Below are 57,671 nucleotides of genomic sequence, written 5' to 3' on the forward strand. Positions count from 1 at the left end.
ACCACTATGCGGTTGATCTCCTGCTGCAGCCTTTGCCGTGCGGCGACGTCCTGCTCGTAGCTTTCCGCCAGCACCACCAGGCGCTCGGTGCCCGTGGCCGGATCGCGGCAGCCGAACACCGCGACGCAGCCCCTGCGCAGGCCCGGCAGGTTGCCGACCGCCGCCTCGACATCGTAGGGGTAGATGTTGCGCCCGGCGCGGATGATCAGGTCCTTGGCGCGGCCGGTCAGGTAGACCTCGTCGCCGGCGATGTAGGCCAGGTCGAGCGAGTCCATCCAGTCCCCGTGCAGCACCCGGCGGGTCTCTTCCGGGTTGTGGAAATAGCCGCGGGTGGTGGACGGCCCCTTGAAGTGCAGGTGGCCTTCGCAGCGCTCGGGGAGCTCGACGCCGCTGCCATCGACGATGCGCAGTTGATGGCCCGGCAGCGGTCGGCCGCTGGCGACGAAACGCAGCGCGTTGGCCGCGCCCGGTTCGGCCGGCAGCGCTTTACCCGAGACCTGGAACGGCTCGCGCTGCACGAGGTCGATCAGCGGCCCGCGGCCCAAGGGCGGGAAGGCCACGCCCAGGGTCGCCTCGGCCAACCCATAGACGGGTGCCAGCGCGGCGGGCGCCAGGCCGTAGCGGGCGAAACGCTCGGCGAAGCGCTGCAAGGTATCCGGGCTGACCGGCTCGGCACCGTTGAAGGCCAGGCGCCAGCGGCTCAGGTCAAGGCCCTCGAGGTCGCCGTCGGCGAGTTTGCTCAGGCACAGCTCGTAGGCGAAATTCGGCGCCGCCGACAGCGTGCCGCGGTAGCGGTCGATGGCCCACAGCCAGCGGGCCGGCCGCGCCAGAAACGCCAGGGGCGACATCAGCACCAGCGGATAGGCGTAATACAGGCTGCCCAGCCAGGCACCGATCAGGCCCATGTCGTGGTACATGGGCAACCAGCTGACGAAGACGTCCTCGCTGTCGATCCGCACCGCCTTGCCCATGGCGCGCAGATTGGCCAGCAGGTTGGCGTGGCTGACCATCACCCCCTTGGGCTGGCCGGTGCTGCCCGAGGTGTATTGCAGGAAGGCGAGGTCTTCCGGCTGCCGCAGCGGCGTGACGCACCCGCCTCCCTCGCCGGTCAGCTCGGCCACGCTGGCGATCTCGGTCAGGCTCGGCACCTGCGGCTTGAGCAGGCGGGCGAGCAGTTTCGCTTCCGCCACGGTGATCATCGCCACGGCCTCGGCGTTGCGCAGAATGCCCGCCTGGCGCCGCAGGTGATCCTCGATCTGCGACAGGCGCAACGGCGGGTAGATGGGCACCGGCACGCCGCCGGCCAGCAGGATGCCGATGAAACCATAGAGAAAGTCGCGCCCGGTGGGCAGCATCAAGGCGACGCTCTGGCCGGCGCGCAGGCCGCGCCGCTGCAAGCCCGCCGCCACTGCCAGGGCGCCCTGATGCAAGGCCAGGTAGCTGATGTCTTCCGCCTCGTCGCTTTCGCCCAGGAGGCGGACGTGCGTGTGCTCGGGCTGGGTGCGCAGGTGCCACTCCAGCACCTCGATCAGGGTAAGGGCAGCGTCCGGCGTCAGCCGGCCTGGCGTCGAGGTTTGGGGGGCGTCAGCCGCGGCAAGCGGGCGAGCCGTCCCTGCGCGGCCGTGCATGCGCAGGGCAGGCAACAGATCCGCCGGAGTGTCCGCCGTGGCGAACAGGTCTTCCGGCAAGCGCACGCCGAACTCCTGCTCGATGCGCGACCAGAGCTCGACCCGGGCCAGGCTGCCCATACCCAGGTCACGGTCGAACACACTCTGCAGCGTGACCCGCAGCCCTTCTGCCGATTGCGGGTGTAGCTCGGCCGCGGTTTGTCGAACTATCCCGAGCAATTTTTCCGCGACCCCATCGGAGCCGGGGTTGGCGCTGGTTTTCTCAGGCAGGCGAGACATCGGCGGCCCCTCTCAAGACAGGCATGAACCCTGCCCTCACTAAGAACCTGTGCAATATCTGCTGCGCTTGGCCATGCTGCGTTGAACACAGGCTCGGACTGCTCATTTACCATTCGTAAACTCCGCGTCCTCGCCTGTTTTCGCCTTGCCTGACCTGCGCTCGCGACGATCTTGAGCAGGTTCTAACGGACACCCGGCATTCCTGGCGGCGGCCGCAGAGCGTTGCGCGACTGGGTCGCTACGCACCGAGCGCCACGCCACCACTACTAGTATTAACTGTAGTTGCTGATCGCGTGCCGGCCTGCGCCTGCAGGGGTTACCCGCGCGGAGCAGCAAGGGGATGGGCTGATCTGCGCGGCGCGAACTGCGGCCAACAGTAGTGATGCCCAGCAGATCCAGCGGCGCCGAGCGGAGACCTTGCCATGCCAGCCAGCCTTGCCCCCGGAGTGACACGCCGAGAAGCCTGGTCTTGGGCGATGTTCGATTTCGCCAACTCCGGCTACACCACAGTGGTGATTACCGCCGTCTTCAACGCCTACTTCGTCGCCGTGGTGGCCGAAGGCCAAACCTGGGGCACGCTGGCCTGGACCAGCGCCCTCGCCCTCTCCTATGCCCTGGTCATCCTGACGGCGCCGCTGGTCGGCGCTTATGCCGACGCCCTCGCCTGCAAGAAGCGCCTGCTGCTGGTCAGCACCGTCGGTTGCGTCGCCTTTACCGCCGCGCTGGCACTGGCCGGGCCGGGTGCGCTCGGCGTCGCGGTCCTCTTCATAGTGCTGTCCAACTTCTGCTTCGGCAGCGGCGAGAACCTGATCGCCGCCTTCCTGCCCGAACTCGCCCGCACGGAGGCGTTGGGGCGCGTGTCGGGCTGGGGCTGGGGGTTCGGCTATATCGGCGGTCTGGTCAGCCTGGGCGCCTGCCTGGCCTATGTCGGCTGGGCACAAACGCAGGGCCAGACCGCGGCGCAATTCGTGCCGGTGTGCATGCTGATCACCGCGGCCTTGTTCGCCGTGGCCAGCGTACCGACCTTCCTGTTCCTGCGCGAACGCAGCCTGCCGCAACTGCAGCTCGGCGCCGCGCCTATCCCGCGGGCCGTGTGGGCGCGCTTTGCGCAGACGGTGCGGGACGCCGGCCGCTATCGCGACCTGCTGCGCTTCCTCGCCTGCACCCTGAGCTACCAGGCCGGTATCTCGGCGGTGATCAGCCTGGCCTCCATCTATGCCGATCAGGTCATGGGCTTCAGCACCCAGGACACACTGCTGCTGATCTTCGTGGTGAATATCACCGCCTCCATCGGCGCCCTGCTGTTCGGCTTTTTTCAGGACCGCATCGGCCATATCGCCACGCTGACGCTGACCCTGCTGGGCTGGCTCGGCATGGTCGGCCTGGTCTGGGCGGCGCGCGGCCCCGAACTGTTTTGGCTGGCGGCCAACCTGGCCGGTCTGTGCATGGGCGCCAGCCAATCGGCCGGCCGCGCGATAGTCGGCCTGCTGGCGCCGCCGACCCGCCTGGCGGAGTTCTTCGGCCTGTGGGGGCAGGCGGTCAAGCTGTCGGCGATCCTCGGCCCGATGACCTACGGCCTGACCAGTTGGCTGAGCGGCGGCGATCATCGCCTGGCGATGCTGATCACCGGCGGCTATTTCATCCTCGGCCTGCTGATTCTGCTAAGCGTCGACCTCGAGCGTGGGCGGCAGGCGGCAGTGGCCACCTCGGCAGAGCCGCTCCGTTCGGCCTAGCCCAGCAACAACTCGGCCAGCGCCGCTCTTAGGCGCGGCGGAATCGCAACCGGCTGGTTGCTCGCGCGGTCGACGAACACATGCACGAAGCGCCCGGCCGCACAGGCCTCCTCTTCACCCTGCTTGAACACCGCCAGCTCGTACTGCACCGAGCTATTGCCCAGCTTGCCGACCCGTAAGCCGATTTCGATCCGGTCGGGAAAGGCGATGGAGGCGAAGTAATCGCAGGAGGAGCTGACCACGAAGCCCACCACCTCGCCGTCATGGATATCCAACCCGCCCTGCTCGATCAGGTAGCTGTTCACCGCGCTGTCGAAAAAGCTGTAGTAGGTGACGTTATTGACGTGGCCGTAGAGGTCGTTGTCGTGCCAGCGGGTGCTGATGGCTTGGAAGTGCTGGTAGTCGGCGCGCAGGTGTTGGGGTTGGCTCATGGGTTGTCCGTCGTGTTCAAAGGATGGCTGAGTCTGTGATGCGCTGTTTAATACGCCGCCTGGTAGATCGCCAGGGCGTCGGCCTCTTTGACTTCGCGGGGATTATTCACCAGCAGGCGCTGTTGCAGCATGGCCTCGCTGGCCAGTTGCGCCAGCATCGCCTCGGGTACGCCGGCATCCCGCAGGCGGCTCGGCAGGCCATGGCGCGCATTGAGCGCGGCCAGTTCGCCGATGAACTGTGCAGTCAGGCTGTGCGCACTGCCCGGCTTGAGTTGGCTGCCCAGCAGCAACGGCGCCAGTTCGGCGTACAGCTCGCTGGCGGCCGGAGCGTTGAAGCGCAGCACATGCGGTAGTACCAGGGCGTTGCTCAGGCCATGGGGAATATGGAAGTGCCCGCCCAGTGGATAGGCCAGCGCATGCACCGCCGCCACCGGCGCGTTGGCGAAGGCTTGCCCGGCGAGGCAGGCACCGAGCAGCATGGCTTGGCGCGCGGCGCGGTTCTGGCCGTGGTGGACCGCCTCCTGCAGATTCGCCGCGAGCAGACGCAAGGCCTCGCGGGCCAGCAAGTCGGACAGCGGGTTCTTCTTCAGGGCGCTGGTATAGGACTCGATGGCGTGCACCATCGCATCGATGCCGGTGGCGGCGGTGACCGCCGGCGGCAGGCCGAGCGTCAGCTCGGCATCCAGCAGCGCCAGATCCGGCAGCAGCAGCGGCGAAACCACCCCCAGCTTGCTGGTTGCGCCGGTGGTGATGATGGCGATCTGGGTGACTTCCGAGCCGGTGCCGGCGGTGGTCGGCACTTGGATCAGCGGCAGGCGCTGGCCCTTGGCGTTGCCGACACCGTAGAGCTCGGGCAAGGCCTGCGCGCACCGTGGATGGGCCAACAGCGCGACCAGCTTGGCCACGTCCATCGAACTGCCGCCACCGAAGCCGACGATCAGCTCGGCCCGCATCTCACGCGCCTGCTGCACCGCGCTGAGCACTATGGCTTCCGGCGGATCGGCGACCACCCGATCGAACACCGCGACCGCCACACCTTCGGCGGCGAAGCCGGGCAGCACCTGGTCGAGCAGGCCGAAACGGGTGATGCCCGGATCGGTGACGATCAACACCGACTGCGCCCCGCGCTCACGGCACAACGCCGCCAGCCGGCGTGCGGAACCGGATTCGCAGATGATCTGTGCGGTAGTGGCGAAACTGAACGGCTGCATGACTGATCCTCTTGTTGCGGTGTTTGTGTTGACCACTACACAGGTCAACGCGAACCCCGTAGGAGCGACCCAGGGCCGCGAAAGCGAACCCACTGCCAACTCGACTGATCCACACAACCTGGCAAGGCCTCCAACTAAGGTCCTCGACGCAACCGCGCGGGTTTCACCCGTATATGGCTTTGGCGAACAATAGGATACGGATCTGCTGGGCAGAGTGAATCGCCCCATGCACGTTCAGCAGTGAACTCTTTGCTGCGAATTATCTTCATGATTTGTGGTTGCGCCTAACGCTGGGCATCAGCAGGCGCCAGTGGCGATTGGAAAGCCATTGCCGAGGCTTCTGCATTGCAGTCGCGCACGCTCTCGAGCACTTCCCAGCTGCCGCGCATGCCGGGTTCGACGGTAAAGATATCCCTGGCTGTCAGCTGGATCGGCTCCAGGCCGTCCGGCGTGCAGATTCAGGTGTCCTCGATCTTGCTGCCGTCTTCCAAGGTGTAGGCGTTGAGGTTGACCCTGTGCGGGGCGCCGGCGAGCTTGGTCCATTTGCAGAATGGGCTACTGCATCGAGCGGATGCGCCGAGTCCTCGGCGGGTTAGCACGCAGAACATGGGAACCCCCGACAAAAATGGTCTTTGCTTGCTTGGGTAGGCATTACGCGATGGAGTCGATATGACGCAGGCAACCTGGGAGCTGCTTTCCTACCTCGTCACCGTGGTGGCCTTGCCATTCGCGATTGGCGTGTTCCTCTTCGAGCAGCGCAAGGAGCGCCAGAACGAGGAAGATGCCACCTGGCAGCAGATCTCCGATGCCTATATCGCCTTCCTCGAGGTGGTGCTGGCCAACCCGGACCTCAGGCTGCGCAGCCAGCGCGCTACGCCCGACCTGAGCGACGAGCAGCGGGAGCGCATGCTGGTGATCTTCGACATGCTGATCTCGCTGTTCGAGCGCGCCTATCTGCTGGTCTTCGACACGAATATGAACGAGAAGAGGCGGCGGCGCTGGCATTCATGGGAGGACTACATGCGCGAGTGGAGCCGGCGCGAGGACTTCCGCGAGCGGTTGCCGGAACTGCTGCGTGGCGAAGACCCGGATTTCGCCGTGTACATCCAGCGCCTGGCGAAAGAGGAAGCCAGCTAGCTGTGATCTCTCTGTAGGTTGTTCATCCGGCGCGCAACCACGTCTTCGGGACAACCGCCGCCCACTCACGGGTGCGAGCGGTTTAGCGCGGTTGTAGGAGTCAGCGTGCCGGCGAGCCGCGGTGAACAGCCAAAGCATCGCCAGCCAGCGGACGCCTACAAGGGCGGGGCGGCCCAGCTACGCACTGCGGCATAGGGATAGGCCTCCAGCGCGGCGAAGCCGGGGATACCGCGCGCTTTGAGCTTGGTAAACAGCGGCACGCTGATACCGCAGAGAAAGCGGGTCAGGCATTCGGCGCTGGGCGTGAAGCCCTTTAGCGCCTGATGGCGCTGGATAAAGGTGCCGCAGAGGCTTTGCAGGTTGTGTTCGGCTAGCGGCTGCAGCGGCGGCGGTTCCGGCAGGTGGGCGACCTGGCCGTGGCACACCGAGCAATGTCCGCAGCGCTCGGGCGCCTGTTCGTCGCCGAAGTAGGCGGCCAGGCGCTGGCTCAGGCAATGGTCGGTGGCGAACAGCGCGAGCATGGCGTGGATGCGGGCGATCTCGCTGGCCTCCTGCTGCTGGAAATAGCCGTGCAACTCGGTGCTGAGGGCCTCGCTGTCGAAGCTGGCGTCGAGCAACGCGTAGACCTCGGTCATCTGCTTGCTTTCCAGTTCGATCCAGCCCTTCTCCTGGAACCAGTCCAGCGCCTTGACCACCCGCCCGCGCTCGGCCTGGTGCTGTTGGTACAGCGCGTCGAAATCCACCGTGCACCAGGTGCGCGCGCGGCTGGAGCTGTTGATGATGGCCTCGACGAACTGGCGCCGTTCACCCGCGAACTTGGCCAGCAGCGCTTCCGGTTCGAGCAGGTATTTGAAGCGATATTCGGCGAAGTAGGCGTAGCGCGGGGCGATGATGCCGCGCAATTCCAGCTATACCAGCAGAGTCTTCAGCGGCAGCTGGCGGATATTGCTCTGCTCGCTCAGGGCATTGAGCATCAGCTCCCACTGACCGCCCTGGCCGCTGGCCAGCAGCTCGTCGAGCACGCAGCGGATGCCCTGGCGCTCAGGCGTATCGCCGTAGACGAAGTTCTCCAGCACGTTGAGGCTGTCGCGGTTGGCCAGTACCAGGCAGTCGGAGGGCTGGCCATCGCGCCCGGCGCGGCCGATTTCCTGGCTGTAGTTCTCGATGGATTTCGGTAGGTCGAAGTGCACCACGCTGCGGATGTCGCTCTTGTCGATGCCCATGCCGAAGGCGATGGTGGCGACTATGCAGTTGATCCGCCCATCCATGAACTGGCGCTGGATCGCCTCGCGCTGCTCGTGGGCCATGCCGGCGTGGTAGGCGCTGGCGGCGATGCTGTGCTGGCTCAGGTGTTCGGCGACCTGCTCGGCGGTCTTCTGCTGGGTGACATAGACGATGCTCGGCTGCCCGGCTTTGCCGGACAGCCAGTCGACCAGCCGGCGCTGCTTGTCGCGACCGCTGATTGGCTCGACCAGCAGGTTGAGGTTGGCCCGGTAGAAGCCGGTGGTGACCACGTCCGCGGCGGCGATGGCGAACTTGCTCTGCATATCGGCGATGACCGGCGGTGTGGCGGTGGCGGTGAGCAGCAGCACCTGGGGGATGGCGAACTGGCGCTGGTAGTCGGGCAGCTTGAGGTAGTCCGGGCGGAAGTTATGGCCCCACTCGGAGATGCAGTGGGCTTCGTCGATCACCAGCAGGGAGATCGGCACCTGCTGGATAAAGCTGCGAAAGCGCTCATTCTTCAGGCGCTCCACCGAGATCATCAGGATCTTCAGCTCGCCGGCCTTGGCCTTGGCCATCACCGCGCTGGCGTCTTCACGGCTCTGCGCCGAGTCGATACTGGCGGCGGCGATACCGTGCTGATGCAGAAATGCCAATTGATCCTGCATCAGCGCCAGCAGCGGCGACACCACCAGAGTCAGGTGCGGTAGGTGCAGGGCCGGCAACTGGTAGCACAGCGACTTGCCGGAGCCGGTGGGGAAGATTGCCGCCGCCGAACGCCCGGCGAGCACGGCGCTGATGGCCGCGTCCTGGCCGGGACGTAGTTGGGTGAAACCGAAGACGCGGGAGAGGGTATCGAGCATGGGCTGTCATCCATTGACCGCTTGAGGGCCAATGACCATAGCGCGGTGGTGGGGGTGAATCCAGGGGTGGAGCGGGTGTGTTGCGTTCAACAAGAGCTTTCGCGGGCATGGCCCGCTCCTCCGATTTTCGCGGCCGAAGCCGCTTCCACCATTGCGTTCCCCGAGCCCGCGGTAGGGCGCTCAAGCAGAGAGACTGGGCCGTTATTCGGGCTTAGCCCAAGGGGCCCTTGGCTTATCGCCAATCTCACTAAGCTCGCTGGTTCTCGGGAGTTACACTAAGGTCAGCGCTTACCGCAGGGAGGATTCCATCCAATGATGATGAGTGGCACAACCAACCTATCAACCAGCACCCGCGTCGTCCTGCGCGCTGGCGAAGCCGCTAAAGCACTGGATGTACGTGTAATCATGGAGCCGATCAAGCAAGCCGTGGATGCCGGCCAACAGTTTGTAGAGACACAGCACAACGCGCAGAGCGCGCGTGAAGCCGTAGCAGCGTATAGGCAGACGCACTGAGCTAAACCAGTTGAACACCTACCTGGCCGTAAGTCAGGACAGCCACAGCGCTGACAAAGACCCGCTCGAACTGGACAGCATGGCGAAACCTACGCCGCACCCTGGAAACCAACCAGGCGGCCAGCAAGTTTGATCAGGCGCCCGTTACACTGCGCCAACCGGTTGAGGCCGTGACGGTTCATGGCAATGACCTGCAACCGCCTCGGTCCGAACCTATACCGCAGCGGGCTTGATGCCTTCCCAATAAGGCGCCGCTACTAATTCGATACCTACAAAAAAGCCGCCCCGAGGCGGCTTTTTTATGCGCGGGGTACGCGTTACAGCTGCGGACCGGCGTTCTTGATCGCGTCAGACACCTCGAACTTCTTGAAGTTTTCGATGAACTGTTGCGCCAGGCCTTTCGCCGCTTCGTCGTAGGCGTTCTGGTCAGCCCAGGTGGTGCGCGGGTTGAGCAGGTTGGTTTCGACACCCGGCACCGATTTCGGCACGTTCAGGTTGATGATCGGCAGGTGCTCGGTCTCGGTACCGATCAGCGCGCCGCTCTGAATTGCCGCAATCACGCCACGGGTAGTCGGGATGTTGAAGCGCTTGCCGACGCCGTAGCCACCGCCGGTCCAGCCGGTGTTGACCAGGTACACCTTGGAGCCGAAGCCCTTGATGCGCTTGATCAGCAGCTCCGCGTATTCGCCAGCCGGGCGCGGGAAGAAGGGTGCGCCGAAGCAGGTGGAGAAGGTCGACTTGATGCCGCCGCCGGAACCCATTTCGGTGGAACCGACCAGCGCGGTGTAGCCGGACAGGAAGTGGTAAGCCGCTTGCTCTTCGCTGAGGATCGACACCGGCGGCAGTACGCCAGTCAGGTCGCAGGTCAGGAAGATCACCGCGTTCGGCTCACCGCCAAGGTTCTTCTCGGAGCGCTTGTCGACCAGCTCGATCGGGTAGGCCGCACGGCTGTTCTGGGTCAGGCTGTCGTCGGCGTAGTTGGGCAGACGGGTAAGCGGGTCGAGCACGACGTTTTCCAGCACGGCGCCGAACTGGATGGCTTTCCAGATCACCGGCTCGTTCTTCTCGGACAGGTCGATGCACTTGGCGTAGCAGCCGCCTTCGATGTTGAACACGCTGCCAACACCCCAGCCGTGCTCGTCGTCGCCGATCAGGTAACGGCTTTCGTCTGCCGACAGGGTGGTTTTGCCGGTGCCGGACAGGCCGAAGAACAGGGTTACGTCGCCTTCTTCGCCGATGTTGGCGGCGCAGTGCATCGGCAGTACGTCGACGGCCGGCAGCAGGAAGTTCTGCACCGAGAACATGGCTTTCTTCATCTCGCCGGCGTAACGCATGCCGGCGATCAGCACTTTCTTGGCGGCGAAGTTGAGGATCACGCAACCGTCGGAGTTGGTGCCGTCACGCTCGGGCACGCACTCGAAATCCGGCACATTGAGGATCTGCCATTCTTGCTTGGCGCTCGGGTTGTACTGCTCCGGGTTGATGAACAGGCAACGGCCGAACAGGTTGTGCCAGGCGGTGCCGGTGGTCATCTTGACCGCCAGGTAGTGCTCGGAATCGGCGCCTACATGGACGTGGGAAACGAAACGCTCACGCTCACCGATAAAGGCTTCGACGCGGTCCCACAGGGCAGCGAACTTGTCAGCCGGGAACTTGCGGTTGATCGGGCCCCAGGCGATGGCCGCTTGAGTGCTCGGCTCTTCGACGATGAAACGGTCAACTGGCGAGCGGCCGGTACGGTGGCCGGTACGAACGACCAGCGAGCCGTTGGCGGCAAGTTCGCCTTCACCACGACGGATGGCCTCTTCGACCAATTGTGCGGCGCTAATGTCGGTGTACACGGCGGTGTTGGCTTGCGTCATGTGGGGTCCCCGTCGGCCTAGGGCCGAGCCTCCAAACGTTTTGTAGTAAAAGCGAAAGCACTACTACATCGAAAAAAGTGCGCCGGATTATGCCAGAAAAGCACAAGCCGAGTGCAGCCTCTGATCAGATCACTGGGCGGTTAGCGCCCGCCCGCATTCAATGCCGGGTATCGGACGGTGTCTGCACGCCGCCACCGGCGAACAATTGCGCGACGTCGGCAGCATCGAATGAATAACGTTGATTGCAGAACTGGCAGTCGATTACCACGGTGCCGTCGTGTTCGCGCAGCAGTTGCTCGGCATCCTGCTGACCGAGGCTAACCAGCGCGTTGGCCGAGCGGTCACGCGAGCAACTGCAACGAAACTTCAGCGCCTGCGGGTCGAACAAGCGTAGCGCTTCTTCGTGATAGAGGCGGTGCAGCAAGGTTTCATTGGCCAACCCGAGCTGTTCTTCGGCGCCCAAGGTATCGGCCAGGACCGTCACATGCTGCCAGCTGGCGGCGCGCGCCTCCGCGTCTTTAATCCGCTCGGCCGGCAACTGCTGCAGCAACATGCCGCGGGCGCGCCGACCATCGGCATTCAGCCAGAAGCGTGTCGGCAGCTGTTCCGAAGAAGCAAAGTAGTCGGATAAGCACGCGGACAGGTTGATTCCGTCGAGCGCCACAATGCCCTGGTAACGCTGCCCGTTACGCGGGTCGACGGTCAAGGTCAGCATGCCTTCGGGCATCAGTTCGCGCAGACCGGCGTCGGCCGCCACCTGATCGGCATGGTAGCGGGCGATGCCGCGCAGTTCGCGCTCGCTGGAGCATTCGACCATCAGCAACGGCACCGCACCGGAGGAGCGCGCCTGCAAGATCAGCAGGCCCTCGAACTTCAAGGTGCCCACCAAGAGCGCCGCCGCCGCCAGCATTTCACCGAGCAACTGCGCGACCGGTTCGGGGTAGGGGTGTTTGGCCAGCACGTGGGTGTAGCTCTCGCCGAGGGCGACCAGCTCACCGCGCACATCGCTGTCGTCGAAGAGAAAACGTTGGGAAAAGTCAGACATGCCAAATTCGCTGAGTGTGGCCAGGGTTGGCGATTTTAGGCGCAAACCCACAGCCGACCAAGCGCCTCTTATCTATCGACTCGGCTGGCAGTCTCTATTGATCCTGACTGCCACGAAACTGCTGGAGCTGGCGGCGCTGCTTCTTGCTCGGCCGGCCATCGGTCTCTACGCCGAGGGCGCCGGCCTTGCGCTGCTGGGCGGCGTGTTCGCGGCGGACGAGGCTCTCGGCCGTTTCCGCGTACAGCGCCTGCGCCTCGGGCGCGCCACGGCGCACCACCGACAGCGCCTGCACGACCACCGTGCGCTCATCGAAACCGCTGCGAATCAGCAATTCATCGCCGATCCGCGGCTCCTTACTCGGCTTACAGCGTTCGCCACGGCAATGCACCTTGCCGCCCTCGATGGCCGCCTTGGCCAAGGCGCGGGTCTTATAGAAGCGCGCGGCCCAGAGCCACTTGTCGAGGCGTACCTTGTCGTCGTCTTTTTCGTTCATCGGTGTCCTCTTGGCTCCTGTAGGCTGTGCTTACTGCGGTCGCGCGATCGGCGCACTCTAACGAATCATCGGCAGATGCGGTTGTCATACGGCCCGACTAGAATGCCGAGACGCCTTTCGGAAAGCCGCATTTGAAGACTTTTGATCAACTCAGTGTCATTGGCCTGCGCGAATGGATCGCCCTGCCGGATCTCGGGGTGGCGGGCTTGCGGGCGAAGATCGATACCGGCGCCAGCACGTCCACTCTGCATGCCACCGAGATCGTGCCGTTCGAGCGCGACGGCGACAGCTGGGTACGTTTTACCGCGCACCTCGGCACCCTGGTACAGCTGCGCCACCGTCACTGCGAGGCGCCCCTGGTGGCGGTGAAAACCATCAAGAGCTCCAACGGCCAGACCCAGAGCCGCTACGTGATCCGCACCAGCCTGGCGCTGGGCGATCGGGTGTGGCCGGTCGAATTCACCCTGGCCTGCCGCAAAGCCATGCGCTATCGCTTGTTGCTCGGCTCCAATGCCTTGATTGACGGCCAGTTGGTGGTCAATCCGGCGCTTTCCTATATCCAAGATAAGCCGGCGTTCCCGGCCTTTTCCTCTTCCGTCACAGGTGTTGCATGAAGATCGCTGTGCTGTCGCGTAACCCGCGTCTGTATTCCACCCGCCGTTTGGTCGAAGCTGGCGAGCAGCGTGGCCATGAGATGGTGGTGATCGACACCCTGCGCGCCTATATGAACATCGCCAGCCACAAGCCACAGATTCATTATCGCGGCAAACCGCTGGAAGGCTTCGATGCGGTGATCCCGCGGATCGGCGCCTCGGTCACCTTCTACGGCTGCGCGGTATTGCGCCAGTTCGAGATGATGGGCGTGTTCCCGCTCAACGAGTCGGTGGCCATCGCCCGCTCGCGAGACAAGCTGCGCTCGCTCCAACTGCTGTCGCGGCGCGGCATCGGCCTGCCGGTGACCGGCTTCGCCCACTCGCCGGACGATATCGCCGACCTGATCCAGATGGTCAACGGCGCGCCGCTGGTGATCAAGGTGCTGGAAGGCACCCAGGGCATCGGCGTGGTGCTGTGCGAAACGTCGACGGCGGCCGAGTCGGTGATCGAGGCCTTTATGGGCCTGAAGCAGGACATCATGGTGCAGGAGTACATCAAGGAAGCCGGCGGCGCGGATATCCGCTGCTTCGTGGTCGGCGGCAAGGTGATCGCCGCCATGAAGCGTCAGGCCAAGGCCGGCGAGTTCCGCTCCAACCTGCACCGCGGCGGCACCGCCAGCCTGATCAAGATCACCCCGGAAGAACGCATGACCGCCATTCGCGCGGCCAAGGTCATGGGCCTGAGCGTCGCCGGCGTCGATATCCTGCGCTCCAACCACGGCCCGCTGGTCATGGAGGTGAACTCCTCGCCGGGGCTGGAAGGCATCGAAGTCACCACCTGTAAGGATGTCGCCAGCATGATCATCCAGTACCTGGAAACAAACGGCGGCCCCCACCTGACCCGCACCAAAGGCAAGGGCTGAGGCTGAGGCTGAGGCTGAGGCGGATCGAGGCCTATGCCCGGCGCGGCGTGACCGCAAGACGGCCTTCAATCGGCTTGTGTTAACGCCCCATCCCAGCCCACGGCTGACGAATTTTCCGCCAGCCATTCGAGAAACTCCGCTTCGCCGAGTGGCGGACTGAAGTAGTAACCCTGTCCCAGCGAGCAGCCATGCGCGCGCAGGCTCTCGAACTGCGCCTGGTTTTCGATCCCTTCGGCGACACATTCCAGACCGAGGTTACGGGCGATCACCAGGATGGTCTCGACCAGCATCAGCCCACTGGCCTCGACTTCCAGATCCTTGATAAAGCTGCGGTCGATCTTCAAACGGTCCAGCGGCAAACGTTTGAGATAGGTCAACGAGGAATAGCCGGTGCCGAAATCGTCAAGCGCGAAGCGCACCCCCAGCCGCTTCAGCGCCTGCATGGCGGCGATACATTGATCGACGTCCTCCAGCAATACCCCTTCGGTGATTTCCAGCTCCAGCACGCTGGCCGGCAGCCCATGGCATTGCAGGCAGGCGCTGACCCGCTGCACCAGATCGAACTGACGCAACTCATAGGGGCTGAGATTGACCGCCAGCATCAGCTGTGGCCAGCGCCAATGCCAGCGCCCCAGTGCCGCGCAGGCCTGCTCCAGCACCCAGACGCCGAGGTCCTGAATCAGACCGGTTTCTTCCGCCAGCGGGATGAACTGCTCGGGTGAAATCTCGCCGCGCTCCGGGTGCGTCCAACGCAGCAACACCTCGGCACCGGCCACCCGACCGTTGGCCAGTGCCAGCTGCGGCTGAAACATCAAGTGCAGCTGGCCGCGGGCGATGGCCTGACGCAGCTCGCTTTGCAGTTGCAGACGTTGATCGATCACCGCCTGCATGGCCGGGGCGAAGAAATGCAGGGCGTTGCGGCCGCCCTGCTTGGCCCGGTACATCGCCGTATCCGCCTGCTTCAGCACGTCCGCGGCGCCCTGTGCGCCGAACGGGTGCAAGGCGATGCCCATACTGGCGCTCACCGACAGCTCATGGCCGTCGAGCTGGTAACTGCCGAGCAGACTCTGCAGCAGTTTCTCGCCGACCTCCGCCGCATGCTCGCCGGCCACTTCCGGGCTCTCGCCAAGGGCTTCGAGGAGCACGACAAATTCATCGCCACCGAGCCGGGCCAGGGTATCTTCCGCCCGCAGACAACCGGCCAAGCGCGCGGTGACTGCACGCAACAGGGCATCGCCAACCGGATGGCCGAGGCTGTCGTTGACCGTTTTGAAGTGATCCAGGTCGATAAACAGCAGCGCGCCGAAACAGCCGTCGCGCAGCTCGCGGGTCATCGCGTGCTGCAGACGGTCGAGCAGCAGGCGGCGATTGGGTAGGCCGGTCAAGTCGTCGCTGTAGGCCAGCCGCTCGATCTCGCGCTGATAGCGCTGGCGCTCGGAGATATCGGTGATGCTGCCGCGAATCAGCTGCTGCTCGCCCGGCAGCCGGACTAGCCGCACCTCACAGGGCAGCAGACGCCCGGCGCTGTCGCGGTGCAGCCACTCGAAGACCGGGGTCGCCCCGTCCAGCGCCGCCACTATGTATTCGTTGCCGGCCTGCGCCGAGGTCCGGCCATCCGCCTGACGCAGCGGGCTCAGCTCGATCGTGCTCTTGCCGAGCAACTCGGTTCGACTGAGCTTGAACAGCCGCGCGGCATTTTCATTGGCATCCAGCATGCCGCCCTCGGCGGTGAACAGAACTATGGCTTCCGGGGCGTGCTCGACCAAAGCGCGGTAGCGCGCCTCCGCCTCATGGCGCGCGGTGATGTCCTCGATCAGGGCCAGGCAGGCCTCCAGACGCCCTTGCGAATCACGCACCGCCCGCAGGCTGAGGCGGGTATAGATGACGCTACCGTCTGCCCGCAGGAAGCGCTTATCCAGCTCGTAATCATCGCGGCGGCCGGCTCTGACCGCCTCGAACAGCGGCGCCTCCACCGCTAAATCGTATGGATGGGTAATCGCCACCCAAGAACCGGAGCGCAGCTCCTCGCGGCTGCGCCCGAGCACTTGGCAAAGCTTGGCATTGACCTCCAGCCACCCGCGCTGCGGACTGATCATGGCCATGCCGATCAGCGGCGCCTCAAAGAACAGCCGCAGCCACTCATCGCGCTCGCGCAACTGCTGCTCGGCGCGCTTACGGGCGGTGAGGTCCTGGATCGCGCCATAGATGCGGATGACCTGCCCGGCATCCCGCTCGGCCAAACCCTTGATCCGCAGCCAGCGGCTGTTGCCTCGGGCGGTGAGCGAGCGCACCTCGATGTCGAACGGCTGAGCGAACTCCAGCACCTCGGCCAGGGTCTTCTGCATCAGGGCGACGCTGTCTTCATCGAAATAACCCAGGGCCTGCTTGAGCGTCGGCGGCGCCCCGGACGGGTCGAGTTCATAGATGCGAAAGCTGCCCTCACTCCAGAACATGTTGAAACTCGGCACCTCTAGCACCCAGCCGCCGATATCGGCGATGGCCTCGGTTTGCGAGAGCAAATGAGTCTGGCGCAGCAACTCCTCGCGCCGCGTCGCCAGCTCCAGCGCCAGCCGCTCACGGGCGCTGACATCGTTTTGCAGGGCGACGTAATGGCTGATGCCTTGCTCATCACGCATCGGCGCCAGGGTGACTTCGTTCCAAAACTGGCTGCCATTCTTGCGGTAGTTCCGCAGCACCACCTGGCACGACTCTCCGCGCTGCAAGGCCGTGCGCATGCGCTGCAGCTCGGCTTGGTCACGGTCGTCGCTCTGCAGGAAGCGGCAGTTGCGCCCGAGAATCTCCTCGCGGGAATAACCACTGATGCGCTCAAACACCGGATTGCAGTAGATCAGCGGCATATCGGCCTGACGCGCATCGGCGATGCTGATGCCGAGCGGGCTGGCCTGCAGCGCCAGGTTAGCCAGCGCCAGTTGCTGCTGCATCTGCGCGCTGCGGCCGAGCGCCAGACGCAGGTCACTCAGGCTGCGGCCGACCAGTAAGGTGGCGAACATCAACAGCAGCACGCTGAGGTGCAGCTCGCCGAGCTGCGGGGCGGGCGACTCGGGCACCTCGATATAACCGTAGGCCAGCGGCAACGCGAGAATCATCAGACTGCTCAGCGCCGCACCGCAAAGCGCGCCCGGAAAGCCCCAGAGCATCGCCAGGCTGAGCATGGCCAGGCCCAGCAACGGCAAGGTCAGGGGCAGTGGCAACATGCCCAGCAGCCAGGGCAGGCCAAACAACAGCGCCACTAACAGCGGCCTCGGCGGCAGGCGCCGCAGCGGCTCGGCCAACGGCGGCGCACTGCTGCCCGGCAGCGACAGCACCCAGCCCCGGCGGCGCAACAAGACGGTGGCATAGGTCAGCAAGGGCGTGGCGATCACCAGCGTGCTCAAGCAGTAGGCCAGCCACAGGTTCAAGCTGGCGACCGCCCAGTTGTCCGCCGTCACGTACCCCGTCAGCAACAGCGCGCCTTGCCAAGTGATGGCCAGGAGGGTCACCGGCACCAGCACGCCCAGCAACATGAAGCGCAATAGATGGCCCAGATCGGGGAGGGCGACATCGAAGTCGCGGCGCTGCAGCAGCAACCACGCCAGGCCAATGCAGAGGGTTTCCGGTAGCGCGTACAGCGGCCCCCAGTGCCAGTCCAGCCCCCACAGTGGCGCGCTCAGCCAGGTATTCAGGTAAATCGCCAACAGTACCCGCGGCCCCCACCAGAAGGTGAAAACCAGGCCCAGAGCAAACGGCAGGTACCAGAGCGCCACCCCCTCACTGAACTGGGTGGTGAGCGATAACCAGGTCGCCAGATGGAGCAGCGGCAGCGGTAGCCACCAGGTCCATGTGGGTAGGCGCTTGAATTCGGCGAGCATGCTGACCTCGTGCCAATACGCTGAACTAGCATAGATCAGCGCCGCCGCGTCCGTTGCGCAGATTAAACCGCGCCCGGCAAACTCAAGGCCGCACTTGCCCCCTCACCTAAACCAATCAAGCCGCGTCGCGCGGTAGCAACAGCCCCAACGGCAAGCACAGCCGCGCCTCCAGCCCGCCACCCGAACGGTTGCGCAACTCGACGCTGCCGCCGTGCTGGGCGGCGATGCGTTTAACGATCGCCAGGCCGAGGCCGGTGCCCTTACCGCCGCGGGCACGGTCGCCGCGAATGAAGGGGTTGAAGATATCGTCCAGCTCCGCCGGATCGATCCCATGGCCACGGTCCAACACGCTGAGCACCACATAGGGCGCGCTCTGATCCCCGGACACGTAAGCCGCCACTTCCACGGCATTGCCGCCGTGGTGCAAGGCATTCTCGATCAGGTTGTTGAGCAGGCGCTTGATCGACACCCGGCGCAGCGGGAAGGCCGGCACCGGCTCGAGGCACAGGCGTACCCGCTCCCGGTCATGATTGAAGGGTGCCACCACCTCGCGCACCAGCTCGGCGAGTTCCACCTCTTCCAGCCGCTCATCACGACCGTCGCGGATAAAGGCGAGGAACTGATCGAGGATCGCGTCCATGTCCTCGATGTCGCGCACCATATCCTCGACCAGCTCGGCGTCGCTGTTCAGCAGCTCCAGCGCCAAGCGCAGGCGGGTCAGCGGCGTGCGCAGATCATGGGAAACCCCGGCGAGCATCAACTCCCGCTCGCGGGCGGCCTGCTCGACGCCCTCGGCCATCTGGTTAAAGGCGCGATACACCTCGGTCATCTCGCTCGGCGTGTCGCTGCTCGGCAGGCGCACGCTGCGGCCCTGGCCGAGCTGGCGGGCGGCGAACACCAGTTGTTTGAGCGGCTGATTGAGCTGGCGCACGAAGATCCAGGCCGCCGCCGTCGACAACAGGCCAATGGCCAGGAACCAGCCGAGCACGCTCCAGATCTTCTGCCCGCGCAACGGATGCGGGTACAGCGGCACCTCGACCCAACCCTCACCGAAACTGGGCGACCGCACCCACAACGCGGAAGGTTGGTGCACACGCAGGCGCACTTCGGTATCCGGGCCCAGTTCCATGCGCATCTGCCGCTGGAAGATCCCGGTGTAGGGCCAGTGCTGCTCGCCCGGCGGCGCCGCGGCGTCCGGCGTCCAGCGCAGACCGGCGGCCTGGGCGACCAGCGGGCGCGACTCTGCATCGGTCGCCCAGTAGGCGCGCAGGGTCAGCGCCGCGCCGTGGCTGTATTGGCGGTCGACCAGCACGTCCTCGTTCATCATCAGATAAACCAGGGTCAGCGCCTTGGAGAACAGCACCACCCCCAGCACCAGCCAGAGCGTGCGGGCGAAGAAGCTTTGCGGGAACCACAGCGGGGTTTTCATCGATGCACAACCAAAGAACCGATCAGACGTAGGGTGAGTGACGCCACCACGGTGGCTAACCCACCCTAGGATCATTTATTACCGTCAGGCACGAACACGTAACCGACACCCCAGACCGTCTGGATATAGCGCGGCTTCGACGGGTCCGGCTCGATCAGCCGCCGCAATCGCGAGATCTGCACGTCGATGGAGCGCTCCAGCGCGTCCCACTCGCGGCCCCGCGCCAGGTTCATCAACTTGTCGCGGGTCAGCGGCTCACGCGCGTGCTGCACCAGCGCCTTGAGCACGGCGAACTCCCCGGTGGTGAGCATGTGCAGCTCATCGCCTCGCTTCAGCTCGCGGGTGGCGAGGAACAACTCATAGTCGCCAAAGCTGACCGTTTCGTCCTCGCTGCCCGGCGCGCCCGGCACCGGCGCGGTCTGCCGGCGCAACACCGCCCTGATCCGCGCCAGCAGCTCGCGCGGGTTGAAGGGTTTGGCCAGGTAATCGTCGGCGCCCTGTTCCAGGCCCTGGATCCGGCTGCTTTCATCGCCTTTGGCGGTGAGCATGATGATCGGCACCTGATTGTTCGACTCACGCAGGCGCCGGCAGGCCGACAGCCCGTCCTCACCCGGCAGCATCAGGTCGAGCACCACCAACTGGAACAGCTCGCGGGCCAGCAGACGGTCCATCTGCTCGACGTTTTCCACCGTCCGCACGCGGTAGCCTTGCTCGTCGAGAAAGCGCTCTAACAAGCGCCGTAGACCGGGATCGTCATCGACGATGAGGATTTTTTCGCCTTCAACCGTGGCCGTGTTGCTCATAGAGGCTCCTAAGGCTCTGTTGACGTTTGATGACGAACCGCGTTGTCGCCTGAAAGCGCGCCAGGCAAGGCGCAGGCCGCAGGGAATGCATTCCCTTGCCAAGGCCTGCAACGCAGCATGGCACGCTTTCAGGCACAACCCGAGGGGCCGGGCCCGCTGTTGCGCAGGGCGGTGTTACTCGTCGTTCATTTGGACTAACCAAATCACACTCCTCGCGCCTTGCCCTGCGCAACAGCAGGCTCCGGCGCGGCCGTCATTAAACGTCAACAGAGCCTAATTCGGCGCACAGTATGGCGCAGACGCCGCGCTAGGCGCGCGCCGCATTCGTTAGCAGATTTTTCCTCGCCTCCCGACTAAAGCCAGGAGTCTGTCGGACTTAGAACGGCTCTACGGCGAAAGCCTGGATATTGACCCGACTGACTCCTAGGTATACTGCCGGCCATTTTGCGGCAGGCGCGACTTGCCTTCATTTCTCTGTCAGGTGGTTTTATGGACAGCATCAACAACCGTATCGCCGAGGAACTCGGGGTCCGCCCGCAACAGGTCGCTGCCGCCGTGGCCTTGCTCGATGAAGGCTCCACCGTGCCCTTTATCGCCCGTTATCGCAAAGAGGTCACCGGCAGCCTGGACGACACCCAGTTGCGCAACCTCGAAGAGCGCCTGCGCTACCTGCGCGAACTCGACGAGCGCCGCGCCAGCATCCTCGCCAGCATCGAGGAGCAAGGCAAGCTGACTCCCGAACTGGCCCGCGAAATCAAACTCGCCGAGACCAAGACGCGCCTCGAAGACTTGTATTTGCCCTACAAGCAAAAACGTCGCACCAAGGGCCAGATCGCCCTGGAAGCCGGCCTAGGCGGGCTGGCCGACGGCCTGTTCAACGACCCGACCCTGAGCCCGGAAGGCGAAGCCGCCCGCTTCGTCGACGCGGAAAAAGGCGTCGCCGATGTCAAGGCCGCCCTGGAAGGCGCCAAATACATCCTCATGGAACGCTTCGCCGAAGACGCCAGCCTGCTCGACAAGCTGCGCAGCTTCCTCAAGCACGACGCCACCCTCAGCGCCCGCGTGGTCGCTGGCAAGGAAGCAGAAGGCGCCAAGTTCCGCGACTACTTCGAGCACGACGAACCGCTGAAAAGCGTGCCCTCGCACCGGGCCCTGGCGATTTTCCGTGGCCGCAACGAGGGCATCCTCAGTTCGGCGCTGAAAGTCGGCGACGAGACGCCGGGCACCCTGCACCCCTGCGAACTGATGATCGGCGAGCGTTTCGGCCTGAAAGCCCCTTCTTCTCAAGAGAGCGGCCGCGCCGCCGACAAATGGCTGGCCGAAGTGGTGCGCTGGACCTGGAAGGTCAAGCTCTACACCCACCTGGAAACCGACCTGTTCGGCGAACTACGCGAAAGCGCGGAAACCGAAGCCATCAGCGTCTTCGCCCACAACCTGCACGACCTGCTGCTCGCCGCGCCGGCCGGCCCGCGTGCGACCCTGGGCCTCGATCCGGGCCTGCGTACCGGCTGCAAGGTCGCAGTGGTGGATGCCACCGGCAAGCTGCTGGATACCGCGACGGTCTACCCGCACGTGCCGAAGAACCAGTGGGACCAGAGCATCGCCGTGCTCGCCGCGCTGTGCGCCAAGCATGCGGTCGACCTGATCGCCATCGGCAATGGCACCGCCAGCCGCGAGACCGACAAACTGGCCGCCGAGCTGATCAAAAAATATCCGGCGCTGAAAATGACCAAGATCATGGTCAGCGAAGCCGGCGCCTCGGTGTACTCGGCCTCGGAACTGGCGGCTAAGGAATTCCCCGATCTCGACGTGTCGATCCGTGGCGCGGTGTCGATCGCCCGGCGCCTGCAAGATCCGCTGGCCGAGCTGGTGAAGATCGAGCCGAAATCCATCGGCGTCGGCCAGTACCAACACGACGTCTCCCAGCTGAAACTGGCGCGCAGCCTGGATGCGGTGGTGGAAGACTGCGTGAACGCCGTCGGCGTCGACGTCAACACCGCCTCGGCGGCCCTGCTGGCGCGCATCTCCGGTCTGAATGCGACCCTGGCGCAGAATATCGTCGCCCACCGCGACGCCAACGGCGCGTTCAAGACCCGCGACGCCCTGAAGAAAGTCAGCCGCCTCGGTGAAAAAACCTTCGAACAGGCCGCCGGCTTCCTCCGTGTGATGAACGGCGACAACCCGCTGGACGCCTCCGCGGTGCACCCGGAAACCTACCCGCTGGTCCAACGGATCGCCGCCGATACCGGCCGCGATCTGCGCTCGCTGGTCGGCGACGCGAGCTTCCTCAAACGCCTCGACCCGAAGAAATTCACCGACCAGGTCTTTGGCCTGGTCACAGTCACCGACATCCTCCAGGAGCTGGAGAAACCCGGCCGCGACCCTCGCCCCGAGTTCAAGACCGCCGAATTCCAGGACGGCGTCGAAACCCTCAAGGACCTGCAACTGGGCATGGTGCTGGAAGGCGTGGTGACCAACGTCACCAACTTCGGCGCCTTCGTCGACATCGGCGTGCATCAGGACGGCCTGGTGCATATCTCGGCGCTGTCGGAGAAGTTCATCAAGGACCCGCGCGAAGCGGTCAAGGCCGGCGACGTGGTCAAGGTCAAGGTGCTGGAGGTGGATATCCCGCGTAACCGCATCGCCCTGTCGATGCGCCTGGCCGATACCCCCGGCGAGAAGCTCGAAGGCCAACGCGGCAGCCGCGCAGCGAACCAGCCGCGCCAGCCCAGCGCGCCGCGCAGCGAAGCCAAGGCACCGGCCAGCGGCGCCATGGCGGCGCTATTTGCCAATGCCAAACAGTTGAAGAAATAGATGCAGCAGTTCTGCGTCGTTGCCTTGCTCTGGTGACCCATGAAAATTGTGACCTGGAACTGTAACGGCGCACTGCGTAACAAACTGGCCGAGGCGGATGCCTTGCAAGCAGACGTTTTGGTCATTCAGGAGTGCGAAGACCCCGCGCAGTCGACAGTGCTGTACCAAGAGTGGGCCGGACATTACCTGTGGATAGGTGACTCAAAGAACAAAGGCATTGGTGTATTCGCGCGCAACAATCACCGGGTTAAAGCCCTGCCATGGGCTGGCGAGTACAGCATTGATGGACTTTCCAGCCCAAGCGCCGCACTGGCTTGGCGCACGCGGGATCTGAAATATTTCCTGCCGTTCTCCATCAATGACCGCCTAAAGGCACTGGCTGTCTGGACCACGGGTAGCGATTCACAGGTGTTCTCCTATATCGGGCAACTCTGGAAATATCTGCAGATTCATCGCCACGAATTGGCACAAGACAACACGATCATTCTGGGCGACCTCAACAGCAATGCCATCTGGGATAAAACGGACAGATGGTGGAACCACTCAGATGTAGTACACGAACTGGCCTCTCTGGGCCTAGCAAGCATTTACCATCAGCAGGGCGAACTGCAGGGTAGTGAACAAAGGGCAACTTTTTATCTGCAACGCAATCTGCAAAAGTCCTATCACATTGACTATGTCTTCGCTGCCGCCAACCTTTTGCCAGACTGCCAGCTTGAAATTGGCGCCCCATCAGACTGGCTCGGCATCAGCGACCATATGCCACTTACACTAACCATCCGCAGCGCCGCGTCGCCCTGACGCAAACGCATAGCGCCCAGCTATAACCCTCTTTACCCGCAGCGGGTTATAAAGCGGCATCGACCGGCTCCGTCGGTTTTCTCGCCCCCTTGTAGACCGCTCCGTCCACCCCCATATTGGGGCGACCGACGCGTGAAGGAATACCATTTTGAGCGATCTTCTCTCCCGCCGCCTGGCTCTGCTCGGCGAGCGCGCCAACCTTGCCCTGCTCACCCAGTGCCTGCATGGCATCGAGCGGGAATGCCTGCGCGTCGATGCCCACGGCCAGCTCGCGCTGACGCCGCACCCGGCCGCCCTGGGCTCGGCGCTGACGCATCCGCAGATCACCACCGACTACTCCGAGTCGCTGCTGGAGTTCATCACCCCGGCCGAGCCGGACCCGGCGGCCACCCTGGCGGATCTGGAGCAGATCCATCGCTTCGCCTACAGCAAGCTCGACGGCGAGTATCTGTGGAGCCCGTCGATGCCCTGCCCGCTGCCGGAAGAGGAGCGGATTCCGATCGCCCACTATGGCAGCTCACACATCGGCCAGCTGAAATACGTCTATCGCAAGGGCCTGGCGCTGCGTTACGGCAAGACCATGCAGTGCATCGCCGGCATTCACTACAACTTCTCCCTGCCGGAAGCGCTCTGGCCAGTGTTGCAACAGGCCGAAGGCAACACCCAGAGCCCGCGCGATTACCAGTCGGCGCGTTATATCGCCCTGATCCGTAACTTCAGGCGCTACAGCTGGCTGCTGATGTACCTGTTCGGCGCCTCGCCAACGCTGGACGCCGGCTTCCTGCGGGGCCGCCCGCACCAGCTCAAGCAGCTCGATGCGCAGACCCTGTACCTGCCCTACGCCACCAGCCTGCGGATGAGCGATCTGGGCTACCAAAGCAGCGCCCAGTCAGGCCTGACGCCCTGCTACAACGACCTGGCCAGCTATACCCACAGCCTGCACCAGGCGGTCTCCACGCCCTACCCGGCCTATGCCGAAATCGGCACCCAGCACAATGGCGAGTGGCTGCAGCTCAACACCAACATCCTGCAGATCGAAAACGAGTACTACTCGAACATCCGCCCGAAGCGCGTGACCGATAGCGGCGAGCGGCCGATCCAGGCGCTGATGGCGCGTGGCGTGCAGTACGTCGAAGTGCGTTGCCTGGACATCAACCCCTTCCTGCCGCTGGGTATCGACCTGGCGGAAGCCCGCTTCCTCGACGCCTTCCTGCTGTTCTGCGCCCTGCAGGACAGCCCGGAGCTGGCCGGGGCGGAATGCCACGGCTGTACCGACAACTTCCTCAAAGTGGTTAAAGAAGGCCGCCGCCCAGGCCTGCACCTGCAACGCCATGGCGAACCGGTGGAACTGCACACCTGGGCCCAGCAACTACTCGACAGTATCCAGCGGCTCGCGACCTTGCTCGACAGCAGCCACGGCGGCGATAGCCACAGCCAAGCGCTGGCCGCGCAACGGGCCAAGCTCGACGACCCGGCGCTGACGCCTTCGGCACAGGTACTGGCCAGCCTGCAGGAGCACGGGGAGAGCTTCGCCGAGTTCGCCCTGCGCCAGAGCCAGGCCCATGCCGACTACTTCCGCAGCCAACCGCTGAGCGTCACGGAGCAAACCGCCTTCGAGGAATCGGTACGCCAGTCGCTGGCCGCACAGGCTGAGTTGGAGCGCGCGCAGGTCGGTGATTTCGACACCTTTGTCGCCGCCTACCAGGCGAGCATCCTCGCCCTCGCGGTTTAGTCGACTCCGTCACAAAAGCCGCCAGCGGGGCAAAAGCCGGGATCGGCGGCTCAGTCGCCGCCGGCCAGTGGGGCTAGCATAAGCACAGTTTGGTTAATGTGAGCTTACCCATGGCGCCCCCCGCGGCCCTCCCCGACGCAGACCGGCCCGACCAAGACCGACATTGGAGCCTGGAAAGCCTGAACAAGGCCTACCAACAAGGCTACATGGCCGGCCTCACCGGCCACCCGCTCAGCCAGCAAGCGCAGCGCGTCGAAGTACTCGCCGCGGCCTGGGAAGCCGGTTGGAATGATGGTGACAAACAGCACCAGCTGCTGATTCAGAAGACCGCCTAAGCGCCTGTTGGCAAGTAGGCTGGGTAGAGCCTACGGTCTGTTGCTCAAAGGATCGCCTCTACAGCGCCTTCTCGAAGATCTGCGAATTGCGCTGATAGTTGTACAGCGAGGCCCGCGCCGCCGGCAGGCGCTCGACGCCGCTCGGCTCGAAGCCTCGCTCACGGAACCAATGGGCGGTGCGGGTGGTGAGCACGAACAAGGTCTTCAAGCCCTGCGCCCGCGCGCGTGCTTCGATGCGCTCCAGCAGCTCATCGCCGCGGCCGCCATGGCGATAGTCCGGATTGACCGCCAGACAGGCCAGCTCGCCCGAGTCCGAATCGGCAATCTGGTACAGCGCCGCGCAGGCGATGATCAGCCCGTCGCGCTCGACTATGCTGAACTGCTCGATCTCGCGCTCCAGCACCTCGCGTGAGCGGCGCACCAGGATGCCCTGCTCTTCCAGCGGGCTGATCAGCTCGAGCAGGCCACCGACATCCTCGATGCTCGCCTCGCGCAACTGCTCGAACTGCTCCTGATCCACCAGGGTGCCGCCGCCGTCGCGGGTAAACAGCTCGGTGAGCAGCGAGCCATCCTCGGCATAGCTGACGATATGGCTGCGCTTGACCCCACCGCGGCAGGCCTGGGCGGCGGCATCCAGCAGCTCCGCCTGGTAACAGTTGCCGAGCCGTTGCAGATGGTTGGGCACCTGCTGCGGGCGCAACTCGCGCACCAGCTTGCCGCGCTCATCGAGCAGGCCGCGCTCGGCGCCGAACAGGATCAGCTTGTCGGCGTCCAGCTCGATCGCCGCCTGCATCGCCACGTCTTCACAGGCGAGGTTGAAGATTTCCCCGGTGGGCGAGTAGCCCAGCGGCGAGAGCAGCACGATCGAGCGCTCGTCGAGCAGGCGGCCGATGCCCTTGCGATCGACCCGGCGGACTTCGCCAGTGTGGTGATAATCGACGCCCTCGAGCACCCCGATCGGCCGCGCGGTGACAAAATTACCGCCGGACACGCGCAGGCGTGAGCCCTGCATCGGCGAGGCGGCCATGTCCATCGACAGGCGTGCCTCGATGGCGATCCGCAGCTGGCCGACGGCGTCTATCACGCACTCCAGGGTCGGCCCGTCGGTGATGCGCAGATTGCGATGAAAATGCGGCGTCAGCCCACGTATGGCCAGCCGCGCCTCGATCTGTGGGCGCGAGCCGTGGACCAGCACCAGGCGCACGCCGAGGCTGTGCAGCAGCACCAGGTCATGGACGATATTGCCGAAGTTCGGATGCGCCACGCCCTCGCCGGGCAGCATGACGACGAAGGTGCAATCGCGGTGGGCATTGATATAGGGCGAAGCGTGGCGGAGCCAGTTGACGTAGTCCGGCATAGCGTAATGAGCCTGTGATTCGTGAAGAGAAAGCTGCGCAAGCAACAGCAGCTCCGCGGCGCGGAGCGGTGAAACCTCAGCTTTATCGTCGAAGTTGGGGCTGCAACACGCGTGCTCTCCTTAACGTTCAATGGGGCGACACACACAAAACGCCGGGTTCCGGCCAAGGCCGCTACCCAGCCTACGAGGCTGTTGCCGGGCTCAGGCAATAGTACTGAATCAGCTCACGCAACAGACGTACCGTCGGCTGCAAACGTGACATGTCCAGGAACTCCCCCGGCTGATGGGCACAGCTGATATCGCCGGGGCCGAGAATCAGGGTCTCACAACCCAGTTGCTGAAGATAAGGCGCTTCGGTGCCGAATGCCACCGCCTCGGCGCTATGCCCGGTCAGCCGTTCGGCCAGCCGCACCAGCTCGGCATCGGCCGCCTGCTCGAACGCCGGCACGCAGGGAAACAGCGGGGCGAAGTCGATCCTGACCTGATGCTGGATGGCCAACGGTTGCAGCTTGTGCCGGATCGCCGCGCGCAGCACTTCCGGGTCCATCCCCGGCAAGGGCCGCAGGTCGAACTCCAGCGAACACTGGCCGCAGATCCGGTTGGGATTATCGCCGCCGTGGATGCAACCCAAGTTGAGGGTCGGCTGTGGCACGCTGAACTGCGGGTTGCGGTACTCCTGCTGCCATTGCTGGCGCAGTTGCAACAGCTCGGCGATCGCGCCGTGCATCGCCTCCAAGGCGCTATGGCCGAGGCTGGGGTCGGAGGAGTGGCCGCTCTGGCCGAGAATATCGATGCGCTCCATCATCACGCCCTTGTGCAGGCGGATCGGCCGCAGCCCGGTCGGTTCACCGATCACCGCCGCGCGCCCCAAGGGCCGGCCCGCCGCCGCCAGCGCACGGGCGCCGGCCATCGAGCTCTCTTCATCGCAGGTGGCGAGGATCAGCAGCGGCTGCTGGAAACGCTGGGCGAGCAAGGGTTTGACCGCCTCGATAACCAGCGCAAAGAAGCCCTTCATGTCGCAGCTGCCGAGACCGACCCAGCGGCCGTCGACTTCGGTCAGCTTGAGCGGGTCGGTCTGCCACAGGGCCGCATCGAAGGGCACTGTGTCACTGTGCCCGGCCAACACCAGCCCACCGGGGCCACTGCCGTAGCTGGCGAGCAGGTTGAATTTGCCCGGCGCGACTTCCTGCACCTCACAGGCGAAGCCCAGGTCGCCGAGCCAGGCGCCGAGCAGCTCGATCACCCCGCGGTTGGACTGATCCAGGCTCGGCTGGGTACAGCTCACCGACGGCGCGGCGATCAGCGCGGCAAATTGCTCTTTGAGGGAAAGCTGGGGCATTCGCGGTCTCCACAGGCGAGCCCCATCATAGAGCCATAGCCACCCAGGAATAAACCGCCAAAGGCCGGCTCTGGGGCGGCGCCCCGGCTTGTCCTGTACACTCCACGGCTTCAGCAGCCCACGCCCACTGGCACTCTGCGGCTGCACACCCGTTATTAGCGTTTGGATTCCCCGGCCATGCAGAAAGAAACCGAAATCAAACTCCGCGTCAGCCGCGAAACCCTCGCCGCCCTGCGTGAGCACCCGTTGCTGAAAAAGCGCAACAAGGCTGGCTGGGAACGCCGCGAACTGTTCAATCAGTACTTCGATACGCCCGAGCGCGACCTGGCCAAGGCCAAGATCGCCCTGCGCATTCGGCGTGACGGCGAGGCGTTCATCCAGACCCTGAAGACGCGCGGCCAGAGCGTCGCCGGCTTGTCCGAACGCCACGAGTACGACTGGGCGCTGAGCAAGGCCAAGCTGGATCTGAAGAAGCTGAATGACGAATGCTGGCCAGCAGCCTTGGCGGAGCTGGATAAGAAGCAGCTACAGGCCATTTTCACCACCGACTTCATTCGCGAACGCGCCGAAATCGCCTGGGGCCGTGGCAAGAGCAAAGTGGTGATCGAGGCCGCCCTCGACCTCGGCAAGGTCATCGCCGCCGGTCAGGAAGAAGACCTCTGCGAGCTGGAGCTTGAACTGCGCCAGGGCGAGCCGCAGGCGCTGCTGGAACTGGCCGCGGAGCTGGCGGCGGAGCTCCCACTGATGCCCTGCGATATCAGCAAGGCCGAACGCGGTTACCGCCTGTTCGACGCCCACAGCTACTCGCTGAGCCTGCCGGTGCCCGAGCTCAACCCCGAACTGGCGCTGGACCAGGCCTTCGCCGCGCTGGCCTGGCACCTGCTCGGCAGCAGCCAGCGCCTGGCCGAGCAATACCGCTTCAACGGCCACTGGCGCTTGCTGGTCGACTGGGTCGAGCAGCTGGTCGAACTGCGGGCGCTGGTCGGCAGCCTCGGCCAGGCCGCGCCACGGGCGAGCAGCCACGAGCTGCGCCTGAGTCTCGACGCCCTGCTCGGCGACTGGCGCCCGCGGGTACAGGCCGGGCAACTCGACGAAGCGGTGCGCCAAGCCGCCCCCGCGCAGTTCGCCGAAGAACTGCAAGGCACGCGCTGGGGCCTGTTCTCGCTGAACACCTCGCGCTGGCTGCTGACCAGCGCCTGGACTGCCGAGCGCAACAACCGCGGCAATCGCCAGGGCGCCGCGGTGCTCGGCAACTGGTTACCGCACCTGCTGGCCGAGGAAGCCGTGGCCCTGCAACTGGGGCGTTATCAGCAGCAGCCGGAAGATCTGGCCGAGCAGCTGCCGCGCATCGAGCGTCTGCAGGTCTGGCTGCGCCTGGCCCGCCAGGTGCTGGAAGTGCCGGAAGTCGACCGCCTGTATGGCGAGCTGAACAAACTGCGCGAACTGGCCAACCGCCCGCTCGACGAGGAATGCCTCGACGCCCGCGTGCAGCAGGCGCAAACCGTGCTGACCAGCAAAGCCTGGAAAGTCTTGCTGCGCCTGTAATCCGCTGCGCCCGCAGCGGCATGGGCAGCTGCGCACAAGAGCGGCCCGGCAGCATCGCGTCGGGCGGCGCAATCGGGCATGCTTAGGGCTATTCTTTGCGAGCCGAGCAGCCCATGGGCGTGCCCGACGCTGCACAGCAGAGCCGCCTGACAAGGAGTTTGCATGTCCGCCTTCGCTTCACCGGCCCAGGATCGCACGCTGGATCTCAACGACCTGTTGCGCGAATTGGTCGCCCAGAGCCTCCTAGCCCAGGAAACGGCCGAGCATTGCCTGGCGATCCGCCGCAGTTCGGCGAACCCCCAACTGCATCCCCTGGAGTTTCTCGCCGCGCAGCAGGTCGACGACCTCAGCCGGCCGGGCAAGAAGCTCGACCTGGAAGGCCTGACGGTCTGGCTGGCGGAACAGGCCGGGCAGCCTTACCTGCGCATCGACCCGTTGAAGATCAACGTCGCCGCCGTCACGCCGTTGATGTCCTACGCCTTCGCCCAGCGCCACAAGATCCTCGCCGTGGCGGCGGACAGCGAAGCGGTGACCATCGCCAGCGCACAGCCCTTCGTGCGCAGCTGGGAAGCCAACCTGACCCATGTCCTGAAGCGCCCGATCAAGCGCGTGGTGGCCAACCCGGCGGATATTCAGCGCTTCACCGTGGAGTTCTTCCGCCTGGCCAAATCGGTCAGCGGCGCCACCGCCGTCGATATGAAAAACAGCAGCCTCGGCAACTTCGAGCAACTGCTCAACCTCGGCGCCAGCGATCAGGAGCCGGACGCCAACGACGCGCACATCGTCAATATCGTCGACTGGCTGTTCCAATACGCCTTCCAGCAGCGCGCCAGCGATATCCATATCGAGCCGCGCCGCGAGCAGGGCGGCGTGCGCTTTCGCATCGACGGGGTGCTGCACAACGTCTATCAATTCCCGCCACAGGTGACCATGGCCATCGTCAGCCGCCTGAAGAGCCTGGGGCGGATGAACGTCGCCGAGAAACGCAAACCGCAGGATGGCCGGGTCAAAACCAAGACCCCGGACGGCGGCGAAGTCGAGTTGCGCCTATCGACGCTGCCCACCGCCTTTGGCGAGAAGATGGTGATGCGGATTTTCGACCCGGAAGTGCTGCTGAAAAACTTCGATCAGCTGGGTTTCTCCCCCGACGACCTGCGCCGCTGGCTGGACATGACCCGCCAGCCGAACGGCATCATCCTGGTCACCGGGCCGACCGGTTCCGGCAAAACCACCACGCTGTACACCTCGCTGAAGAAACTGGCGACCTCGGAGGTGAACCTCTGCACCATCGAAGACCCGATCGAGATGGTCGAGCCGGCCTTCAACCAGATGCAGGTCCAGCACAATATCGACCTGACCTTCGCCAGTGGCGTGCGCGCGCTGATGCGGCAGGACCCGGACATCATCATGATCGGCGAGATCCGCGACCTGGAAACCGCCGAAATGGCGATCCAGGCCGCGCTCACCGGGCATTTGGTGCTGTCCACCCTGCACACCAACGACGCCCCCAGCGCCATCACCCGCCTGCTCGAGTTGGGCGTGCCCTACTACCTGCTCAAGGCCACCCTGCTCGGGGTCATGGCCCAGCGTCTGGTGCGCACCCTCTGCCCGCACTGCAAGGCGCCGGTGGAGATCAGCGAAGAGGACTGGCAGACCCTGACCAAACCCTGGAGCGCACCGCTGCCCAGCGGCACGCATAAAGCCGTCGGCTGCCTGGAATGCCGCGATACCGGCTACCGCGGGCGCGCCGGGGTGTACGAGATCATGCAACTGACGGACGGCGTCAAACCCTTGATTACCGCCGACACCGACCTGCTGACACTGCGCCGCCTAGCCTTCAAGGAAGGCATGCGCAGCCTGCGCCTGTCCGGCGCGCAGAAGGTCGCCGCCGGCCTGACGACTATTGAGGAAGTGCTCAGGGTCACCCCGCAGAGCGAGCAAAAGTAACCACCACCTCGCGACAAATCTAGGCTGGCTAGAGCGCAGCGAAACCCAGCAAAGCAATGACGCCAAAACACCGGATGGCTCCGGCACTCATACAGGGAACAGTTATGGAAATCGGCAGTGTGATCTTTCTTTTCGTCGGCCTCGCCTTGGCGCTGGTCTTCATGGGTTTCAAGGTGGTGCCGCAGGGCTTCGAGTGGACGGTGGAACGCTTCGGCCGCTACACCAACACCCTGAAGCCGGGCCTGAACATCATAGTCCCGGTGATGGACCGCATCGGCCGCAGGCTCAACGTGATGGAAAGCGTGCTGGACATCCCGCCGCAGGAAGTCATCAGCGCCGACAACGCCATAGTGCAGATCGACGGGATCTGCTTCTTCCAGATAATCAATGCGGCCCAGGCGGCCTACGAGGTGAACAACCTCGAGCACGCCATCCGCAACCTGGTGATGACCAACATCCGCACCGTGCTCGGTTCCATGGAGCTGGACTCCATGCTCAGCCAGCGCGACTCGATCAACGAGCGCCTGCTCAAGACCGTCGACGAGGCCACCGCGCCCTGGGGCATCAAGATCACCCGCATCGAGATCAAGGACATCAGCCCGCCGGCCGATCTGGTCGAGGCCATGGCCAGCCAGATGAAGGCCGAACGCCTGAAGCGCGCGCAGATCCTCGAAGCCGAGGGCTCACGCTCGGCCGCCATCCTCACCGCCGAAGGCCACAAGCAGGCGGAAATCCTCCGCGCCGAAGGCGAGCGGGCTGCGGCCTTCCTCGAAGCCGAAGCGCGCGAACGCGCCGCCGCGGCGGAAGCCGAGGCGACTCGCATGGTGTCGGTGGCCATCGCCGCCGGCAACGTGCAGGCGGTCAACTACTTCGTCGCGCAGAAGTACATCGAGGCCCTCGGCCAGCTGGCGTCCGCGAACAACAGCAAGGTGATCCTGATGCCGCTGGAAGCCAGCCAGGTGATAGGCGCAGTGGGCGGCATCGGCGAGATAGTCCGAGCCACCTTCGACAGCAAGAAAGCCTAAGGGGAGCCCGGAGCATGTGGGACTACCTGCAACACCTGTCATTCTGGGACTGGTTGGCCCTCGGCACCCTGCTACTGATCCTCGAGGTATTCGGCGCAGGTGGCTACCTGCTGTGGATTGGCGTGGCCGCCGCCGGTGTCGGCGTCATCACCTACCTGTTCCCGGCGCTGCCCTGGAGCTGGCAGTTCCTGCTGTTCGGCCTGTTGTCGGTGCTCACCGCGGTGCTCTGGTGGCGCCGCCTGCGCCACGCCGCCAAAGCCTCAGACCAGCCGGGACTGAACCAGCGCGGCCAGGAATTCGTCGGCCGCACCTTCCCGTTGCATGAGGCCATAGTCGGTGGCCGCGGCAAGATCAGAGCCGGGGACAGCCTCTGGCTGGTCAGCGGTCCGGACCTTCCAGCCGGTACCCCGATCAAGGTGATCGGCCAGGACGGCGTGCTGCTCAGGGTCGAACCGAACAGCCAAGGCTGAACTCGCCCTAGCAGAGCGCCCAACGAACAAGGCCGCCTAAGGCCGGCCTTTGCATGCCTGGGCTTTCACTGGGATGCCGGGCCGGGCAGCGCTGAAGCGATCCAGCCCGGCCCCGACTGACTCTCGGCCAGCTCGATCAGCAGCGGGTAGCTACCCCCTAGGCGACGGGAATAGCCCTCCACTCGCTAGGGCAGCGCATAGACCTTGAACAGCAGCTTGGATGTGCCTCTAACCCCGCCCAGGTATTTGCTGTACGCCTGCTCGATCTCGCCCGAACGGTACATTTCACTCAGCGCGGTATCCACCAGTAAGCGGAAGTCCTCATCGGTACGATCGAGCACCATCGACGCCGGAGCGAATTCGAAGAGGCGACTCACCACCATCATCTCCCCGGCATCCTTGTTCTTCGCCTGGTAGTTCTTCAGCAGCATGCGCTCGGAGAAGAAGGCATCGGCCTTGCCCTCGGCGACCAGTTGCACGCCTTCCTCGTGGCTTTTGACCGTAACCAGGGTGGCCACCACACCGAGCAGGCGCATCTTGTCGCGAATCCACGCCTCGGTGATGCTGCCAGTGGTGGCCGCGAAAGTGTGGTTAGCCAGGCCGCGATTGATGGTCGCGCGCCAGGTCGGACCGGTATGCGCCACGTCACCATTGAGTACTCTCAGTAACGACTCGGGCGCATCCTCACGCACCAACGCCGAGAGGCCAGCGGTATATACCGGCACCGAGAAGCTCACCGTCTTGCGCCGCTCCAGCGTCGCCGGGGTCGGCGTGCAGAGGATGTCGACCTTGCCCGAGCTGACGGCACTGATCTCTTCGTCGACCTTGAGCGCTTGGTAGCGCACCTGCAGATTGGGCAAGCTCAGCTCGGCCTTGAGCTTGTCGGCGATCTTCAGGCACAGCTCAATGCCATAGCCGCTGGCCTGGTCGCCTTCCTGGCTGCTGAAGGGCGCAAAGTCCGGCAGGTAGCCCAGGGTGAAACTGTTGCTGGCGCGCACGCGCTCAAGGGTGCTGGAGCTGGCGCTGGCCAGCGCGGGCAACAGCATGAGCAGGCAGGCGAGCAGCAGGCTTACGGCTTTGGGCAGTTGCATATTCATATCCTGTTCCCCACATTCAGATGTCTTTGCAGTCCTGAAGACACGCCTAGGCCCGGCCGGACGCAGGCTGCTTATCGACAAAGTTCTTGGCAATGAAGCCGTAGAGCAGGTAGCCGACGGCCAGCACGATCATCGCGCCGAATACCGCGTCTTTGCCGGAGGCGTAGAGGGCGTAGTACGAATAGAGCATCGCCACCATCAGCGCCGCCACGTTGCGGGTGAAGATCGCCGGGCTGACCTTGGCCTTGTACATGATCACCAGCAGGCCGGAGAGCGCGGTCACATAGGGGATCAGGTTGGTCACCGCGGCCAGGCTGACCAGCTTGCTGAACTGGGCGCTGGCATTCGGCGAGATGGTCGACAGGGCCATCAGCGTCTGCAGCACGCCGCAGACGAGCATGCCGATGATCGGCGCATTCAACGCGCTGACCTTGCTGAACAGTTTCGGGAACATCCCCTGGTCGGCGGTGACCTTGGCGGTCTGTGCCAGGGTGAACTGCCAGCCCAGCAGCGAACCGATGCAGGCCATGACCGCCAGCGCCATGATGATGTTGCCGATGAACGGGTTGAACATCTGCGCATAGACATAAGCGAATGGCGCGGTGGAGTTGGCCAGGTCGGCATTCGGCACTATGCCCTGGATCACAGTGGTCGACAGCACGTAGACCACCGCCGCGCCGAGGGTGCCGAACAGGCAGGCCAACGGTACGTTGCGCTTGGGGTCCTCGACCGCATCGGAGTTCTGCGCCGCCGACTCCATGCCGAGGAAGGCCCACAGGGTCAACGGAATACTCTGGGCGATGGCGTCGCCGACCTTCAGGTTGTTCGGGTTCCAGGCGGCGGACAGCACAGCCGGGTCGAACCAGAACCAGCCGATCACGCTCAGCCCCGCCACCGGAATGATCACGCCCCAGACGGTGATCGAGCCGATCTTGCCGGTGATGCTCGGACCACCGAAGTTGGCCAGGGTGGTCAGCCAGATCAGCCCGACCGTGCCGACAAACAGCGGAATGGCGCCGCTACCCAGCCAGGGGAAGAACGGCGTGAGGTAGCCCACCGCAGAAATGCCGATGGCCACGTTGCCGATGGCCAGCGACAGGAAGTAGAGGAAGGAGCAGAGAAAGAACGCCGACTTGCCGTGCGCCTCCTCGGTATAGGCCGACATCCCGCCCGAGCGTGGGCAGTAGATGCCGCACTGGGCGAAACAGTAGGCGATGGCCATGGAACCGATCGCGGTGATGATCCAGGACAGCAGCGAGACGGCCCCCAACTGGGCCATGCTCGACGGCAACATGATGATGCCGGAGCCCATCATGTTGACCGACACCAGTGTGGTGAGCCCCATCAGGCTCATCTTCTTGTTTGACTCAGCCATCGAAAACTCCTTGCTCTGTCCAAAGCGTTGGCCCTGTGCCCAGCGGCTTACGGCCTGCCGCTGGGCACAGGGCTAAGAGTTACTGTTTGACCACATAGACCCTGTAGGTGAGTCCACCCTTGCCATCGCGTTCGATCTCGACCCCGTGGTTGTCGTGCTCGAAGCCGGGGAAGTGGCTGTCGAACAGTTCCATCGCCAACAGGTAGTCGACTATGGCCTGCTTGTCGGCCCCGGCCTTTTCCCCGGGCATCATCAGCGGGATACCCGGCGGATAGGGCACTATCTGCACGGCCACGGTACGCCCCTGCATGTCGCGCACGGCGATCTGCTCGATCTCGCCTTTCACCAGCCTGGCGAAGGTCGCCCGTGGCGAGGCCACGACGTCCGGCAACAGGCTGAAGGCGGCGTCCATGTTGTGCAGCAGCTGCGAGGCAAGCATGTCCTTGTGCATGGCTTCGGCCAGATCCTTGAGGCCCATGCCGGCGTAACGCTCGCCATGGCTGGCCACCAGATCGGGCATCACCAGTTCCAGCGAGGCATTGCTGTCATAGTGCTTCTTGAACTCCATCAGCCCGGCGACCAGCGAGCCCCATTTGCCCTTGGTCACCCCCAGGCTGAACAGCAGCAGGATGGAGTACGGCTCGGTCTTTTCGACCACTATGCCGCGGCTGGAGAGGAAGGACGACACCAGCGGCGCGGGAATTCCACTGTTCTCCATCTGCCCTTCCAGGGTCTGCCCCGGGGTCAGCACCGTGACCTTGATCGGGTCGAGCATGCAGTAGTCGCTACCCAGGTCGCCGAAGCCATGCCAGCTGGCCGTCGGCTTGAGCACCCAGGCATCGCCATGGCGCAGGACTTGCGGATCGAGGTCGGCAAAGGGCACGCCGTTGACTTCGTCCGGCTGCCAGACGCCGAACCACCAGTCCTGCGGGTTGCGCTGACGCACCTCGTTGCCCAGCCGGACCATGGCCTGGCGGAAGGCGATGGCCTCGCCGATGGACTCGTCGGTGAGGTAGCCGCCGGCATCGTCCATCATCTTCGCCGAGACATCGGTGGAGGCGATGATGCTGTACTGCGGCGAAGTCGAGGTGTGCATCATGAAGGCTTCGTTGAACAGCGCCGGCTTGACCGGCACCTTGCCCGAACGGATGTGGATCATCGACGCCTGCGACAACGCCGCCAGCAGCTTGTGGGTGGAGTGGGTGACGGTCACAGTGGCGTCGTCGGCATGCCGCTCGCCGCGGTGCATGCCGTAGCGCCCCTCGTACAGCGGGTTGAAGCGCGCATAGGCGTACCAGGCTTCGTCATAGTGGATGCGGTCGACGCTCTGGCTCAGCTCGCGGGTGGTGGTCTGCACGTTGTAGCAGAGGCCGTCGTAGGTCGAGTTGGTCAGCACCGCCAGCACCGGCAGCACCTGCTTGTTACTGACCAGCGGGCTGTCGGCGAGTTTCTGCGCCACCGCCTCGGGGGTCAGTTCGCTGCGCGGCACCGGGCCGATCAGGCCACGGGTGTTGCGCCGCGGGCGCAGGTACAGCGGCACCGCACCGGACATGTTCAGCGCATAGTTCAGCGACTTGTGGCAATTGCGGTCGACCAGCACGGAGTCGCCATCGGTCACCGCCGAGTGCAGGACTATCTCGTTGCTCGCCGAGCTGCCGCCCACCGAGAAGAAGGTGAAGTCGGCACCGAACACCCGGGCGGCGTACTTCTCCGCCTCGGCGATAGGCCCGGAGTGGTCGTTCAGCGAACCCAGCTCGCCGACCGACACGCTGAGGTCGGAGCGCAGCATCTGCTCACCGTAGAAGTCGAGGAAGCTGCGCCCCACCGCGGTCTTCATGAAGGCGGTGCCGCCGGTATGGCCGGGGGTGTGCCAGGAGTATTCGTGGGTGTCGGCGAAGTTGACCAGGGCGCCGAAGAACGGCGGCAGGATGCTGTCCAGGTAACGGCGGGCGGCGGCTTCGATGCGCCCGGCGATGAATTCCGGGCTGTCTTCCGGCTGCCAGATAAAGCCATCGATGTTCTCGACGAACTCCAGCGGCACCCTGCTCTGGTGCGCCTGGCTCATGCCCAGCATGATCGGCAGCTGGGCGGTGCGCCGGCGGATCAGCTGGATCAGTTGCAGCGCCTGCGCCAGGTTGTCTTCGCACAGGCCCCAGCCAAGGATCACACAGCAGTAGGCCGGGTCGGCGCGCATGGCGATTTCCGCGTCCGCCAGGGAGCCGACCAGCTCGACGTCGAGGTCATGGGCCTGCAATGCCTGACCGACTTCCTGGGCGCTGCGGAAAACGATGCTGTCCGGATGCTCCTGGGTATTGACCACGATCAGCACCGGGTAGCGCTGCGCCAGGGACGCCGGCAAGGGCACTTTCGCGTGACTCATGGCTAACTCCTTGTAATGAATCGACTGTGGCGTTCGCCTGGACGGGGCGTGGCACGCGCCATGCCCCGCCAGCGCGTCCTTATTTCAGGCACCAGAAGTGGTAATCGCCGTCCTTGTGTACGGTGCCCTCCACTTCCTTCTCGAAGCCGGGGAAGTGGTTGCCCCAGTCCTGCAGGGCCTGGATGTAACTGATCCAGGGGCCGTCCAGCGGGCCGAGGTTCTCGCCTGGCATGACGATCGGGATGCCCGGCGGATAGGGCATGATGCCGACCCCGGTGACCCGGTTAGCCGCCTGCTTGAGCGGCAGCAGCTCCACCTCGCCGGCCTGCAGGGCCTGAAAGGCCGCGCGCGGGGTCTTCTCGATCAGCGGCAGGTTGCCGAAGGCCTCGGCCTGCAGGGCGTCCATGCGGCTGCTGCGCATGTACTCGAACATCTCGCGGCTGAGGTCGCGCAGGCCCAGGCCGCGATAGCGCTCGGGCGCCTGGGCCAGCAGGTCAGGCAGCACCCGCTGCAGCGGCGTGTTGCTGTCGTAGTGGCGCTTGAAGGCCAGCAGCACGTTGATCAGCGTGCCCCACTTGCCCTTGGTCACGCCGATGCTGAACAGGCACAGCACCATGAAATCGGTGATGCGCGACGGCACTATGTTGTTGCGGTAGAGGAAGGCGCCGAGGATGGGCGCGGGAATACCCTCCTGCTGCAGATGACCGTCGGCGCCCATGCCCGGCACCATGATGCCGACCTTGATCGGGTCGAGCATGCACCAGCCTTGTTCCAGGCCGGCGAAGCCGTGCCACTCAGCACCCGGCTCCAGTTCCCAGCAGGCGGGATCGGCGGTCAGCTGCTCGGCGTCGGCGTCGGCGAAATCGACCGACTTGCCGCTCTTGGCATCCTGCACCTGGGGGGCGTTCCAGGGCTGGAAGAACCAGTCGCCGCGGCTGGCGAATTCGCGGTGGGTGCGGGCCAGGGCCTGACGGAAGTCCACGGCCTCGCGCAGGGCGTCCTGGGTCAGGCTGTAGCCGCCGTTGCCGTCCATCATCGCCGCGCCCACCTCGTTGGAGGCGAACAGCGCATAGAGCGGCGAGGTGCTGGCCTGGATCACGAAGGATTCGTTGAAACGGCTGTGCTCGACCGGGTTGCGGCCGTTGCGAATATGGATAAACGAGGACTGCGACAGCGCCGCCAGCAGCTTGTGGGTGGAGTGGGTGGCGAACACCGTGGGCGCGTCGCTCTTGTGCTCGGCCGGGTCGCCACGCATGGCGAAGCGCCCGCGGTACAGCGGGTTGAAGCGCGCGTAGCCGTACCAGGCCTCATCGAAGTGGATGCGCTCGCTGCTCTGCGCCAGCAGGCCTTCGGCGCGCTCGGCATGCAGGCACATGCCGTCATAGGTGCAGTTGGTCACCACCGCGTAGACCGCCTTGTCGCCCTTGGCCTGAGCGCGCAATGGGTGACTGGCGATGGCCGCGGCGATGCGCTGCTTATCGAATTGCGCCGGCAGCAGCGGGCCGATGATGCCGTAACGGTTGCGCGTCGGCGTCATGTACAGCGGCAGGCCGCCGGTCAGCACCAGGCCCTGCTCGATGGACTTGTGGCAGTTGCGGTCGCACAGGGCGTACTGATTCTCGCCGACGCAGGCCATGAAGATGGCGCGATTGGAGCCGGAAGTGCCGTTGAGCACCGAGTAGGACGCATGGGAGCCGAAGATCCGCGACACATAGGCCTCGGACTCGCCGACCGGGCCGCTGTGGTCGAGCACCGAGCCGAGGTTGCCGCGCTCGATGCCGCTGTCGGCGCGGAACAGATTTTCGCCGAAGAAATCGAAGAACACCCGGCCCGCCGGCGACTTGGTGAAGGCGATCCCGCCCTGGTGCCCCGGCGCGGCCCAGGAGTGTTCGTCTTTCATCGTGTAGCGCAACAGCGCATCGGTGAAGGGCGGCAGCAGGTGCTCCAGGTAACGGTTGACCGCCGCGATGACCCGCCCGGCGATGAATGGCGCGGTGTCCTCGAGCATCCAGACGAACTCGTCGGCCAGCCCCATGGCTTCGACCGTGATGCTTTTCTTGGCATTGCGGTCGGCCATTAGGAACACCGGCACATGCTCGTTGCGCTGACGGATGGTGCGCAGCAGGTCCAGGGCCTGGGCATGGGTGGCGGCATCGTTCTTGCCGAGGGTCCAGTCGACGCAGATGCAGTGCAGGGCGGCATCGGCGATCACCGAGGCCAGGCCATCCTCGTAGGAGGTGGCCTTGACCAGTTCGGCATTGCGGTTGCTGAACTCTTCCACCAGCTCGTTCAGCACCCTGCCACGCACACTGGCCGGGCTGCCGAGGTCATCGTCGACCATCAGCACGCGCATCTTCAGTGGTTTGTTGGTTCGCCCAATCATGAAACCCTGCCTCCCTTTGCCGGAAACGCGGTATGACTGCCAGTCTGGCAGCCATTCAGGTGACTGGATGGTGAAACGCGGCAGCTGCCACCGCGGCCTGGGCCATGACGCGTCACTGCAGGCCAGGCACGAGGGCACTCTGTTCGCGCTGACGAAATTCCTGCTGATCTAGATCAAAAGACTAGCAAGGTTTTCCCGCCACGCTGTTTCTTGACCTGTCAAATACTTTTCGCTTCTGCCTGGTCGTCTTAGACCGACTCCAGCGCTGCAGTCCAGGGCCGTTGAAAGCCGATAAAGAGGGCCAAAAAAAACCGCCCGAAGGCGGCTTTTTCACAGGTCCGACAACGTCTTACTCGCGGTAATCGTCCACCGGCACGCAGGCGCAGAACAGGTTGCGGTCGCCGTAGACGTTGTCCACCCGGTTCACCGTCGGCCAGTACTTGTGCGCCCGGGTGTGGGCGGAGGGGGTGACCGCCTGCTCGATGCTGTAGGGCCGCTCCCAGATGCCGATGACATCGGCCAGGGTGTGCGGTGCACGCTTGAGCGGGTTGTCCTCGGCCGGCCAGTCGCCGCTTTGCACCTTGCCGATCTCCGCACGGATGCTCAGCATCGCCTCGATAAAGCGATCCAGCTCGTGCTTGGACTCGCTCTCGGTCGGCTCGATCATCAGCGTGCCCGGCACCGGGAAGGACATGGTCGGCGCATGGAAGCCGTAGTCCATCAGACGCTTGGCCACGTCTTCCTCGCTGATCCCGGTTTCCGCCTTGAGCGGGCGCAGGTCCAGGATGCACTCATGGGCGACCCGGCCATTGCGACCGCTGAAGAGGATCGGGAAGGCGCCGCCCAGCTGGCTCGCCAAGTAGTTGGCTCCGAGTATCGCCACTTCGGTGGCATCGGCCAGTTGCGGGCCCATCATGGCGATGTACATCCAGCTGATCGGCAGGATGCTCGCGCTGCCCCAAGGCGCCGCGCTGACCGCACCGTTCTCTGGGTTCGGGCCTTCCAGCTGGATGACCGGGTGATTGGCGACGAACGGCGCCAGATGCGCGCGCACGCCAATCGGGCCCATGCCCGGGCCTCCACCGCCGTGGGGGATGCAGAAGGTCTTGTGCAGGTTCATGTGCGACACGTCGGCGCCGATGTCCGCCGGACGCGCCAGGCCCACTTGCGCATTCAGATTCGCGCCATCCATATAGACCTGGCCGCCGTGGGCGTGGATCACCTCGCAGATTTCGCGGATGCCTTCCTCGTACACGCCGTGGGTCGAGGGGTAAGTCGCCATCAGGCAGGCCAACTGCTCGCCGGCTTCGGCGGCCTTGCGCTTGAGGTCTTCCAGATCGACGTTGCCGTCTTTGTCACACTCGACTATCTGCACGCGCATGCTCGCCATCTGCGCCGAGGCCGGGTTGGTGCCGTGCGCCGAAGCCGGGATCAGGCAGATATTGCGATGCGCATCGCCACGGCTCTCGTGGTATTTGCGGATCGCCAGCAGGCCGGCATATTCGCCCTGGGCGCCGGAGTTGGGCTGCATGCAGATGGCGTCGAAACCGGTGATGGCGCGCAGCCAGGCGTCCAGCTCGTCGATCATCAGCTTGTAACCGCTCGCCTGCTCCAACGGCACGAAGGGGTGCAGGTTGGCGAATTGCGGCCAGGTGATCGGGATCATCTCGCTGGTGGCATTCAGCTTCATGGTGCAGGAGCCGAGCGGGATCATCGACTGGTTGAGCGCCAGGTCTTTGTTCTCCAGCTGCTTGAGGTAACGCAGCATCTCGGTTTCGCTGTGGTGGGTGTTGAACACCGGGTGGCTCAGGTAGCTGCTGCTGCGCTGTAGTGCCTGGGGAATACCGGAGGGCACGGCCGTGGCGTCCAACTCGGCGACGTCGAGACCGTGGCCGGCACCGAGGAACAGGTCGAACAAGCGCGCAACCGTCTGCGCGTTGCAGGTCTCGTCCAGGCTCAGGCCGATGTGGCCACGACCGAGGATGCGCAGGTTGATCTGCGCGGCCCTGGCGCTTTCGAGGATCGCCGTCTGGCTGCCACCGACGTTCAGGGTCAGGGTATCGAAGAACTGCCCGTTGACCCGCTGCAGGCCTTTGCGCTCCAGGCCGGCGGCCAGGATCGAGGTCAGCCGATGGACGCGCTGGGCGATGTGTTTCAGGCCTTGCGGCCCGTGGTAGACCGCATAGAAGCTGGCGATGTTGGCCAGCAAGACCTGGGCGGTACAGATGTTCGAGTTGGCCTTCTCGCGGCGGATATGTTGCTCGCGGGTCTGCAGGGCCATGCGCAGCGCGACGTTGCCGCGCGCGTCTTTCGACACGCCGATGATGCGCCCGGGAATCGCCCGCTTGAATTCGTCACGGGTGGCGAAGTACGCCGCGTGCGGGCCACCGTAGCCCATCGGCACGCCGAAGCGCTGCGCCGAGCCGAACACCACGTCGGCACCCAGCTCACCCGGCGGGGTCAGCAGCAGCAGGCTCAGCAGGTCGGCGGAGACGCAGGCCAGGGCCTGTTGCGCGTGTAGTTGCTCGATCAGCGGGCGCAGGTCACGGATCTCGCCGTGGGTGTCCGGGTACTGCAACAGGCCGCCAAACACTTGATGCTCGCCGAGGCTCTCGACGGGCGCCACCACCAGGTCGAAGCCAAAGGCTTCGGCACGGGTTTGCACCACGGAAATGATCTGCGGATGGCAGTTCTCGTCGACGAAGAACAGGTTGCTTTTGCTCTTCGCCACGCGCTTGGCCAACGCCATGGCCTCGGCGGCGGCGGTCGCCTCATCCAGCAAGGAGGCGCTGGCCAGATCCAGACCGGTCAGGTCGATGGTCAACTGCTGGAAGTTCAGCAGCGCTTCCAGACGCCCCTGGGCGATCTCCGGCTGATACGGCGTGTAGGCGGTGTACCAGCCCGGATTTTCCAGCACGTTGCGCAGAATCACCGTCGGCGTCAGCGTGCCGTGGTAGCCCATGCCGATCAAACTGGTCCAGACCTGATTCTGCTCGGCGTAACCGCGCAATTTGGCCAGCGCCGCCTCTTCGTCCAGCGCCGCCGGCAGCTCCAACGGGCGATTCAGGCGAATCGCCGGCGGCACCGTCTGCTCGATCAGTTCGGCGCGGCTGCCGAGGCCGAGCGCCTCGAGCATGGCCTGCTGTTCATTGGCGTCGGGGCCGAGGTGGCGACGCAGAAAAGCATCGGACTGCTGGAGCTGAGCAAGGCTGGGCGTTTGGGACATGGTTTGACTCTCAGAAAAAGACAAAGCCTCGATTCGCAGTCCGTGTGAATCGAGGCTTTGCTAAGGATAGCTAGTTATTAAGCGTCGGCGTCGCAGGCGGCTTGGTAACCCGCCGCATCCAGCAGCTTGTCCAGCTCCGCAGCATTGCTCGGCTGCAACTTGTAGAACCAGCTGCCATAGGGGTCGCTGTTGACGTTCTCAGGCGAGTCGGTCAGCGCCTCGTTGATGGCGATGACTTCACCGCTGATCGGCGAATAGATGTCCGAGGCGGCTTTTACCGACTCCACCACACCGGCTTCCTGGCCTGCCGCCAGTTGCTTGCCCAGCTCCGGCAACTCAACGAACACCACGTCACCCAGGGCCTCCTGAGCGTGATCGGAAATGCCCACGGTCACGCTGCCATCGGCTTCCAGGCGCGCCCATTCGTGGCTGGCGGCGTAACGCAGTTCGCTGGGGATATTGCTCATGTCGGTGTCCTCAAAGACTGGGAGGCGGATGGCCCGCCTAGAAAATTTAGCAGGTTGTTAGAACCGGCCCGAAAATTACCACGCGCGCTCCGGCGGCGTTGCGAACCCCATGGCTATGGGGCCTGCGGCTCGCCCGCCAGGAGCGCACGCGGTTCAGATCAAGGCCTTGCCGTGGCGCACGAAATTCGGCCGAACCACGCGCACGGGGTACCATTTGCCACGAATTTCCACCTCGGCGCGCTCGCCAGTCGCCGCCGGCACGCGGGCCAAGGCAATCGACTTACCGAGCGTCGGGGAGAAGCTGCCGCTGGTGATTTCACCTTCGCCGACGCCTTCGACCCGCACCACTTGGTGCGCCCGCAACACGCCGCGCTCTTCCAGCACCAGGCCGACCAGTTTCGGCTGATTGCCGGCGCTGTGTTGCGCCTCCAGCACCTTACGACCGACGAAGCCACGCGCCGGCGGCTCCCAGGCGATGGTCCAGGCCATGTTGGCGGCCAACGGCGAGACCTCTTCGCTCATGTCCTGGCCATAGAGGTTCATCCCGGCTTCCAGGCGCAGGGTGTCGCGCGCGCCCAGGCCGATCGGAGCGATGCCGGCGCCGACCAGTTCACTGAAAAAGCTTGGCGCCTGCTCGGCCGGCAGCATGATTTCCAGACCGTCTTCGCCGGTGTAGCCGGTGCGTGCGATAAACCAGTCGCCTGCCGGGAAACCCTGGAACGGCTTGAGTGCGCCGATCAACTCGGCGCGCGCCACGGAGACCAGCTCGGCGGCCTTCGCCCGGGCCTGCGGGCCCTGAATGGCGAGCATCGCCAGCTCGGCGCGTTCCTGCAGTTCGACGGCGAAACCGGCGGTCTGCGCCTGCATCCAGGCCAGGTCCTTGTCCCGGGTGGCGGCGTTGACCACCACGCGGTAGCCCTCGCTGGTGAGGTAGACGATCAGGTCGTCGATCACCCCGCCCTGCTCATTGAGCATGCCGCTGTAGAGGGCCTTGCCCAATTCCTGCAAACGCTCGATGTCATTGGCCAGCAGGTGCTGGAGATAGGCCTTGGCCTGTGCGCCGGTGACATCGACCACTGTCATGTGCGACACATCGAAGACCCCGCAATCGCGACGCACCTGATGGTGCTCCTCGACTTGCGAGCCGTAGTGCAGCGGCATATCCCAACCGCCGAAATCGACCATCTTGGCACCCAGGGCAAGGTGCTGATCATAGAGGGGCGTGCGCTGTCCCATGGGTTTCTCCTTCCGGGCTTGGCGAAGATGCGGACAGGCACTGAAACGCGGCTGCGCTTGCACAAACAAGACACTGGCGACGACGGATCAGCTGCCCGGTCTGAATGACGGGCCACATCGAATGGCGCGCATTGTAGCCGCAAGACTGGCGGCTGGACACCTCGGCCGACTGCCGCTCGGTCAGTGCCCGTGGCGCCGGGCCGAGCGGCGAATCAGGCCGATTACCGGCAACAGCCCGACCAGCACCAGGGTCAACGCCGGCAGCGCGGCACGCGCCCACTCGCCCTCGCTGGTCATCTCGAACACCCGCACCGCCAGGGTGTCCCAACCGAACGGGCGCATCAGCAAGGTCGCCGGCATCTCCTTCAAGACATCGACGAATACCAGCAGGGCCGCGCTCAAGGCGCCGGGCACCAGCAGCGGCAGGTAAAGCTTGAAGAACAGCCCGGGGCCACCGACGCCGAGGCTGCGCGACGCCTCCGGCAGCGACGGCCGAATTCGCGCCAGGCTGCTTTCCAGCGGGCCGTAAGCCACCGCGATAAAGCGAATCAGGTACGCCAGCAACAGCGCCGCCAGGCTGCCCAGCAGCAACGGCTTGCCGGCACCGCCGAGCCAGTTCGACAGCGGAATCACCAACTCGCGGTCGAGATAGCTGAACGCCAGCATGATCGACACCGCCAGCACCGAGCCGGGCAAGGCGTAGCCGAGGTTGGCCAGACTGACCGCCGAACGGATCGGCCGGGTCGGCGCCAAGCGGTGGGCGAAGGCCAGCAGCAGCGCGACCGCGACTGTGATCGCCGCCGCCAGCGCACCGAGATACAGGGTGTGCAGGATCAGCCCGGCATAGCGTTCATCCAGATCGAAACGGCCCCGCTGCCAAAACCACAGCAGCAATTGCAGCAGCGGGATGACGAAGGCGCAGGCGAACACCAGGCCGCACCAGGCACTGGCGGCCAACGCGCGCAAGCCGCGCAGGTGATACAGCGCCTTACCCCGCGGGCGCTCGCTGGAAGGCCGGCTGACGCCACGCGCGCGGCGCTCGCCATAGAGCACCAGCATCACCGCCAACAGCAGCAGACTGGCGAGCTGGGTCGCGCTGGACAGACTGTAGAAGCCGTACCAGGTCTTGTAGATGGCGGTGGTGAAGGTATCGAAGTTAAACACCGAGACCGCGCCGAAGTCGGCCAGGGTTTCCATGATCGCCAAGGCCAAGCCGGCGCCAATCGCCGGCCGCGCCACCGGCAGCGCCACGCGCCAGAATGCCTGCCAGGGCGACTGCCCGAGCACCCGCGCGGCCTCCATCAGGCCCTTGCCCTGGGCGAGAAAAGCGCTGCGCGCCAGCAGGTAGACGTAGGGGTAGAACACCAGCACCAGCACGCTGATCACCCCGCCGGTGGAGCGCACCCGCGGCAGCCGCAGGCCGGCGCCGAACCACTCGCGCAACAGGCTTTGCAGCGGCCCGGAAAAATCCAGCAGGCCGACGAAGACAAAGGCCAGCACGTAGGCGGGGATGGCGAAGGGCAGCATCAAGGCCCAATCGAGCCAGCGCCGCCCGGGGAATTCGCAGAGGCTGGTCAACCACGCCAGGCTGACGCCGAGCAGCGTCACGCCGACGCCGACGCCGAACACCAGCGTCAGGGTGTTGCCGAGCAGGCGTGGCATCTGCGTCTGCCACAGGTGCGACCAGATCTGCAGATCCAGCGACTGCCAGGACAACGCCATGACGCTGAGCGGCAGCAGCACCAGCGCGGCGAGCGCAAAGGCAATCGGATACCAGCGACGCTGGACAGGATGGGCCACAAAATCCTCGTCAGGCAGAAAATACAACGCCCCGGGTTTCAGCCGGGGCGCCGAGTATAACCGCGGCTAGCGGTTAGGTGGACGTGCCGCGGCGATCAGTTCCAGCCGGCGCGGTCCATCAGCCTGATCGCTTCGGCCTGGCGCTTGCCCGCCACCTCGACCGGGATACTGTCGGCCTTGAACGCGCCCCAGCTGGCCACTTCGGCCGACGGCGGCACACTCGGGTTGGCCGGGTATTCCTGGTTGAGCCCGGCAAACAAGGCCTGCGCCTGCGCCCCGGTCATCCACTCCACCAGCGCCTTGGCCGCCTCCGGGTGCGGCGCGTATTGGGTCAGGCCGATGCCCGAGAGATTCACGTGGACGCCGCGATCCTGCTGGTTGGGCCAGAACAGCTTCACCGCCAGGCTCGGCTCCTGCTTGTGCAGGCGCCCGTAGTAGTAGGTGTTGACGATGCCGACATCGCACTGGCCGGCATTGATCGCCTGGAGCACGGCGATGTCATCGGAGAACACATCGGTGGAGAGGTTGTTGACCCAGCCCTTGAGGATTTCCTCGGCCTGCTGCGCACCATGGGTTTCGATCAGGGTGGCGGTCAGCGACTGGTTGTAGACCTTCTTCGCCGTGCGCAGACACAACCGGCCCTCCCACTCCTTGCCGGCCAGCGCCTCGTAGGTGGAGAGTTCCTCCGGCTGCACCCGTTCGCTGGAATAGGCGATGGTCCGCGCGCGCAGCGACAAACCGGTCCAGCTAGCGCTGGAGGAGCGGTATTGCGGCGGAATGTTGGCGTCGATGACCGGGGACTTGAATGGCTGCAGAATGCCCATCTGCTCGGCCTGCCAGAGGTTGCCGGCGTCCACCGTGAGCAGCAGATCCGCCGTGGCGTTCTCGCCCTCGGCCTTGATCCGCTGCATCAACGGCGCTTCCTTGTCGGTGATGAACTTCACCGTCACCCCGGTTTTCGCGGTATAGGCATCGAAGACCGGCTTGATCAGCTCATCGATACGCGAGGAATAGACCACCACCTCCTCGGCAGCCTGAACCGAGGTGGCGGCGATGCTCAGCGCCAGCACAGCGAGAAGTGAGTTGCGTAGCTGCATCACGGATGTCTCGTAATAGCTCTAAAGGTGCAAATGATAGTAAACCTCAGTTGCAACTTGTAGCGATTTCTACAGCGAAGTGTTTCTCTGATAGATACGGAGTGCCATTGGCTGACCACAGAGATTTCTAAAAATGCGGGTGGGTTGCACCACGTTGGTACACGACCCGCTGTCGATCGCGACGCGATGACCACGTAGGGCGGACTCAGGAGCGCAGCGAACAGTCCGCCGCCCGCAATGGCGTACTGCTTCGCGAGTACGCCCTACGCGCGCGCCAACTCCGGCAGGTCACCGGACAGGCCCAGCGCCTGGCGCACGAACAGCGCCTTGGCCTCGGGCAATCCATCGACCCAGTTGAGGCCCGTGTTACGCAACCAGCGCAGCGGCAGCGGATCGGCCTGGAACAGGCGCTCGAAGCCCTCCATCGCCGCCATCATCGCCAGGTTATGCGGCATCCGCCGCCGCTCGTAGCGGCTGAGCACCCGCTCATCGGCCAGGCTTTCGCCACGCTCGAGCGCATGGCGCAGCACCTCGGCCAGCACCGCGGCATCGAGGAAGCCGAGGTTGACCCCCTGCCCCGCCAGCGGATGAATGCTGTGCGCGGCATCGCCGATCAGCGCCAGCCCAGGTTCGATATAACGCTTGGCATGCCGTTGGCGCAGCGGGATGCACAGGCGCGGATCGGCTTCCAGCACCTCGCCCAGGCGCCACTCGAAGGCCTTGCCCAGCGCCTGGCAAAAATCCGCGTCGGCCAGCGCCATCAGGCGCTCGGCCTCCACCGGAGTGGTCGACCAGACGATCGAGCACCAGTCTTGCTCGTCCTGCCCCTCTTGCGCCGTGGCGTCCAGCGGCAGAAAGGCCAGCGGGCCATCGTCCGTAAAGCGCTGCCAGGCGGTGCGCTGGTGTGGCTGGCGGCAGCGCACGCTGGTAACTATGGCGTGATGCAGATAATCCCACTCACGGGTTGCACAGCCGGCCAGCCGGCGCACCGCAGAGTTGCCGCCATCCGCCGCAATCACCAACGGCGTGCGCAGTTGCCGGCCGTCGGTCAGGCTCAGCAGCCAGTCATCGCCAGAGCGGCGCAGTTGTTCCAAGCGGGCATTCGGCATCAAGCCCAGATCGCTGTCATGCAGACGTTCGAGCAGGGCGTCCTGAATCACCCGGTTCTCGACGATATGACCGAGCACCTCGGCATGCACGCTGGCCGCGGAAAAATGGATCTGCCCAGTCCCCGAGCCGTCCCACACCTGCATCTCGGCATAGGGACTGCTGCGCCGGGCGGTGATCCCGGGCCACACGCCGAGGCGCTCGAGCACCCGCTGGCTGGCCGCCGACAAGGCACTGACGCGCGGCTCGAAGGCGCCGGCGCGGTCGAAGGGTTTGACGCTGAGCGGGCCGCCGTCCAGCAGCAAAATGTCCAGGCCGCTGTCCTGCAAGGCCAGCGCCAGGGCGCTGCCAACCATGCCAGCACCGACTATTATCAGATCCGCACGCATGTCCATGCTTTGAGCCTATCTCGCTTGCGGCTTGCGCCACATCCAAAGGGTTTTATGCCGGCGCCGCGACGTGCAACGCGCCCTTAACGGTCGGCACGGGTGCCGAGGCCCATGGCCTGGCGGGCGAACCAGCGCTTGGCCGGCGGCACCAGATCGAGTCCAAGCAGGCCGAGGTTGCGCCCGGTGGCGAGCAAGGGTTCGGCATTGCTGAACAGTCGGGTAACGCGATCGGAGAAGCCCACCGTGAGGTGCTGATCCAGCCGCTGGCGCGCGTAATAGCGCTGCAACGTGGCGAACTCACCAGGCGCCGCCGGGCTGGCCAGCAGTGCCTCGGCCAAGGCCAGGGCATCGCGCAGCGACAGGTTGTAACCCTGCCCGGCAATCGGATGCAGGCTGTGCGCCGCATTACCGAGCACGACCAAGTTGGGCCGCACCTGCTCTTGCGCCTCGATCAGCGCCAGCGGATAGACATGCCGCGCACCGACCTGGCGCAAAGCCCCCAGGCGATAACCAAAGGCCTGCTGCAACTCGGCCAGGAAACTGCGCTCATCCAGCTTGGCCAGACGCTCGGCATCCTGGCCCGGACGGGTCCAGATCAGCGCGCAGCGGTTGTCCGCCAGCGGCAGCAAGGCCAGCGGCCCATCGTCGGTAAACCGCTCGAAGGCTTGGCCTGCATGCGCCTCGCCCGGCGTGATGTTGGCGATCAGCGCGCTCTGCTGGTAAGGCGTGTGCTTCACGCCGATCCCGAGCTGCTCACGCAGACCGGATCGACCACCGTCGGCCAGAACCGCCAGGTCGCAATCCAGGATCGACTCGTCATTCAAGGTCAGCCGATAGCCGTCGCCCAGCGTCTCCAGGCCGCCGACTTCCGCCGGGCAGCGCCAACTGACCACCTCATGATCCAGCGCCTGCCAGAGGCAGTGACCGAGCCAGGCGTTCTCGGCCACATAACCGAGCGCCGGCACGCCCTCTTCCTCGGCGCTCAGCCGCGCCGCGCCGAAGCGCCCGCGATCAGACACATGGATATGCAAAATCGGCTCGGCGTGTGCGGCGATGCTCTGCCACAGGCCCAGGCGCTGATAAATCTGCTGGCTGCCGAAGGACAGCGCGGTCGAGCGCGCGTCATAGCTGGGCTGATAGCCGTCGCCCGGGGCGAACGGCTCGATCAGCACGATCCTCCAGCCCCGCGCCTTGGCGCCCGCCTGCAAGACCAGAGCCAGGCTGGCGCCGACCAGGCCGCCGCCGATGATCGCCAGATTCGCTCGATTCACCGGTTCAAGCCGCCTGGATTCGTGCGGCAGCCATCAAGGCCTCGATCTCGGCAACCGTCTTCGGCGCGTGGAGAGTCAGAATCTCGCAGCCGGTCTTGGTCACCACCACATCGTCTTCGATCCGCACGCCGATGCCGCGCCACTTCTTCGCCACGTGCTGATTGTCCACGGCGATGTAGATGCCCGGCTCGACGGTCAGTGCCATGCCCACTTCCAGCACGCGCCACTCGCCGCCGACCTTGTAGTCGCCGACGTCATGCACGTCCATGCCCAACCAGTGCCCGGCGCGGTGCATGTAGAAGGCCTTGTAGGCTTCGCTGGCGATCAGCTCGCCGACCTCGCCTTCCAGCAGACCCAGCTCAACCAGCCCGGCGGTGATCACCTGCACTGTGGCTTCGTGGGCTTCGTTCCAGTGCTTGCCGGGGGCAATCACGGCGAACGCCGCTTCCTGGGATTTCAGCACCAGCTCGTAGATGGCCTTCTGTTCCGCGGAAAACTTGCCGCTGACCGGAAAGGTGCGGGTGATATCGCTGGCGTAGCAGTCGATCTCGCAACCGGCGTCGATCAGCACTAGGTCGCCGTCCTTGAGCGGCGCATCGTTCTCGCGGTAATGCAGGATGCAGGCATTGCGCCCGGTGGCGACTATCGAGCCGTAGGCCGGCATCTTCGCCCCGCCCTTGCGAAACTCGTAGTCCAGCTCGGCTTCCAGGTGATATTCACTCAAACCGGCGCGGCTGGCCTGCATCGCGCGGATGTGCGCACGGGACGAAATCTGTGCGGCTTCGCGCATCACCTTCACTTCATTGGCCGACTTGTACAGGCGCATGTCGTGCAGCAGATGGTCGAGGGCGACGAATTCGTTCGGCGGCTGTGCGCCCTGACGGGCCTTCGAGCGGATCACGTTAATCCAGTCCATCAGGTGCCGATCGAACTCCTGATTGGTGCCCATGGCGTAATAGACCCGCTCGCGGCCTTCGATCAAGCCCGGGAGAATGTCGTCGATATCGCCGATGGGGAACGCGTCGTCGGCACCGAACGCACTGATCGCACCATCCTGACCGGCGCGCAGGCCATCCCAGAGCTCGCGCTCGGGATCACGCTCACGGCAGAACAGCAGGTACTCGCCATGGGCGCGACCGGGGATCAGCACCATCACCGCTTCCGGCTCGGGAAAGCCGCTGAGGTACTGGAAGTCACTGTCCTGACGGTAGACGTGCTCGACGTCGCGGTTGCGGATATACACCGGCGCCGCCGGCAGAATGGCGATGCTGTTGGGTTCCATCTGCGCCATCAGCGCCTTGCGCCGACGGGCGTATTCCGACTTGGGGATGCTGATCATGGGCAGACTCGACCTACTTAGATAACGGCTGAATAACGGCTGAAAAAATCAGTGCAGGGACGGCTTAGCTGCCGGCGCAGGCGCTTTCGCGCACTCGGTAAACAGCAGCAAGGGCGCGACTCGCAGGTATTCCATGACTTCCATATAGTCGCTTTCGCCGTCCTCGGACTCTTCCAGTGCGCTCTGCACCTGGGCGATGGCCGCCAGGTCCTGCAACACTTCGACCGCTTCGCCGCTCAACGCCGCATCACGTGCGGTCAGACCGAAGCCGCCGAGGAAGCCCTGGCACCATTGGCCAAGCGCCACGGCGCGTTCAGCCAGCGGCGCCTCATCCGACGGCAGCAGCAACACCACGGCCATGTCGTCACCGGTCAGCTCGCCTTTGACCAGCTCCTGCAGGCCGATCAGCGCCTGCCGCACATTATCCTGCGGCGCGCCGCCGAGCAGTTCGGCGGCGTCCACCAGCCAGGGATCGAGCTCGAAGCCGGCACCGGCACAACTACGGCCCAGCAACAGGCCATGCAGTTCGGCGGGCGAGACGGGTTGGCCACTGCTGGCGAGCAGGGCGGCGAAAGCGCTATACGGGGAGTTTTGAGTGGGCATCGGCAACTAGGCGCCAGTGGGCGCAATGACTAGAATGAAGGCCTCGTATCCTAGCACCGGCAGGCGCGCCAAGACCATCGAAGGCCGCCGACAGGTTTGCACCTTCACCGAACTGATCCTATATAGTTCTGGTTATTCAACGCCCTAGTGAGAACCCATGGAAGACGCCGATCTGCACGCGCTTACCACCAAGCTGGAACTGCTAATCCAGCGCGTCGAGCAGCTTAAAGCCGACAACCGAGTCTTACGTGCGCATGAACAGGCCTGGCGCGAGGAGCGCGCCCATCTGATTGAAAAGAACGAAACGGCCCGGCACAAGGTCGAATCGATGATTTCGCGCCTGAGAGCCCTGGAGCAGGATTAATGACCTCGAATACCGTTACCGTGCACATCCTCGATAAAGACTACTGCATCGCCTGCCCGGTAGATGAGCGCGCCAACCTGGAAAGCGCCGCGCGCTATCTGGATGGCAAGATGCGCGAGATCCGCAGCGGCGGCAAAGTCATAGGCGCCGACCGGGTCGCCGTGATGGCGGCGCTGAACATCACCCACGATCTGCTGCACAAGCAGCAGCGCCTGGATCAGGACGCCAGTTCGACCCGCGAGCATGTGCGTGACCTGCTGGAGCGCGTCGATCACGCCCTGGCCACCGATCCGGATGCCGGCCATAGCTGATTGCAGCGCGGCGGATTGGGGTATACTGGCCCCCGCTCCCTGGTGTGTGCGCCAGTTGGTGATGTCCCTGAGCCGATACGCACAAACCCGGGGGTTGCAAGTTGGAGCCGGTGTGCATGTCCGCCTGACGGAAAGCCTTAACGCTCCCTGCAACCTCCACCTTGAACTTTCGGGTTCAAGGGCCAAGCCGACAGCGGCACGCCGGGGGGTCTTATTTTTCACCATCATTGCCAGCCATCAAGGGTGGCAGTGGTGCTGTCGATTGCACTCAACAGCAGTCGCTAGCAACTGAGGTTATCGCCCCTCGATGATGACTTCAGCCGCACTTTCCCGCCCGCAACTTCGCCGCTTGCTGCGCACAGCCCGCCGCGCGCTTAGCCCGCATGAGCAGCGCCAGGCCGCCCAGCGCCTGTATCGGCAACTCGCACAAGATCCACGCTTTCGCCGCGCCCGGCATATCGCGCTGTACCTGCCGACGGATGGTGAGATTGATCCACGCCTGCTGCTGCGCGCCGCCCAGCGCCGTGGCAAGGCCACCTACTTACCGGTATTGAGCGCCTGGCCGCGCACCAAGATGGTGTTCCAACGCATCCGCCCCCACGAGCGACTGATGCCTAACCGCTTCCGCATTCAGGAACCACGCGCCAACCGCAAACAGCAGCGCAAAGTCTGGGCCTTGGACTTGGTCTTGTTGCCACTGGTGGGTTTCGATAGCGTCGGCGGCCGTCTCGGCATGGGCGGCGGTTTTTATGACCGCAGCCTGGCATACCTGAGCCTGCGCAAAAATTGGCACAAACCGACCTTGCTGGGGTTGGCGCACGAATGTCAGAAGGTCGATCGACTGACGCTGGCCAGCTGGGATGTGCCGCTGCACGCGACAGTCACGGATCGGGCGTGGTACGCCGACCGGGGCTGTGGCACCGCGATCCCTGCGGTAGCCACCGGTGCCGTCAGACAGCCTTAAGGTTGTTGCGACAGATTGACTGGGGCATCGCTTTGACGCTCCCACAAACTCTGGGTGTAACCCGTAGTCACCACACCCAGGCCGAACAGAATGACCAATACCCACAATAGATCTGGTTTACGCTTCATCGATTGCCTCCCCCTTCAAGGCAAACCTCGCACGATGACCGGCGGCGGTTGTTGTTATTAGGCCGTACGGCGGCGTCACAGTTAAAACCGCGACATTCTCCAGCAAGGCGGAAGCTCGCGCAATTTCTGAGGCCAACCGGCTGTCGTCTGCCTGTAGGATAGTGAACCCGCTAGACTGGCCGGCAGCCGACAGCAAAGTTCATACCGAGCAAAGTTCATGCCTTATTGGTTAATGAAGTCCGAGCCCGAAGAGTTATCCATCCACGCCCTGCAACGCCTCGGCTGCGCACGCTGGGACGGCGTGCGCAACTATCAGGCGCGCAACTTTCTGCGCAACATGGCCGCCGGCGACCTGTTCTTCTTTTATCACTCGAGCTGCCCTGAGCCGGGCATCGCCGGAATCGGCCGGATTATCGCCGCGGCTTACCCCGATCCGACCGCGCTCGACCCGCACAGCCCTTACTACGACGCCAAAGCCAGTGCCGAGAAAAACCCCTGGAGCGCCCTCGACGTGGAGTTCGTCGAAGCCTTCCCGCGAGTGCTCTCACTGGCGCGACTGAAGACCGCGGCAACGCTGGCCGGACTACCCTTGGTACAGAAAGGCAGCCGCCTCTCGGTGATGCCCGTCAGTGCGAGCGAATGGGCGGCAGTCTGCGCCCTGCGTTGAACAACGCGGGCCCAAGCCCGACGCTTATACGCCCCTATCAAGCCCGACCATGCTCGTTGACCGGCCGACCCGTGCACCTACACTGCTTGGCCATAACTCTGCGAGGAATGCCCCCGATGAAAGCCGTGTTGTGCAAAGCCTTCGGCCCAGCCGAAACGCTGGTGCTGGAAGAAGTCGCCAGCCCCGAAGCGAAGAAAAACGAGATCCTCCTCGACGTACATGCCGCCGGAGTCAACTTCCCGGACACCCTGATCATCGAGGGCAAATACCAGTTCAAGCCGCCGTTCCCGTTCTCCCCTGGTGGCGAAGCAGCGGGCATAGTCGCGGCGGTCGGCGAGAAGGTCAGCCACCTCAAGCCGGGCGATCGAGTGATGGCGCTGACCGGCTGGGGCAGCTTTGCCGAGCAGGTCGCCGTACCCGGCTACAACGTCATGCCGATCCCGGCCAGCATGGACTTCACCAGCGCCGCCGCCTTCGGCATGACCTACGGCACCTCGATGCACGCCCTCAAGCAACGCGCCAACCTGCAAGCGGGCGAAACCCTGTTGGTGCTCGGCGCCTCCGGCGGCGTCGGCCTGGCCGCGGTGGAAATCGGCAAGGCCATGGGCGCCAAAGTCATCGCCGCCGCCAGCAGCGCGGAGAAACTGGCGGTCGCCAAGGCCGCCGGCGCCGATGAGCTGATCAACTACAGCGAAGTCAGCCTGAAAGACAAGGTCAAGGAGCTGACCGGCGGCCAGGGCGCCGACGTCATCTACGACCCGGTCGGCGGTGACCTGTTCGACCAGGCCATTCGCTCCATCGCCTGGAACGGCCGCCTGCTGGTGGTCGGTTTCGCCAGCGGGCGCATCCCGGAATTGCCGGTCAATCTGGCGCTGCTCAAAGGCGCAGCGGTGGTCGGCGTATTCTGGGGCGCCTTCGCTCAGCGTCAGCCGCAGGACAATGCCGCCAACTTCCAGCAGTTGTTCCACTGGCACGCGGAAGGCAAGCTCAAACCACTGGTCTCGCAGACCTTCCCGCTGACCCGGGCCGCCGACGCGATCAACGCCCTCGGCCAGCGCAAGGCGGTGGGCAAAGTGGTGGTGCAGGTGCGTTAAGCGTCACCCACGCCAACGCAAAGGCCGCCCGCGGGCGGCCTTTGCGTGTCCGGATTCGCTCAATCGCGCGGCGCGTAAGCGAACACATCCGCACGCATCTGGCGGGCATCCATCCCAGCCGCCACCAGGGCATCCAGCGTCGCGTAGACCATCGCCGGCGAGCCACTGGCATAGACGTACAGCGGCGTGAGATCGCTGAAGTCTTCGCGCACGGCCTCATGCAAAAGACCGCAACGCCCCTCCCAAGCGCAGACGTCACTGACGACTTGATGCAGGTATAGATTGGGCTGCAGTTGCCAGTCGGCCCAGTGCGGCAACTGGTAGAAATCCTCGGGCCGCCGCGCGCCCCAATACAGATGCACCGGATGCTTGAAACCCGCCGCGCGGCAATGCTCGATCAAACTGTGCATCTGCGCCATGCCGGTACCGGCGGCGATCAGGATCAGCGGCCCGTCCGGCAACTGCGCCAGGTGCGCATCGCCGAACGGTAGCTGCACCTGAACCATGGGGTTGCGGCGCAGTTGTTCGAGCAGGGTCAAGGCGCTCGCCTCGCGCCCGAGAATATGCAGCTCCAGATCGCGACCCTGGGAAGGCGCCGAGGCCAGGGAGAACGCCGCTTGCTCGCCATCCTCGCGCTGCAGTAGCAGGTACTGCCCGGCGTGATAGCGCGGCGGCTTACCGGCCGGCGCGCGCAGGCGCACGCGCCAGACATCGCCGCCCAGCTCCACGCACTCGCTGACCTGACAGCTGAGCGTGCGCAGCGGCAACTCACCCGGCGCCAGCACCCCATCCCAATGCAGCACACAGTCCTCCAGCGGCTCGGCCAGGCAGGTGAACAGCTCGCCGCGGTCACGTGCATCGCCGTTCTGGCGCACGCGGCCCTCGACCAACAGCGCCGCGCAGATATGGCAGTTGCCATTGCGGCAGCTCTGCGGGCAGTCGTAACCGAGCCGGCGCGCGGCATCCAGAATGCGC

At 64.7% G+C, this 57,671-nt stretch carries 44 protein-coding genes, 1 other RNA gene and 2 pseudogenes (2 of these 47 cut by a window edge); 19 read left to right on the top strand and 28 right to left on the bottom strand.

What is annotated here, in order from left to right; translation table 11 throughout:
* Positions 1-1,907: the 5' portion of an AMP-binding protein gene (locus tag FFS13_RS09970; RefSeq protein ID WP_137818951.1), read on the bottom strand. It extends 928 nt beyond the left edge of the window; the window shows 1,907 of its 2,835 coding nt (coding positions 1-1,907); the start codon lies at positions 1,905-1,907; its stop codon lies beyond the left edge, outside the window.
* Positions 1,908-2,329: 422 nt separating this feature from the next.
* Here FFS13_RS09970 and FFS13_RS09975 point away from each other — a divergent pair, with 422 nt between their 5' ends.
* Positions 2,330-3,640 (top strand): MFS transporter, encoded by a 1,311-nt coding sequence (locus FFS13_RS09975; protein WP_137818952.1) that lies wholly within the window; start codon positions 2,330-2,332, stop codon positions 3,638-3,640.
* On the opposite strand, the gene FFS13_RS09980 is transcribed toward FFS13_RS09975, so the two are convergent.
* The 3 genes and pseudogenes from FFS13_RS09980 to FFS13_RS20085 form a co-directional block, all read right to left on the bottom strand.
* Positions 3,637-4,071, bottom strand: a complete 435-nt coding sequence (locus tag FFS13_RS09980; protein WP_137818953.1) for a thioesterase family protein — start codon at positions 4,069-4,071, stop codon at positions 3,637-3,639. The genes FFS13_RS09975 and FFS13_RS09980 overlap by 4 nt on opposite strands.
* A gap of 47 nt (positions 4,072-4,118) precedes the next feature.
* Positions 4,119-5,282 carry an iron-containing alcohol dehydrogenase gene (locus FFS13_RS09985; protein WP_137818954.1) on the bottom strand — a complete coding sequence of 388 codons (1,164 nt, stop codon included), beginning with the start codon at positions 5,280-5,282 and terminating at the stop codon, positions 4,119-4,121.
* A 284-nt stretch (positions 5,283-5,566) separates the two neighbouring features.
* A pseudogene (locus tag FFS13_RS20085) lies at positions 5,567-5,890 on the bottom strand (hypothetical protein).
* Between the two features lie 61 nt (positions 5,891-5,951).
* Between FFS13_RS20085 and FFS13_RS09995 the strand changes: the two are divergent.
* Positions 5,952-6,419 (top strand): hypothetical protein, encoded by a 468-nt coding sequence (locus FFS13_RS09995; RefSeq protein ID WP_137818955.1) that lies wholly within the window; start codon positions 5,952-5,954, stop codon positions 6,417-6,419.
* 155 nt (positions 6,420-6,574) lie between these two features.
* Here the strand turns inward: FFS13_RS09995 and FFS13_RS10000 are convergent.
* Positions 6,575-8,503, bottom strand: a pseudogene (locus FFS13_RS10000) (ATP-dependent DNA helicase RecQ).
* 318 nt (positions 8,504-8,821) lie between these two features.
* Here FFS13_RS10000 and FFS13_RS10005 point away from each other — a divergent pair.
* Entirely contained in the window at positions 8,822-9,016 is a 195-nt protein-coding gene (locus FFS13_RS10005; protein WP_137818956.1) for a hypothetical protein, read from the top strand.
* Positions 9,017-9,333: 317 nt separating this feature from the next.
* Here the strand turns inward: FFS13_RS10005 and FFS13_RS10010 are convergent, their stop codons facing one another.
* From FFS13_RS10010 to FFS13_RS10020, 3 genes are all read right to left on the bottom strand, one after another.
* Positions 9,334-10,878 carry a phosphoenolpyruvate carboxykinase gene (locus FFS13_RS10010; RefSeq protein ID WP_137818957.1) on the bottom strand — a complete coding sequence of 515 codons (1,545 nt, stop codon included), beginning with the start codon at positions 10,876-10,878 and terminating at the stop codon, positions 9,334-9,336.
* 157 nt (positions 10,879-11,035) lie between these two features.
* Entirely contained in the window at positions 11,036-11,923 is an 888-nt protein-coding gene (gene hslO, locus FFS13_RS10015; RefSeq protein ID WP_137818958.1) for an Hsp33 family molecular chaperone HslO, read from the bottom strand.
* Between the two features lie 94 nt (positions 11,924-12,017).
* Positions 12,018-12,416, bottom strand: coding sequence for an RNA-binding S4 domain-containing protein (locus FFS13_RS10020; RefSeq protein ID WP_137818959.1), 399 nt, complete (start codon positions 12,414-12,416; stop codon positions 12,018-12,020).
* 164 nt (positions 12,417-12,580) lie between these two features.
* Between FFS13_RS10020 and FFS13_RS10025 the strand changes: the two genes are divergently transcribed.
* The gene (locus FFS13_RS10025) at positions 12,581-13,030 is read left to right on the top strand and encodes an ATP-dependent zinc protease (protein ID WP_256657869.1); all 450 of its coding nucleotides are present in this window, start codon (positions 12,581-12,583) and stop codon (positions 13,028-13,030) included.
* The gene (rimK, locus tag FFS13_RS10030) at positions 13,027-13,932 is read left to right on the top strand and encodes a 30S ribosomal protein S6--L-glutamate ligase (protein WP_137818961.1); all 906 of its coding nucleotides are present in this window, start codon (positions 13,027-13,029) and stop codon (positions 13,930-13,932) included. Before FFS13_RS10025 ends, rimK begins: the two co-directional genes overlap by 4 nt.
* 65 nt (positions 13,933-13,997) lie before the next feature.
* On the opposite strand, the gene FFS13_RS10035 is transcribed toward rimK, so the two are convergent.
* The 3 genes from FFS13_RS10035 to ompR all read right to left on the bottom strand — a co-directional run bounded on the left by FFS13_RS10035 (position 13,998) and on the right by ompR (position 20,033).
* Positions 13,998-17,801, bottom strand: a complete 3,804-nt coding sequence (locus tag FFS13_RS10035) for an EAL domain-containing protein (RefSeq protein WP_137818962.1) — start codon at positions 17,799-17,801, stop codon at positions 13,998-14,000.
* A gap of 115 nt (positions 17,802-17,916) precedes the next feature.
* Positions 17,917-19,230, bottom strand: a complete 1,314-nt coding sequence (locus tag FFS13_RS10040) for an ATP-binding protein (RefSeq protein ID WP_137818963.1) — start codon at positions 19,228-19,230, stop codon at positions 17,917-17,919.
* A 71-nt stretch (positions 19,231-19,301) separates the two neighbouring features.
* Entirely contained in the window at positions 19,302-20,033 is a 732-nt protein-coding gene (ompR, locus tag FFS13_RS10045) for a two-component system response regulator OmpR (RefSeq protein WP_137818964.1), read from the bottom strand.
* Positions 20,034-20,522: 489 nt separating this feature from the next.
* Between ompR and FFS13_RS10050 the strand changes: the two genes are divergently transcribed.
* From FFS13_RS10050 to rmf, 4 genes are all read left to right on the top strand, one after another.
* Positions 20,523-22,847, top strand: a complete 2,325-nt coding sequence (locus tag FFS13_RS10050; RefSeq protein WP_137818965.1) for a Tex family protein — start codon at positions 20,523-20,525, stop codon at positions 22,845-22,847.
* A gap of 39 nt (positions 22,848-22,886) precedes the next feature.
* Complete coding sequence (locus FFS13_RS10055) at positions 22,887-23,648, top strand: endonuclease/exonuclease/phosphatase family protein (protein WP_137818966.1); 762 nt, start codon at positions 22,887-22,889, stop codon at positions 23,646-23,648.
* 148 nt (positions 23,649-23,796) lie between these two features.
* Positions 23,797-25,380: a glutamate--cysteine ligase gene (gene gshA, locus FFS13_RS10060; protein ID WP_137818967.1), complete on the top strand. Its 1,584-nt coding sequence runs from the start codon at positions 23,797-23,799 to the stop codon at positions 25,378-25,380.
* Positions 25,381-25,490: 110 nt separating this feature from the next.
* Complete coding sequence (gene rmf / locus FFS13_RS10065; protein WP_137818968.1) at positions 25,491-25,715, top strand: ribosome modulation factor; 225 nt, start codon at positions 25,491-25,493, stop codon at positions 25,713-25,715.
* A gap of 58 nt (positions 25,716-25,773) precedes the next feature.
* Here the strand turns inward: rmf and argA are convergent, their stop codons facing one another.
* Together argA and argE are read right to left on the bottom strand one after the other, a co-directional pair.
* On the bottom strand, positions 25,774-27,072 hold the full coding sequence (gene argA, locus FFS13_RS10070) for an amino-acid N-acetyltransferase (RefSeq protein ID WP_137818969.1): 1,299 nt from the start codon (positions 27,070-27,072) through the stop codon (positions 25,774-25,776).
* Between the two features lie 181 nt (positions 27,073-27,253).
* Positions 27,254-28,411, bottom strand: a complete 1,158-nt coding sequence (argE, locus tag FFS13_RS10075; protein WP_137818970.1) for an acetylornithine deacetylase — start codon at positions 28,409-28,411, stop codon at positions 27,254-27,256.
* A gap of 177 nt (positions 28,412-28,588) precedes the next feature.
* Between argE and FFS13_RS10080 the strand changes: the two genes are divergently transcribed.
* The 4 genes from FFS13_RS10080 to FFS13_RS10095 all read left to right on the top strand — a co-directional run bounded on the left by FFS13_RS10080 (position 28,589) and on the right by FFS13_RS10095 (position 33,398).
* Positions 28,589-29,956, top strand: a complete 1,368-nt coding sequence (locus FFS13_RS10080; protein WP_137818971.1) for an inorganic triphosphatase — start codon at positions 28,589-28,591, stop codon at positions 29,954-29,956.
* 162 nt (positions 29,957-30,118) lie between these two features.
* Positions 30,119-31,903, top strand: a complete 1,785-nt coding sequence (locus tag FFS13_RS10085; RefSeq protein ID WP_137818972.1) for a GspE/PulE family protein — start codon at positions 30,119-30,121, stop codon at positions 31,901-31,903.
* Between the two features lie 104 nt (positions 31,904-32,007).
* Positions 32,008-32,928 (top strand): SPFH domain-containing protein, encoded by a 921-nt coding sequence (locus tag FFS13_RS10090; protein WP_137818973.1) that lies wholly within the window; start codon positions 32,008-32,010, stop codon positions 32,926-32,928.
* Between the two features lie 14 nt (positions 32,929-32,942).
* Positions 32,943-33,398 carry an NfeD family protein gene (locus FFS13_RS10095; RefSeq protein ID WP_137818974.1) on the top strand — a complete coding sequence of 152 codons (456 nt, stop codon included), beginning with the start codon at positions 32,943-32,945 and terminating at the stop codon, positions 33,396-33,398.
* Between the two features lie 185 nt (positions 33,399-33,583).
* On the opposite strand, the gene FFS13_RS10100 is transcribed toward FFS13_RS10095, so the two are convergent.
* From FFS13_RS10100 to FFS13_RS10160, 13 genes are all read right to left on the bottom strand, one after another.
* The gene (locus FFS13_RS10100) at positions 33,584-34,495 is read right to left on the bottom strand and encodes an amino acid ABC transporter substrate-binding protein (protein WP_137818975.1); all 912 of its coding nucleotides are present in this window, start codon (positions 34,493-34,495) and stop codon (positions 33,584-33,586) included.
* Between the two features lie 46 nt (positions 34,496-34,541).
* Entirely contained in the window at positions 34,542-35,870 is a 1,329-nt protein-coding gene (gene potE, locus FFS13_RS10105; RefSeq protein WP_137818976.1) for a putrescine-ornithine antiporter, read from the bottom strand.
* A 79-nt stretch (positions 35,871-35,949) separates the two neighbouring features.
* On the bottom strand, positions 35,950-38,250 hold the full coding sequence (locus FFS13_RS10110; RefSeq protein ID WP_137818977.1) for an Orn/Lys/Arg decarboxylase N-terminal domain-containing protein: 2,301 nt from the start codon (positions 38,248-38,250) through the stop codon (positions 35,950-35,952).
* Positions 38,251-38,329: 79 nt separating this feature from the next.
* Positions 38,330-40,633: an Orn/Lys/Arg decarboxylase N-terminal domain-containing protein gene (locus FFS13_RS10115; RefSeq protein ID WP_137818978.1), complete on the bottom strand. Its 2,304-nt coding sequence runs from the start codon at positions 40,631-40,633 to the stop codon at positions 38,330-38,332.
* A gap of 349 nt (positions 40,634-40,982) precedes the next feature.
* Positions 40,983-43,859, bottom strand: coding sequence for an aminomethyl-transferring glycine dehydrogenase (gcvP, locus tag FFS13_RS10120; RefSeq protein WP_137818979.1), 2,877 nt, complete (start codon positions 43,857-43,859; stop codon positions 40,983-40,985).
* Between the two features lie 77 nt (positions 43,860-43,936).
* Entirely contained in the window at positions 43,937-44,326 is a 390-nt protein-coding gene (gene gcvH, locus FFS13_RS10125; protein WP_137818980.1) for a glycine cleavage system protein GcvH, read from the bottom strand.
* 153 nt (positions 44,327-44,479) lie between these two features.
* Positions 44,480-45,562, bottom strand: coding sequence for a glycine cleavage system aminomethyltransferase GcvT (gene gcvT, locus FFS13_RS10130; RefSeq protein WP_137818981.1), 1,083 nt, complete (start codon positions 45,560-45,562; stop codon positions 44,480-44,482).
* 180 nt (positions 45,563-45,742) lie between these two features.
* Complete coding sequence (locus FFS13_RS10135; protein WP_137818982.1) at positions 45,743-47,362, bottom strand: iron ABC transporter permease; 1,620 nt, start codon at positions 47,360-47,362, stop codon at positions 45,743-45,745.
* 95 nt (positions 47,363-47,457) lie between these two features.
* Positions 47,458-48,459 (bottom strand): extracellular solute-binding protein, encoded by a 1,002-nt coding sequence (locus FFS13_RS10140; RefSeq protein ID WP_137818983.1) that lies wholly within the window; start codon positions 48,457-48,459, stop codon positions 47,458-47,460.
* A gap of 263 nt (positions 48,460-48,722) precedes the next feature.
* Complete coding sequence (locus FFS13_RS10145; RefSeq protein WP_171006465.1) at positions 48,723-49,955, bottom strand: 2-octaprenyl-3-methyl-6-methoxy-1,4-benzoquinol hydroxylase; 1,233 nt, start codon at positions 49,953-49,955, stop codon at positions 48,723-48,725.
* Positions 49,956-50,038: 83 nt separating this feature from the next.
* A complete protein-coding gene (gene ubiH, locus FFS13_RS10150; RefSeq protein ID WP_137818985.1) occupies positions 50,039-51,226 on the bottom strand; it encodes a 2-octaprenyl-6-methoxyphenyl hydroxylase in 1,188 nt (395 codons plus the stop codon).
* 4 nt (positions 51,227-51,230) lie between these two features.
* The gene (pepP, locus tag FFS13_RS10155; protein ID WP_137818986.1) at positions 51,231-52,565 is read right to left on the bottom strand and encodes a Xaa-Pro aminopeptidase; all 1,335 of its coding nucleotides are present in this window, start codon (positions 52,563-52,565) and stop codon (positions 51,231-51,233) included.
* A 48-nt stretch (positions 52,566-52,613) separates the two neighbouring features.
* Positions 52,614-53,168, bottom strand: coding sequence for a YecA family protein (locus FFS13_RS10160; RefSeq protein WP_137818987.1), 555 nt, complete (start codon positions 53,166-53,168; stop codon positions 52,614-52,616).
* 157 nt (positions 53,169-53,325) lie between these two features.
* Between FFS13_RS10160 and FFS13_RS10165 the strand changes: the two genes are divergently transcribed.
* From FFS13_RS10165 to FFS13_RS10180, 4 genes are all read left to right on the top strand, one after another.
* Positions 53,326-53,532 carry a TIGR02449 family protein gene (locus tag FFS13_RS10165; protein ID WP_137818988.1) on the top strand — a complete coding sequence of 69 codons (207 nt, stop codon included), beginning with the start codon at positions 53,326-53,328 and terminating at the stop codon, positions 53,530-53,532.
* Positions 53,532-53,843, top strand: a complete 312-nt coding sequence (locus tag FFS13_RS10170; protein ID WP_137818989.1) for a cell division protein ZapA — start codon at positions 53,532-53,534, stop codon at positions 53,841-53,843. Before FFS13_RS10165 ends, FFS13_RS10170 begins: the two co-directional genes overlap by 1 nt.
* Positions 53,844-53,876: 33 nt before the next feature.
* A non-coding RNA gene (gene ssrS, locus FFS13_RS10175) (6S RNA) lies at positions 53,877-54,055 on the top strand.
* Positions 54,056-54,150: 95 nt separating this feature from the next.
* Positions 54,151-54,807, top strand: a complete 657-nt coding sequence (locus tag FFS13_RS10180; RefSeq protein ID WP_137818990.1) for a 5-formyltetrahydrofolate cyclo-ligase — start codon at positions 54,151-54,153, stop codon at positions 54,805-54,807.
* On the opposite strand, the gene FFS13_RS20090 is transcribed toward FFS13_RS10180, so the two are convergent.
* A complete protein-coding gene (locus tag FFS13_RS20090) occupies positions 54,804-54,935 on the bottom strand; it encodes a hypothetical protein (RefSeq protein ID WP_256657860.1) in 132 nt (43 codons plus the stop codon). The genes FFS13_RS10180 and FFS13_RS20090 overlap by 4 nt on opposite strands.
* 217 nt (positions 54,936-55,152) lie before the next feature.
* Between FFS13_RS20090 and FFS13_RS10185 the strand changes: the two genes are divergently transcribed.
* The gene (locus tag FFS13_RS10185) at positions 55,153-55,602 is read left to right on the top strand and encodes an EVE domain-containing protein (RefSeq protein ID WP_137818991.1); all 450 of its coding nucleotides are present in this window, start codon (positions 55,153-55,155) and stop codon (positions 55,600-55,602) included.
* A 116-nt stretch (positions 55,603-55,718) separates the two neighbouring features.
* Complete coding sequence (locus FFS13_RS10190) at positions 55,719-56,696, top strand: NADPH:quinone oxidoreductase family protein (protein WP_137818992.1); 978 nt, start codon at positions 55,719-55,721, stop codon at positions 56,694-56,696.
* A 59-nt stretch (positions 56,697-56,755) separates the two neighbouring features.
* Here FFS13_RS10190 and FFS13_RS10195 read toward each other — a convergent pair whose 3' ends face one another.
* Positions 56,756-57,671 carry the 3' portion of a CDP-6-deoxy-delta-3,4-glucoseen reductase gene (locus FFS13_RS10195; protein WP_137818993.1) on the bottom strand. 53 nt of this gene lie beyond the right edge of the window, so 916 of the gene's 969 nt are visible here — the last part of the coding sequence; its start codon lies off the right edge, out of view; it ends in the stop codon at positions 56,756-56,758.

Source organism: Pseudomonas sp. 2FG, from assembly GCF_005502935.1.
In the GTDB taxonomy this organism is placed as follows: domain Bacteria; phylum Pseudomonadota; class Gammaproteobacteria; order Pseudomonadales; family Pseudomonadaceae; genus Aquipseudomonas.

Excerpts from the sequence above, each read along its gene's own strand:
- FFS13_RS10080 (WP_137818971.1), top strand. The coding sequence starts at position 28,589 with ATGCAGAAAGAAACCGAAATCAAACTCCGCGTCAGCCGCGAAACCCTC.
- FFS13_RS10040 (WP_137818963.1), bottom strand. The coding sequence starts at position 19,230 with ATGAAAACCCCGCTGTGGTTCCCGCAAAGCTTCTTCGCCCGCACGCTC.
- FFS13_RS10055 (WP_137818966.1), top strand. The coding sequence starts at position 22,887 with ATGAAAATTGTGACCTGGAACTGTAACGGCGCACTGCGTAACAAACTG.
- hslO (WP_137818958.1), bottom strand. The coding sequence starts at position 11,923 with ATGTCTGACTTTTCCCAACGTTTTCTCTTCGACGACAGCGATGTGCGC.
- FFS13_RS10005 (WP_137818956.1), top strand. The coding sequence starts at position 8,822 with ATGAGTGGCACAACCAACCTATCAACCAGCACCCGCGTCGTCCTGCGC.
- FFS13_RS10115 (WP_137818978.1), bottom strand. The coding sequence starts at position 40,633 with ATGATTGGGCGAACCAACAAACCACTGAAGATGCGCGTGCTGATGGTC.
- FFS13_RS10095 (WP_137818974.1), top strand. The coding sequence starts at position 32,943 with ATGTGGGACTACCTGCAACACCTGTCATTCTGGGACTGGTTGGCCCTC.
- FFS13_RS10190 (WP_137818992.1), top strand. The coding sequence starts at position 55,719 with ATGAAAGCCGTGTTGTGCAAAGCCTTCGGCCCAGCCGAAACGCTGGTG.
- gcvT (WP_137818981.1), bottom strand. The coding sequence starts at position 45,562 with ATGGGACAGCGCACGCCCCTCTATGATCAGCACCTTGCCCTGGGTGCC.
- argE (WP_137818970.1), bottom strand. The coding sequence starts at position 28,411 with ATGCCCCAGCTTTCCCTCAAAGAGCAATTTGCCGCGCTGATCGCCGCG.
- FFS13_RS10185 (WP_137818991.1), top strand. The coding sequence starts at position 55,153 with ATGCCTTATTGGTTAATGAAGTCCGAGCCCGAAGAGTTATCCATCCAC.
- FFS13_RS10140 (WP_137818983.1), bottom strand. The coding sequence starts at position 48,459 with ATGCAGCTACGCAACTCACTTCTCGCTGTGCTGGCGCTGAGCATCGCC.
- FFS13_RS09980 (WP_137818953.1), bottom strand. The coding sequence starts at position 4,071 with ATGAGCCAACCCCAACACCTGCGCGCCGACTACCAGCACTTCCAAGCC.
- rimK (WP_137818961.1), top strand. The coding sequence starts at position 13,027 with ATGAAGATCGCTGTGCTGTCGCGTAACCCGCGTCTGTATTCCACCCGC.
- rmf (WP_137818968.1), top strand. The coding sequence starts at position 25,491 with ATGGCGCCCCCCGCGGCCCTCCCCGACGCAGACCGGCCCGACCAAGAC.
- FFS13_RS10090 (WP_137818973.1), top strand. The coding sequence starts at position 32,008 with ATGGAAATCGGCAGTGTGATCTTTCTTTTCGTCGGCCTCGCCTTGGCG.
- FFS13_RS10160 (WP_137818987.1), bottom strand. The coding sequence starts at position 53,168 with ATGCCCACTCAAAACTCCCCGTATAGCGCTTTCGCCGCCCTGCTCGCC.
- gcvH (WP_137818980.1), bottom strand. The coding sequence starts at position 44,326 with ATGAGCAATATCCCCAGCGAACTGCGTTACGCCGCCAGCCACGAATGG.
- FFS13_RS09995 (WP_137818955.1), top strand. The coding sequence starts at position 5,952 with ATGACGCAGGCAACCTGGGAGCTGCTTTCCTACCTCGTCACCGTGGTG.
- gcvP (WP_137818979.1), bottom strand. The coding sequence starts at position 43,859 with ATGTCCCAAACGCCCAGCCTTGCTCAGCTCCAGCAGTCCGATGCTTTT.
- FFS13_RS10110 (WP_137818977.1), bottom strand. The coding sequence starts at position 38,250 with ATGAGTCACGCGAAAGTGCCCTTGCCGGCGTCCCTGGCGCAGCGCTAC.
- FFS13_RS09975 (WP_137818952.1), top strand. The coding sequence starts at position 2,330 with ATGCCAGCCAGCCTTGCCCCCGGAGTGACACGCCGAGAAGCCTGGTCT.
- FFS13_RS10020 (WP_137818959.1), bottom strand. The coding sequence starts at position 12,416 with ATGAACGAAAAAGACGACGACAAGGTACGCCTCGACAAGTGGCTCTGG.
- FFS13_RS09985 (WP_137818954.1), bottom strand. The coding sequence starts at position 5,282 with ATGCAGCCGTTCAGTTTCGCCACTACCGCACAGATCATCTGCGAATCC.
- FFS13_RS10010 (WP_137818957.1), bottom strand. The coding sequence starts at position 10,878 with ATGACGCAAGCCAACACCGCCGTGTACACCGACATTAGCGCCGCACAA.
- FFS13_RS10180 (WP_137818990.1), top strand. The coding sequence starts at position 54,151 with ATGATGACTTCAGCCGCACTTTCCCGCCCGCAACTTCGCCGCTTGCTG.
- FFS13_RS10085 (WP_137818972.1), top strand. The coding sequence starts at position 30,119 with ATGTCCGCCTTCGCTTCACCGGCCCAGGATCGCACGCTGGATCTCAAC.
- FFS13_RS20090 (WP_256657860.1), bottom strand. The coding sequence starts at position 54,935 with ATGAAGCGTAAACCAGATCTATTGTGGGTATTGGTCATTCTGTTCGGC.
- ompR (WP_137818964.1), bottom strand. The coding sequence starts at position 20,033 with ATGAGCAACACGGCCACGGTTGAAGGCGAAAAAATCCTCATCGTCGAT.
- FFS13_RS10170 (WP_137818989.1), top strand. The coding sequence starts at position 53,532 with ATGACCTCGAATACCGTTACCGTGCACATCCTCGATAAAGACTACTGC.
- argA (WP_137818969.1), bottom strand. The coding sequence starts at position 27,072 with ATGCCGGACTACGTCAACTGGCTCCGCCACGCTTCGCCCTATATCAAT.
- FFS13_RS10165 (WP_137818988.1), top strand. The coding sequence starts at position 53,326 with ATGGAAGACGCCGATCTGCACGCGCTTACCACCAAGCTGGAACTGCTA.
- potE (WP_137818976.1), bottom strand. The coding sequence starts at position 35,870 with ATGGCTGAGTCAAACAAGAAGATGAGCCTGATGGGGCTCACCACACTG.
- FFS13_RS10145 (WP_171006465.1), bottom strand. The coding sequence starts at position 49,955 with ATGCGTGCGGATCTGATAATAGTCGGTGCTGGCATGGTTGGCAGCGCC.
- FFS13_RS10050 (WP_137818965.1), top strand. The coding sequence starts at position 20,523 with ATGGACAGCATCAACAACCGTATCGCCGAGGAACTCGGGGTCCGCCCG.
- FFS13_RS10100 (WP_137818975.1), bottom strand. The coding sequence starts at position 34,495 with ATGAATATGCAACTGCCCAAAGCCGTAAGCCTGCTGCTCGCCTGCCTG.
- pepP (WP_137818986.1), bottom strand. The coding sequence starts at position 52,565 with ATGATCAGCATCCCCAAGTCGGAATACGCCCGTCGGCGCAAGGCGCTG.
- FFS13_RS10035 (WP_137818962.1), bottom strand. The coding sequence starts at position 17,801 with ATGCTCGCCGAATTCAAGCGCCTACCCACATGGACCTGGTGGCTACCG.